We start from the raw sequence: 56,641 nt of genomic DNA on the forward strand, positions 1-56,641 counted from the left end.
TGCCAACGCAGTTTTTCGCCGGCCTCGTCGTTGTCAGCCGCCAGCAGCAAATCCTCGATCGGACTCCGCCGCAGCAATTCCGCCTTTTCCTCGGTAAACTCGCTGCCCCCTACCCCCAGGCCGAACGTTCCAGCCGTAGCCGCCGTCATTGCGTCGATCTCAGCCTCTGTAATGACTGCGCGTTTGATACGCCGCTTATACGCGATATCAATCCCGTAAATCATCGACCGGACCGGCTGGCCGCCCCGTTCGTACCAAAACGCCTTTCCCCACGTTGCACGGAATTTCACGTTCATGACGCTTCCACTCGGACCGCCCCACGGCATTACGACCGCATTCTTCGCGGGATTAAATCCGCATCTATACAGCCGCTGAATCACCGGTGATATCCCGCGCCCTGTTAGATATGGTATCGACTCGGATGTTATGTACGGTGAGATATCGATCGGTTTGCGGCTGATGAACGGTTTCGGCTCGCGAAGCTTAATCCGCAGCTCCGGCGGCGCGCTCTCATCTACTTCATAGTACAGAAAGGCGAACGCTTCATACTCCGTTATGTTACGGAGGAATGCGTATAACTTAACGGGACTGCCGCGCGCCCATGACGGATCGCGAGCTCCTGAATCGACCCAGCAGCCAAACGCTTCCTCGTCCGGGTCAATAACGACGGAGAACGACGGCGTATTATCTTGGCGCGCCCCGAATGGCGACGAGGCGTTAAGGCGGCCGCGTGCGTACGTGATGTTACGCCAGGGATAGCGTTCGATAGCGTCGAGTAGCGCTGCGTAATTAATTACGTTCATATAATCACCTCCGTATGGTAAAATGAGTAGCGTAACACGCTGGATAGCGTTACCAGTCAATGATACACGTCAAAATTTGACGCGTCAATACATACGTGATAATATGGACAAGGAGAGTACATAAAATATGAATGTTTTAGGTCAGCGCATTAAGCAATTACGTGAGGAGCGCAAGGTTACTCAGCGCGAACTACGTGACCTACTCGAATACAAAGAGACACGGTCTATTCAGCGGATTGAATCCGGTGAGACTTTGGTAGATCATGAAAAACTTATAAAACTCGCGGACTTTTTCGAGGTATCGGCTGATTTTCTACTAGGCAGGACCGATACTCATTAACCCTGCGGTGCGTCAGGCTTACGCGCATGCCTTCTCACAGTGAGATCATGCGCGGCCACCATTTCCAGCACTAATTTTTCAATTACCGGCCTCGGAGCCTCGGGCCATTGCTCCCGAACCACCTCCCATATTTTAGCAACAAACTCCTCTCGGCCAAAAGCGTACCCTTCTAAATCACTGAGGTAGTCCGGCTTATTAACTGGTGTGTACCCTGGTTCGTATGTGGCTGCGGTCTCTCTCACCGCTAAATCACCCAAAAACGCAGGAATGTATCTAGCGGCATCATTAACAGAGTCCTTACTGAGCTTCCCCGCTAAAGCAAACAAGCGGTCTTTATCTACATTAAGTGCATAGGCGATTCTCTCCAGCGTCTCATCATTGGGGCTTTTTGCGCTTCCGTTTTCAATCTTACTTAACTGAGATGGACTTATTTGCGCCTTTTCTGCCATAGCCCTAAGAGACAGTCCAAGCTCTTTTCTATTTCGACTAATGAATGGACCGAGTACGTTTCCTAACATGGTAAATCCCCCTATAAAACTATTAAGATGTTTATAGGGATATGATAGGGGAAATTGTTTCCAATGTCAACACAAATCATTTCCTATAGAGAAACATAAGTGTTTCCTTTAGAGAAACATTAGGAAGTACTAAAACCCGCTCACAAACTGCGCAGCCTCCTCCGCTAAATCCGTCTCCTGCACGATGCCCCAATTCGGAAGGTAAACGATTTCAACGCGCGTATCCTCGCCGCCATTACGTCCCTTCCCGAGCTCGATAACGCCACGCCCTTCGTGGGCCAACGTATCAATCCCGAAGATATTGGCGGCATCCTCAAGAATCGCCTTCGACTTCTTAAGCTCCGCACGTTTCGGCGGCTTCAACTCGCGTACTCCGTCTTCGCCCTTTTCTGACGCATCCTCTTCCGCCTGCGTTACGAGGTGAATAACGGTCTTCGTCTGCCCGGCCAAGCGTTTCAACTTAACGGAGGTCGCCGCTACATCTCCGCCGGCCACACGCGAGGTATTCGCTTCGTAGTCCATTAAATAAATCGGATCGACTACGACAACGTCCGCCTCAGTTTCGCGGATGTCTGCCTCAAGTTGCGCAATCCCACGCTCGATGAATCCTTCGCTATCGGACGCCCGGAGTATTATACGGCCGGGGATCGCGTCGTTAAGTGTCTGCAGGAACGTCTCAAGTTGCGCCTCGAACTCCGCACCTAACCGCCCCATAAGCAGCGCTTTATTCTCGAATCCCGCCTCGTAGTCAAATCCGTCAATGTTGGCGTTAAACGCGCCGGACCTTGCGCTGATAGACGAGTATGCCCGCGCCGTCCACTCGAACTCCGACATCTCCAGCGCCCACACGAGTACGGTAGCGCCTTGAAACGCAGGCTCGATCGCGCCATCCTCCATTACAAGGACGGATTTACCACGGCCAGACCGCGCATACCACGCGTAGGTATTGCCGGAAAAGTAGCCGCCAATCTGTTCGTTGATCGAACGGAATTTGCTGCGCCAGATACGGAAGGAGGTTCCGGCTTTACGTGCACGGTACTCCGCGAGAAACTTGTCCGTTTCTCCGCCAATATCTGTAAGTGTTCGTATTTCTGTTCGTGTTTTCATTTTAATCTGTTCTAAACGCTTAGTCAATGACGTTACGAACTCTTCGGTCGTCTTTTCGTCAAATTCCGCTTGCATTCGCGGATCACTGAGTAACTCCGCTGTCGCCCGTTTGCCGGCCGCGTCCTTAACCTCGCGCGCTAGATACTCGAAGCTATCCGTCACGCCCGGAATATAAGCGCACACATCATCGGGGAACCGCGCTACGAACGTCGCAAGGCTCGGCGCTGCCCCTGCGTTTTCCGCCGCATACTTAACGATAAAATCGTGGGCCTGGCGTTCGCCCTCCGTCGCGTAGTCTGACCGCGAGAGGCTGAGACGCGTTAACGCCAGGACATCGCCGGTGTCGACGATTTTTGAAAGTAACTGCTGTCCGTGCGCTGCCATACCTTACACCTCCTATTTTACAGCCCGCACATGTATTCGACAAAACCGCATATTCGGGCAGTTTTATTTTGCAGGTCTGGTTTTGTTTAGCAATCATTGGACGGCATTAGGATATTTATGTCTTATGCGATATGACGAACCATCGGATACTGTATCGCATTTTGTCGATTGTTGTTAAGCGATTTAACTATCTCCCGTTATCTTACCGTAGCTACTATTTACGCCGTTTTACGAAGCCCCCGCTTACTCTCGCCAATGAACGATATCTCTACGCACTGCTCCCGGATGCGGTCCGCTAACCTCGCGTCGAACACTTGCGCCAGTTCCGCGAGCATTACGTTACTCGTATAAACGGTCGGCAGCCCGTTAGCGACGCGATGATTGACTACGCTGTGCAGGTCGGCGCGAAATGCTTCGCTGGCGCTACGTACGCCGATGTCGTCGAGAACCGCGAATGGGGCGGATTTCGTGCGCTGCTCCATTGCGTAGTATTCGGCGGCCAGCGGCTCGGCGGTTTCAGTCGGCACATGAGCGCGGTTAAATCCGAGGAATAGCGTCTGCCATGCGTTCACGTCAAGGAAATACGCCGGTCGTTCCAGCGGTTGCCCGTTCCGTTGGAGCGATCCGATATAATGGCGTATTATCCATTCGTGTATTAGCGCAGCGGCCGTCGTAGTCTTGCCGGTGCCTGGCGATTCGCTATATAGATACAGCGATTTTATCCGTCCATTCGCCGCAGCGTCACCGAATTGCCGCGCGAAAGTCTGCGCATACGGCTCCGCTAGTTTGTACGCTGCTTCCTGGCCCGCGCGTGCCGGCGAATTGGCGAGCGTTACGCCGCTGTAGTCCGCTGGCACATTCGCTGCGCCTACGCGTCCGCCGAGTCCGTTGTACCCGTGGCAAGCGATGAACGACGGACAGCGCGTGTTGCATTTGCTGGAGTCGGCGAGCGTGCAAGATTCCGAGAGTATGCAGTTTTTAGCGTGGCTCAATTGCGTTTCCTCCTTTTGTAGCCATAATATATCATCTAGCTTCGAATATCGCATTGTTCATATTCCGTCATTTTACCCACGAGTGGTCTAGACCAGTTTTGGATAAACCAGCCTTTTACTCCTGTTTCCTTTCATTTACGCAATTCCTAATATTACGTAGCCTTCTTTTACGTAATCAGTATCGTCTAGTATATATGTTATAGTGCGGATAGCTGTCCGTTCGCCGTATGATTGTGCTTCCGGATCATATTCGTTAAGTGCAAGTTCATCGCCTACGTTATAGTCGCGGTCATTCTTACGGACCTCGAACGGCTTGCGGCGTTCCCATACCGCTTCAAAATGTGGCTGTACAAGCTTCAATCCGTGGACCATCACGCGTCCTCCTTATGCGCTAATATTAGCGAAGTGTCGTAATTCTGTAAAATCCGGATATTGACGATTACGCGTGGGCATGCAACAGTTGAGGTACACGCTGCAACTTCCGATTTCGCCCGTTTTCAACGTCTTGCGGTAAATTACAAAAACTCCGCAATCTCCTCCGCTGTCATCCCGCCGTTAACCTCACGCTGCTCCTCCCGTTCCTTACGCTTCCCTTCCGCCAGCACTTGCGCCATGATGCGCGGCAGCATATACGTTATTAAAAACCCCGCCGTTAACTGCGGATACTGCGTTGTTACGCGATGTTCTGCGAAGGCACGTTCGATCGTTTCACGCAGCGCCTCCGCACCGTACAACGTGAGCGCACGTTTGATTACGCCCTGCTCGTAGCGATAACCGCCCGCCGCAGGAATGTAAACGTCAATACCGTAGCGCTCGCGGTTGAGGTCGATAATCTGCGTCATAACGGTTAACGTGTTCCAATCGGCCGCCGGGAGATTACGCCAGTCCTTGCGCTGCTCGCCGGTGATCTTTACCTTTGCCACAATCATACCCTCTTTCTGATAGAAGTTACCAATTAGAGATTTTGAGAATAGCCGAGTATTTGTGAGATAAACCCTGTGTCGGTCTAGACCGATTGTGCATTTTTTGGAGCTATTTTGAGTTTTACAGTTTTGTCTATTTTAAATATAGTCATTCATCCGCAATCGCCTCCGCAAGAACTCGACTTAACTTAGCGCGAATAATACCAGGCGGGTACGTCATGGCGGCCGCGATGCCTACACGGAGATACGTGACCTCCTGACGTAGTCCGAAGCAATGTGCTCCTGCGGATAATGCGCGATCTCTTAGCGTAATAATTGCTTGCTCCTGATCTGACAGCAGCATTTGAAGACGATTGACTTCCGACTCAGCGCTAATCGCTCGTTCGATCGCGTGAGGCCAAGCGACCGGTGCCTCCTCGAAGAACTGCGTCGCTGCGTCTGATAGACTTGACGCTGTGTAGCCGCCTCCTTCATCGTAATACACTTCCGGAACCGCTGTGCATAATGCTAGGTCAGCGTGTAAATCACGTTGTGTTTCCGCAACGCTCTCGATTGAATCGCGCGCAGGATTTCCTCCGTACCCTTTATCCATTCTGCTAAGCACCTCCGATTATATAAGGACATTTTTAACACCGCAAATCGAGCGCGTCCAAATAACGCCAATTTTCACCTTGTCAAAAATGGTAATTGTTAACTGAAACATCGTTTAGTTTTGATGTTCTTAGTCTGGCGAAACTAGATTCGCAACTGCTAATGTGTAGTAAATCTAATAAAGCAGCAGTAAAATTCCCAGCTTCGCCAACGACACAAACACCCATTTTCTCCGTTTTTCTCTTTAATTCTTACGATTTCATTTTCGCCCTCCCTTCGTATAATGTTCGATGATATCCGCTACACTATCGAATCTGACTGACTCCAATCTCAAACCTCCTAAGTGCTACTTTACACGAAATATAAAGCAGTGGCCGACACCTTTTCCACATTATTTCTTCAATATTTCGTCATTATTTTAGCGTCTATACTTTAAAGCGATAAAATATTAGAGGCCGGTTCATACGTCCAGCCTCCTGTCCCACGCGTTGAACGTATTGTACGAAGCCTCACGCATCATATCGACATGCTTGCGTTTCTCCAGGCGTTCAACCTGCCGCTTTACTAGCGCAATTACGTCGGTTACCTCGGCTTCCCAATAAGTGGCGTCAGCAACGCAAATGCGTTTTACACGCTTCTTTCCGAATAGACCACGGCAAGCCTGACGCTCATACAGTTTGAAGTGAAGCGCGAAGCCTCCGAAGGCTCCGTATTCACGTCTGACCTCCGCTTCATACTCGTTGCCGCTTGGCGCGGTTACGGGAAATTTACGCAGCTCCATCAGGGTTCACCTCCGTTATTTTAACGTTGAAATACTTGCGGAAATGTGCGAAATCCTCTTCGCGGTAAGTACGCTTCGTTTCGCAGATAGGACACGCTATAACGAAGAAAACGTAACGTGTGTAGCCTATCGTCTTTACGAACGTATCGTCGAACCGCCACTCATGCGTGCAGCAGTGCGGAGACGGCTTGCGCTTAAACGGCCACATCAGCGGACACCTCCGTTAACTCAACGATTAGAGCCGCGAGACACAGCGCGTCGGGGAACGTTGACTCCTGCGTGATTACACGTACGCTTCCGTCAAGCCCGTTTATACGCACTCCGTAAACGGTCGGATCGCCAGGAATGCGCGCCGTCTCAATGTAGGGATAGCGTTCGTACACCGTCCAGGCTGCGGTAATGTCCGTCGAATAGCGTGGGAGGAACGACGGTATGCCGTCCGGTCCCCATATCGCAGCACAGCCGCGTAAGGGATCACCGATGGGCGGATTAAACCACCGTGCTCCGTCAATACGCGCGTCCCAAAACCAATCGAACACTACCTCCGCAATCCACGCGTCACGTTCCCGCGCAGACAACCCCGCCCACTTTGCTGTAATCTCATCGCGTGTCATTACGCCACACCTTCCGCTACGTCTACGATTCCCTCCCCGCGACAATGGCGGCAGACCTCTCGTTTACCGTCTTCCATGCGAGATAGAAACGAGGTAATGTACGCTTCGAGATTCGCCTGCAGCTCTGCGTAATCCTTACCACGTATCGTCTGTGTCAATTCCTTGCCCGCTGGCGGCTGGCTGTATTCCGGGCCGTATACGGAGATTATAGTAACCTCTTTCCAGCGCTTCTGGACCGTCTCGGTCTTGAGCTTACGCGACCGCGCCGTTGGGTAGTAGGAGCGTGTAGTCGTTTCGTGATATGGAATTATTATCCGCTCATTGACACTCATCGTCTGGATATTCTCGTATCCATTCATAACGTACTTACCGTCGCTCTTATCTACGTGCTCCTTCACGCGATCCCATAACAGTTTGAACACGACTTTGCCTGGAACATAGCACGGATATTTGTGCTGCGTTTCTCTGAATCGCGCGATATTATTCGGAAACTCAATCGTTACATAGCTCGGTATCGTCACCGGAGAGCAATTGCGGTCAATAATCTCGAACTCCACCGCCTCCAAATACGCCGCCGGCTCGCTATAAACGGCGTGGTAAAACTCTGCGTTCTCTCCGCATAAATCCCCATCGTCATCTCGCGTAAACGCGTCGGCCGCCATTTCGTGCGGTAATTGCGTAATCTCCTTATACCGTTCGTACAGCGTATAGCCAACGCGATGGCCCGGAGTAGTCCTCTTGACTTCGATAGACGTTACCGTTCCGTCAACGATCGCGTAGTTCTTGTCGCCAGGCGCAGGGACCGCAGACTCTCCGTTAATAACGTAGCTCGATCCGAATCCGCTGTATGACGAAAGTTTAACGTAGGACATTCCGTCCTTTTCCATTACGATGATTTTATTGCCGCTCATTTGATCCGCTCCCTTATCGTTATATTAACGTTGCGCATTTACGCAAGCACCGTTAATTCGGCTGTCTTTCAGCGGGAAATAGACGTTTTTAACGCTGCCCTTCCGCTAATACTCCACCCGTCTCTACTCCGCTTTTTGCCCGCCTCTTCCCCACGACTTCAACGGTAACGTCCGGCCACGTATTGACCGCAGAGATCATCGCCGTTGTTATCCGCTGTGTTTCCGCCTGCAGAATCGCCATGAACTCCGCTAAGCTCGCCGTGTCTGCGCTGACCGCCGCTTTGAACCGTACGTAATCGAGTGCTGCACGCAGACCATCCGTATTCACCGGATAATAGGCCGCGTCGTCCCATACCTCGCGCTTAGCTGGCGTGGGCTCACCTTCGACCGTTTTATATCCGGGTGCCTGCGTCGGGTCTACGATGCGGCGGCGCTTGATAACGAAGTTCTGAGCGCTGGCGTCCGATTGAATTGCGTAATCTGGCGTGAGTTGTGCGTTAAACATATGCGTGTTCCTCCGTTTCTTTTACGTCATTGACTCCGGGGATTACGATGCCTAGCGTAGTCAAGGCGGTCACCACGCCTTCGCACCAGCCGTCCGAATAGTCCTCGAAGGCATCGTCATAGTGATGCGCGTACATTTGACGCAGACTCCCGTAAGCCCTCTCGCGCTTCTCTTCCTCCGTCAGCTCGCGTTCGTAGCCGTTTACCAGCGCAGCCAGCAACGTGTCGAACGGGATCTGCCGTAATACCTGCGTGGATACTGGGACCCCTCCGCCACCTGTGCGCATCGCCAGTTCGCAGATATAAGCATTATCTCTTACGGGTATACCGGTAGTTCCTGAGCGCAGGGTTTCGAGCGCGTCCGCCACTTCACGCGGAATTGTTACTTTCGTAGTCATCACGCGTTCACTCCTTCGATTTTGATATCAAGCGCCTCAAGCACGTACTCAACTGCGTCACAGCAGCCGCGATAGTATGCGTCCCATTCTATGTTACGCGCAGTCCGGTGGTAGTCGCGTATCCGCTCGTGTACGTCCTCTTCATCTTCCATTTGCGTTCACTCCTTCGTAATTATATAGAAAATGCGCTGCCTCTCCCGCACCTCACGCGCAACTTTCTTCGTAGGCCTGCCAGCGCTTCCGTATCAACGTAACGCTACTATGCAGAGCCTGCTTGCTTACGGACATCTCACGCGCGATATCCGCCATACGCTGGCCTCCTAGCAACGCGCCCACAATTCGCTGCTGACTCGATTTTAGCTGCACGACGAACTCATCAACGTACAACTCCGACGTATCATCGCGCCGCCCTCCATCGGTCCAGTCCGCGAGCTCCGCAGACCCGCGTGACCTAACGGCGGCCAACGCTTTACTTGCGGCCTTAACGGTGACGGCGTAGGTCTCCGCAACCACTTCCGGCGGTGCAGCCTCCAGGCCATCGCTCATAATGCGGCGAGCGAGCGGATACACGCGGTTAGGAATGCGTCCTGGACCGGAGTTCTTGCGGAAATACGCGGCAATCTGCGCGCGGATACAGAACGTCGCGTATGTGGAGAACGCAATGTTCGCGTCAGAATAGCGGTCATATGCGGTAATGAGGCCGACCATACCCTCGCCGGCTGCGTCATCGCGTACACGGCGGTCGTAGCGGTTGGTGATTGCGTAGACGAGTGGAACGTTCGCGGTAATAAAGTCCGCGCGGGATAGCGGTCCTAGTAACGGGTTGTCAACGTGATTCATGCTGCGGGCTCCCCTCTGTAATAGCGTTCGTAATCGGCGCGGACACGGAGCACGAAGCCCCGGACGGCCTGACGTGATGTTCCGAGGGATCGCGCGACCTCAGCCTGCGTGTCGCCAGCGGTCAACATGCGAATAATGCGCTGCTGCTTCGGTCTTAATCGCGTGATAAACTCCTCCGTGATGAGTCCGGTATAATCATCCGAACAGCCCCGCGTATCAAACTCCGGCAGTGCGTCCGTATACTTGATGCGCTGACAGCGTAGTGCCTGGCGTGCTCTTTTGGCGGAGATGCCGAGTTCAGACGCAACGACCTCCTCGCGCTCATCCGCCAAGCCTGCGCGGTGAATCCGCTTAAGCAGCGGCACCAACCATTCCGGGACGCGAACGCCGGTTAGGGGCCGCCGGGACAGCGCATTAGCGATCTCACCGTAAATGTGCTGGTATGCGAAGGAGCCGAACGGGATAGTAGCGTCAGCGTAGCGGTCATAGGCGTGGATAAGGCCGATCACTCCGTCGTTAAACGCGTCGTCGCGGGGCGTACGTGTGGCGACGAGCTGGCCGCGATAATGGCGATTAATTACCGCATCGATTAGCGGCAGGTTAGCGGTAATGTAGTCGGCGCGTGATAGCGGACCGAGTAGCGGATTGTCTGCGTGAAACATGCGTAATACCTCCGATGGTTTAAATATTGATAGTTTACGTGTGAAAACGGGCAAAAACGGCAGGGGGCGGAGATTGCGGAAAAAGTGGCGCTCTTGACTCTACGCGATTTGGTAGTATTCTTTTAAAGATTTTAAAGACTTTAAGACCTTAAAAGCTTATAACTCACTTATTCACTTCGTTCATAAGTTCGTTACGGACCGGATAAGTGCGTTCCGATCCGAATTAACAAAGAATCGCGCGTGTTAAGCCTTGTATTACACATATTTAACTGCGCGCGGTGTTAAACTTAAAGATAAAACCGGTACCGATGCGCCCGGCCTGCGAGCTGCACCGTTGTCTCCGCCTCGCCTGCGTCGTTTTGCCGTAGAATCGACGTTGAATTAGGTGTTTGAATAGCGTGAGGGTAGATTTATCCCTCCCGGAGATTTAACGCGCTAATTTCACGGCGATTTAACGGTGATGCGTAAGGAGACGGAAAATGCGTGATGCGGCGTAAGGGCTTCGTTTGGTTAGCGAAAGTCAAAACGTTAAACCGGTTGGGATATTGATAGTTTACCGCTATTGACTACGCGACGGTTATGGTGAGCCTCGCTGTCTTACATCTTCATACGGACAGTGATCCGGCAATTTGGGACATCAGCGCGGACATCTTACGTTAATATAGAAGGGCCGCGCGGACTCCCGCACCGTTAGCGGAAAATAAAAAACGCCAGCCCTACGGAAGTTAATCCGTGAGGCTGGCGTATGTATTACCGTTTGGTCTTGCGTGATTTCTGGAGACCGCTTATAACGTTGTTCATTGGCGTAAACTTATCGTGCTTCTCTTTAATCGACTGCTTAGATAGATGCGTGTACTTCGATACCATCCGTAGGTCACTATGTCCCATAATCTCCGCGAGATACGCTTCGGTCCCGCCGTTCTCTAAAAACATCGTCGCGGAAGTGTGGCGGAATAAGTGCGGATGCACCCGTATCCGTATGCCAGCGGCCTCTGCGTACTTTTTCAACCGATCACGAAACCGATCATCCGTTAAATCTCCGCCGTAGTTCGTACAGAATATGCGGTCAGTTTCAAATTCTACGCACTCCTTGCGTAATTCCACAATCAGCCGCGCGGTTCTCTTCTGTATCGGAATCGTCCGCCCGCGCCGGGACTTCGCAATCTGCTCGTTGATATAAATTGACCCGTGCGTGAGGTCTACGTCGTCAACTCTCAGCGTCAGTACTTCGTTGATACGCGCGAATGAGTCAATTAACACATTCATTATTACGTAGTCTCTGAATCCGACGTATGTGCGCTGGTCCGGCTCGGCGAGTAGGCGTTTCAGGTCATCCGTAGTCATTATCCGTAGCTCTGCCTCCGGCTCCTTAACCTTCCGTATCTTCGCCGCAGGAGAATACGGTATATGCCCCTCGTCCTCAAGAAACGTAAACATCGTACGCAGTTTACCAAATTTCGTATTGACCGTTACCGGCGATAGCCCCAGCGTCATATTACGCTCATTCTTGTGTGGATGCCCGTCCCACTTCCGCTTTGAGTGAAGCATCCACGCGATAAATGACCGCAATGTGTCCGGAGTAACTGCCGTAAAAGTCAGCTCAAGACCGTGTTCCGTCATAAATTCGCACAAGTACCGGAAGCTCTCGCGATACATCTCCAGCGTTCGGGGCGCACGGCCCTCCGCTATCTTCGCGTGGTAAAATACATCAAAAAGCTCGCTTAAAGCCTTGTCTCCGCCAATATCGTTCCTTACATTCTTATACCGCTTACCTGTCCGATTATCCACGTCAAAAAAGCGCCCCTCTCCGTATTGACTACGTTGACTGGACGCTGCACTTATCGTATGATTAACCGCGAACCTATGCGCTTGTCAGCGTATGGTCCACCGGTCGTCGAACGTTGACACTACGGGATTTCCATCGTTTGGAACAACGAGAACATACGTTCGTGACCCCAAGGGTGCGCGCTACCAGGCTGCGCTATACCCCGACATTGCAAATAAATCCATTACTTCATACTTACGTTTGCCGCATCCCTACGATTAACATACGTTAATCTAATGCATAATATGCCGGTAAGCGGTTACTTACTGTTATACTATAAATATACCTCACTAGTTCAGCAGTTTCAAATAGAGTTCAGTATTTTTATTGAGTTCAATATTTTTTCTCATCTCATTAAAATTTAATGGATTTTCCGTAAAGGCTGTGCTATACTCTTGGCACAAGGAAAGGAGGTGCGTTCACATCAAGCATGACATGCTGAACGTATCCCTTACCCGGACCAACGGCTGAATGATTAAGTCTTGGTGGCGCGGGATACGGATCAAAGTTACAAACTAGCGCCTCGGGTAGAGAGACCGTCTTCGGACGGTCTTTTTTTGTTTGCCCGCCCTCTTCGCACCCGGCAAACAAATAACCGCCGAAGCCAGCGAACCTGGGGTTCGTCTGTCTTCAGCGGCTATTTGTGGAATTTGCTGTATTACTGAGCCTATTGAACCTGCTTCCAGGTCTAATTCATTTCTTCGATTATAAGATTACGATTTACGATTCTTATAAAAATCAATAATATCACTTACCGTGCGGAGCGGCTCCGCCTCCTTGTGGACAGTGTCCACGGCTGGCTTGAATGATTCATGCGTATTCGTAGTCACTTCAGTCATTCCTTTCGATAATTAAGCTAGCTGCGTCTATAGCTGCATGTCTACTTGCGGCACCTCTATTCATTACCCTAGAAAAAGGGTATTGACGCACATCTGCTCGTATTTATTTCGCTGGCAAAACTTCTTCTATGCGTATCCGTTCTAGTTCGTAATTCCCGTTCCCGGTTCTCAGAACACAGCAAAAAACGCCTCCCTTACGTAATATACGTTAGAAAGACGCCAGCTATGACTCTATTTAAGCCCAATTTTATCATTTATTTCTGCTCCAGGCTTGCCTGCTCCTGCAGCCGTTTCAGCGTCTGCTTGTCCTTCGCTGTCAGCTCAGCGGTCTCCAGCAGATCCGGTCTGCGTTCGAGGGTACGCTGCAGCGCCTGCTCACGCCGCCATACCTCGATATTGGCATGATGTCCGCTGAGCAGCATGTCCGGCACCTTCCAGCCCCGGAACTCTGCCGGGCGGGTATAATGCGGGTACTCCAGCAGCCCGGTGCTGAAGGAGTCGGAGATTGCAGAGGTCTCATTGCCCAGTGCCCCCGGCTGCAGCCGCACTACCGAATCAATGACGGTCAAGGCCGGGAGCTCACCGCCGGTCAGCACATAGTCGCCAATCGACAGCTCGTCCGTCACCAGATGCTCACGGATTCGCTCGTCATAGCCCTCATAATGACCGCAGATGAAGATCAGATGCTGCTCCTGTGCCAGCTCTTCGGCGATCTGCTGATTATACGTCCGGCCCTGGGGGCACATCAGAATAATACGCGGCTTCACCGCCTCTGTATTGCCGTGTTCCCCTTGCTCTCCTCCAGCGCTACTCTGAGCCAGCACATGCTCCACCGCTGCGAAGATAGGGTCAGGCTTCAGCACCATGCCTCCTCCTCCGCCGTAAGGTGTATCATCCACGCTGTTATGCTTGTTGCCCGAGAAGTCGCGGAAGTTCACTGTGTTCAGTGAAGCAATGCCTTTCTCACGGGCCTTACCGAGAATGCTGGTGCCGAAGACGCCTTCACACATATCAGGGAACAGCGTCAGCACGTCGATACGGATCATGGGAGCAGCCCTTCCATAAGGTGCACAGTGATTTTTTTGGCTGTAATATCGACGTCCAGCACTACATCGTTAATAACCGGAATCAGAATATCCTGGCCCTTCTTCGGCTTCACTACCCAGACATCATTGGCCCCGGGCTGCAGAATCTCTGTAATCGTCCCCAGCGGCTGGCTGGCATCTTCATCCGTGTAAACCTCGCAGCCTACAATCTGGTGGAAATAATACTCGTTCTCCGGCAACTCAACCAGATTATCACTAGGCACCTTGAGCAGGCTGCCTTTGTATTTCTCGATCTCATTAATGTTCGTATACCCCTTAAGCTTGGCGATATACATCCCTTTGTGCTCTCTCGCCGATTCGATCGTAACCTCGAATTTCGGGCTTCCGTCTGCGGGAATCAGCAGCAGCTTGTTGCCGGGTGCGAAACGCACTTCCGGGAAATCGGTATGCGACAGGATTTTGATCTCCCCGCGAATGCCGTGCGTGTTCACCAGCCTGCCTACGGTTAACTCTTCTGTCATGTGTTCATCTCCTTCACGTTGATTGCGTACAGTCTATAAATTCTTATATTTTCAACAAAAAGGAGCCGGGATATACTATCCCTAGCCCCTCCTTGTGCGCATCCTTAAGATAAAATATCCACGGTAACGCGTTTATCACTTTTGACTGCTGCAGATGTGACTACGGTACGAAGCGCTTTGGCGATCCGCCCCTGCTTGCCGATGACCTTACCGACATCATCAGGATGCACGGAGAGCTCATAGACAATCAGGTGATCCTTCTCCACGGTCCGTACGGCCACATCCTCCGGATGATCCACTAAAGCCTTAGCAATAACACCAACTAATTCTTCCATAGAGGACCCTCGCAATCAGTCATTATTTCTGAAGCTTTGACTCATGGAACTTCTTCATCACGCCAGCTTTGGAAAGCAGGTTGCGGACGGTATCAGATGCTTGTGCACCTGTCTGAAGCCATTTAAGAGCCTTCTCTTCGTCAATCTTAACGACTGCCGGTACTTCGATCGGATTATAATAACCGATTTCCTCGATAAAACGGCCGTCACGAGGAGACCGGGAATCGGAAACCACTACACGGTAGAAAGGCGCTTTATGTGCTCCCATTCTTTTCAAACGAATACGTACTGCCACGAAATTCACCTCCTTAAAAGAATATCGTTATCGATCCCTCCCAAACCCTCCCTTCCCGAAGGGAGGGCCCCAAGGGCTCTGCCCTCTGGACACCCGCTAAGTGCAACTAGCGTAGGCGTTCAGACTGGCGGGACTTGGGTGAGTTCGGGGAAAGACCGCTTTTCCTCCCTGCGGGATACGCTTAACTGGCGGCGTTCCCTGGTAACGAGGGGAAAAGATTAAACATTAAGATCACAAGATCAAGGTCAAAAGACTACTCGATCTTCTGATGTTGTACTATATCAGATCTATAGAAAGGCGAAAGATCTAGGTCAAAAGATTAAAGATTAAGGTCAACGGAACGGGAACTTCATTCCGCCTTTACCGGCAAGGCCCTTGAGCTGCTTCATGGCGTTCTTCTTGCCGCCCTTACCGCCTCCGCCGCCCATCATACCAGAGAACTGCTTCATCATCTTGCGCATTTCATCGAATTGCTTGATGAGCCGGTTCACCTCAGCGACGTTGGTACCGCTGCCTGCTGCAATACGCTTGCGGCGGTTGTGGTTGATAATCTCAGGCTGGGCTTTCTCGGCCTTGGTCATGGAATGAACAATGGCTTCAACGCGGCCCATCTGCTTATCGTCCACCTTCAGGTCCTTCATGCCCTTGGCCTTGTTCATGCCGGGCAGCATATCAAGAATCTGGTCGATCGGGCCAAGCTTCTTCACTTGATCCATCTGCTCCAGGAAATCATCGAACGTGAATTCTGCATTACGCATCTTACGTTCCATTTCCTTGGCTTTCTCGGTATCGATATTGGCCTGAGCCTTCTCGATCAGCGACAGCATGTCGCCCATGCCGAGTATCCGCGAAGCCATCCGCTCCGGATGGAAAGGCTCCAGCGCATCGATCTTCTCGCCGAGAGCGGCGAATTTGATCGGGCAGCCGGTGACCGCCTTGACGGATAATGCAGCACCACCACGGGTGTCGCCGTCAAGCTTCGTAAGCACTACGCCGGTAAGCTCCAGCTGCTTGTTGAAGCTGTCCGCCACATTCACGGCATCCTGACCGGTCATCGCATCGACTACCAGAAGCACTTCATCCGGAGTTACAACGTTATGGATCTGCTTCAGCTCTTCCATCAGCTCTTCATCAATATGCAGGCGGCCTGCCGTATCAATAATCACATAATCCAGGTTATTGTCCTTCGCATGCTGAACACCTTGTCTGGCAATCTCTACCGGACTCGTCTGATCACCCAGCGAGAAGACAGGAACCTTAATCTGTTCTCCTAGCACCTGCAGCTGCTTGATCGCAGCCGGACGGTAGATGTCGGCGGCTACGAGCAGCGGGCGGTGGTTGCCCTTCTGCAGCAGCTTCGCCAGCTTACCGGAAGTGGTCGTCTTCCCTGCGCCCTGCAGACCCGTCATCATGATGACCGTCGGCGGCTTGTTCGACTTAGCCAGCTTCGCCTGGCTTCCGCCCATCAGCTCCGTCAGTTCCTTGTTAACAATATCGATGATGACCATGCCTGGCGTGAAGCTGTCCATCACTTCCGTACCAACAGACTTCTCTTTCACCTTGGACACGAAGTCCTTGACGACCTTGAAGTTAACATCGGCTTCCAGAAGGGCCAGCCGCACTTCACGCATCGCTTCGTTTACGTCATCTTCGGATACTTTCCCTTTGCCGCGCAGTTTGCTGAACACATTCTGCAATCTTCCGGTTAATCCTTCAAATGCCATAGGCGGCTCGCTCCCTTCTTCCTACTCTAACCTCTGCAGCCGGTCCATGAGTTCCATGAATTGCTGCTTATATTGCTCCGGCAGCATTCCACTGTCAGGGAATCTGCGCAGTTCTTCTAAGTACTTATTGCGGTCTTCATGCTTGGATAGGAGTCCAAGCTTCTCTTCATAATTCTCAAGCACTTGCTCCGCCCGCTTGATATGCTCGTACACAGCCTGGCGGCTAATTTCAAATTCCGCTGCGATCTCCCCCAGGGAGAAATCATCATGGAAATAATATTTGAGAAACGTCTGTTGCTTGTCAGTAAGCAGCCGTTCATAGAAAGCAAATAACAGGTTGATCCGGTTGGTTTTCTCGAGCCTATTCTCCTGACTCATCAAGGGCACTCCCTTCGTCAAGGAAAAACACTTTACAGCTTCACAACGTCCCTTATGATACCGAAAACAAAGAAAGATGTCAAGTCTTTTTACTTGTCATCTTTTTCTTTGCCCAAAACCGGCATTCCCGCCTTGAAATCCTGCACCAGTACGGCACTATGCCTCCCGCATTAATGAATAGGGAGAATGTATAACAATACAACGAAGAAGTGCAGAACGGTTCCCGCAAGCACGAATAAATGCCAGATCGCATGATGGTACGGGAAGCCGCGCCATACATAAAACACGGTGCCCAGAGTGTACAGCAGTCCGCCAATCATCAGCAGAGTCATCCCGCCGCTGGCGACGGCCTGGGACAAAGGGCTCCAGGCGATTACGATCATCCAGCCCATCGCAATGTAGAAGACGGTGGACATGAACAGGAATTTTTTGACGAAAAAAGCCTTAAAAAAAACACCGAATACCGCCACTCCCCAAGCGATACCGAATAACGTCCAGCCCAGCGGTCCGCGGATCGCCACCAGCATAAACGGGGTGTACGTTCCGGCAATGAATAAGTAGATCGAAGCGTGGTCAAGGAATTCAAAGAAGTCCTTCGCCTTGCCGTCTCTGAGACTATGCACCATCGTTGAATTAAAATACAGGATCAGCATAGTAGCGCCGTAAATGGAGAAACTGACTACATGCCAGGCTGTGCCGTTCTGAACAGCATATACGATCAGCAGAACCAGCGCAGCAATACTTAATAGAGCGCCGATCCCGTGTGTAACCGCATTTGCTACTTCTTCCTTGCGGCTGTAAGTGTGAGTATTTGCCATACCACGATTCCTTCCGTTTGCGGTTTCCTTCTATTATAGCCATTTCTCCGAAGTCCTTCCAGCTTACGGACGCCTCAGGGCAGGCTGCTGCAACATCCAATCGCTTAAGAAGTCATCATTTGCTGTTACAGCAATTCAAGTCTTATAGCTTGTAGAGCTCGGTATACTTCGCTTCCAGATAATCCGCCAGATAATCGGGATTCAGCGGTTCGCCTGTGACTTGCTCGATAATCTGCGAAGGGGTCAGGCTCTGGCCGTAGCGGTATACCTTGTCAGTAAGCCATTCTTTGATCGGCAGCAGGTTACCAGTGGCAATCAGCTCCTCGAATTCCGGCAGTTCCTTACGCAGGGTGTTCAGCATTTGGGCCGCATACATGTTACCCAGGGAATAGGAAGCGAAATAGCCGAAGTCTCCGCCGGACCAATGAACGTCCTGCAGTACGCCAAGTGCATCCGTAGGCGGTGTAATCCCTAAGTATTCCTGATACTTCGCGTTCCAGGTCTCCGGCAGATCCTTGACTTCAAGCCCTTCATTGAAAATCAGCTTCTCAATCTCATAGCGTACAATAATATGCAGGTTATACGTCAGTTCATCAGCTTCGATCCGGATGAAGGAATTGCCTACACTGTTGATTGCCCGGTAAAAGTCTTCCATCTCCACGTTCGCAAGCTGCTCCGGGAAATGCTGCTGCAGATCGCCGTAATAACGCTGCCAGAAGGCCCGGCTGCGGCCGATCATATTCTCCCACAGTCTGGACTGGGATTCATGGATTCCCATGGAGGCCCCCTGTGCCAGAGGTGTACCGATCAGCTCTTCACCGAAATTCTGCTCGTACAGGGCATGTCCGCCCTCATGCAGCGAGCTGAAGATGGAGCTGGTCACATTGTCCAGCAGATAGTTCGTGGTTATGCGGACATCGCCGGGGTTCAGCCCTGTAGCGAACGGATGCACACTTTCATCCAGACGTCCTGCCTCGAAATCATAGCCCATCTGTTCGAGTAAGAAGAGGCCGAATTTCTCCTGCTGCTCCTTAGGGAAGATCTGGCTCAGGAATTCGGTGTCCGGCTTGTTCGGCGAAGCATTGATCGCTTCGGCCAGCGGCACAAGACGGCTGCGCAGACGGGTGAAGATCGCATCCACCTTCTCAACGGTCAAATCCGGCTCGTACATATCCAGCAAAGTGTCATAACGCGAGCCTTGCACACCCCAATAATCAATGAACTCTTGTTTGAAGGCCACAATCTTGGTCAGATAAGGCTCGAAGGAGGCGAAATCATTATCATCCTTAGCCTCTTCCCAGATCGTCTGCGCATGGGCGGTGAGCACCGAATATTCCTCGAAGGTCTTGGAGGGAATGCTTTTGCTGCGCTGGTACTCCTTGCGGGTATCCTTCACAATCTTATTCTGATTGCTGTCCAGCTGCTCCGCTACTTCCGGGCGGCTGAAATACGCTGTGAACGCTCCGATCTCCTCCGATACCTGGAGTCTGAATGCTTCTGCACTCAGCATACCCAGCGTGGCGGAACGGATCTCTACACCTTTGCGGGGCGCGCCTGTACGCAGATCCCAGCCCAGAAGTCCAATTGCTTCATAATAGCCTTTGATTTTAGATAATAGCTCGCTGAATTTATCCCATTGTTCCCGGACCTGCTGTTCCATGTCTGAGCACCTGCCTTGTCATTTTTTTCTACTCCTCTTGATGATACTTTTTATAATCGTTATAATCAAATTCGGGCTGTATCTCTTCAAATTTGAAGTAGTTAACAGTTCACAGGCGCGGAGACAGACTCCGCTTAGATTTTGCAATATTTGATTGCAGGAAGCCCTTTATGTTCGCGGCAAGACGCAGTACAATGAATTACAGTTTAATCTTAAGGAGGCACATGGCTTATGAGTCAGGTTACAGACATTTTAGAGTTCAACAAGCATTTTGTAGAGGAAAAAGCATATGAGAGCTATCTGACCAGCCGCTTCCCGGATAAAAAAATGCTGATCATCACCTGTATGGACACACGGCTTGTTGAGCTTCTGCCCAAAGCAATGAATTTCAAGAACGGTGATGTCAAAATCATCAAAAATGCCGGAGCCATCATCTCCCAGCCGTTCGGGAGCGTCATGCGCAGCGTAATGGTTGCGCTATACGAACTGGACGCGGACGAAGTGATTGTCGTCGGCCATTATGAATGCGGCATGGCTTCCCTGAATGCTGACCATATGATTAACTCCATCAAGGAACGCGGCGTGTCCGAGGAAGTACTCAGTACCCTGGAGAATTCAGGGATTAAGCTGACCAAATGGCTGCGCGGGTTTGACAATGTCGAGGAAGGGGTAATTCAGACTGTGGAGCTGATTAAGCGCCATCCCTTACTCCCCCCAAACGTACCTATTCACGGCATGATCATCGATCCGGCTACCGGAGCGCTTGAGCTTGTCTCGGACGGATACGCGGACTAAGGCAACTCTCTGATACTGCTGTTTGCGCGGGTCCCGGACCCGCGCTTTTTTTGTGTCCGGGTATCCGGGCCAATGCCGGGTGAAAGTTATCGTGTGAAACATATAAATTCTTATATTTTAAAAATTGAAACCTTAGCCTCCGCCTTGCGTATTACCGGGCAACAGCCAGGTAAACTGGATGTTACCAATACTTCTAGGAGGTTCTCGTACTCAATGAAATCAATGAAACGTGTAATGATGATCGTCATGGCCTTCACCCTGTTCTTCGCTGTCACTGTTCCTGACTTCGCAGATGCCCGCCGCGGCGGGGGCTTTAAATCAGGAAGCCGGGGATTCACAACGACCCCGAAGAAATCGACCACCGATAATGTGAAAAAAAGCGATAGCACTAAAAGCAACACCAACGGAACTGCAGCGAATGCGAACCGCGGCTTCTTCAGCGGCGGCAGCCTGATGAAAGGCCTGATGATCGGCGGGATCGCCGGGTTCCTCTTCGGCGGAATGTTCGCCGGAATGGGCGCTTTTGGAAATATCATCGGATTCCTGATTAACATGCTGGCCATCTACTTCGTGATTACGCTGATTATGTCCTTCTTCAAGCGCAGACAGGAACGACGCCGGCTGGAAGAAAGGGACGGACGCTACTAATGGGTGTTACCGTTCTCAGTATGGACGAGATTATCAATGCGATCTGCCTGCATATGGCGGAACGCAAGGCTGTACGGGTAGAGGAAGTCCAGGTGGAACTGAGCTGGGACGAGGACACCGGCTACACCGCAGAGGTCTGGATACAGGGAAGAAGCCAGTACCTGGTGGAGTCCAACATGATTGAGTCCATTCTTCGCTACGTCCACAGCGAATACGGCATTCGTGCCTACCGTGAAGATGTACGGCTGGAGCTGGACGAAGAGATTACAGCGGTTGTGAACACGTAAGCAGCCTGCTCACAGGCTGCGGTGAACGAAGTTTCAATTACAATTGCACCAAACTAAGGGAGGACCCGTCAGCCGGGTCCTCCCTTTATTGTGCCCATAGCCGGCAGATTAGCTCCTACAGCACCTTGTCCTATCCCGGAAGCTGGAACCTGGCCAGCACATCGCCCCTGCCCGCCCGCGGAGTGCCGCTTCCGTGCAGCTCAGCCCAAGGCACACGCTGCTGCCGCAGAATCGCCGCAGTTCCTTCAGAAGTGTACTCCGCATACCTGACCGTCTGCTCACCCCCAGGCTCACCCCAATGAGCCCAGCCTTGGGGGTGGATATGCTGGCCCATCCGGCAATCCACAAAGGCAGTCTTGGCATGCTCCCGCCATGGGCGGCCCAGGAATACCGGCGCTGTTCCCGGCTCAGCACTCAGATAACATTGATTGAACACATAGCCGTAGGCCTGCCCTTCGGGAGTGGATGCTGCCGTGATGTAGCCTGCATGGCCTCCGCTATTCCGCAGGCTGTGCAGCGTACAATGCTCGAAGTAGGCCGTTGCTCCGCCAAAGATATAATCTACCGTTCCCTCAATGTGACAGTGCTGGTACAACTGGCGGTACTGCGCATGATGCTCCCGTAACGGAATCCCGCCGAACAGCAAACGCTCTCTGGGGGCCGGCGGCAGCGGACCAGTGAACAGTGTGTCCTGATGGCCCTTGAATGTACAGTTCCTGAATACTGTCTCATCACAATGGGCGTATACCGCCACTGCCTGCCCTACCTCGCTGCCTTGCCCCGCTGTATTGGAGATAGTCAGATTCTCCAGCACCAGCTTCCTGCCGCCCAGGAACAGGGTGGGAGTGGCAAAGGTCCCGATCTCTTCCCCCTGCTCATCCAGCTCCCGGGCATAGCGGTTCATCGTGATCTCCACTTGTCCGATGCCGATGATACGGAGACAGGAGCGGTAGACCCGCACCTCCTCCTTGTACACTCCCGGCATAATGTAGAGCGTTGCCTCTGTGTCCGGGTCCAGCCCTTCCAGGGCATCGACTGCCGCCTGAATGGTAGAGTAATCGCAAAAGCCCTCCTTGCCCACCAGCATCCCTTTTCCCATCCTCTCTCACACTTGGCCTTCGCTTAAGACCTGCTTACTTCTGTGTCAGTTTGTATGCAGCTTCGTATTCCTCGGTGATCTTGGTTCCGCCCGAATCCTTCCAGGTCTGTACGGCTTTCTTGAAGGCCGCCTCATCCGATTGGCCCATGATATATTTGAAGGTAGCATCTGTGATGATCTTTTGCAATTCCGTTCCCTGCTCATTATTGGTAGCCGAATCCAGCGGAACGGTGGGGTCAAGCACAGCGAACTTGTCATTCTCGCGGATCAGCTCATTGGCCAGCTGCTTCTCAGGGTTCGCGTCCTTAAGCGTATAGGCAATCTCACTAGGTCTGCTGGAGGAGAAAGGCTGCACATCCGCTTGCCACAGCTCGGTGTTCAGAATCTTGAAGGCGCCGTTCTCATCATATTCATAATGGGTGCCTTCAATCCCGCCGGTCATCAGCATGAACGCCTTCTCATCGATCAGGTCATTGACGAACTTCAGCAGCCGCTTGAGCTCTGCTTCGGTCTTCACCTCGGATTTCGGAAAAGCCATCAATCCGCCGATCCCGCTGCCCTCGGACCAGATATGATACTGCCCGTCTCCATTAGAGATCTTGTTCACCGGCACCAGCTCCATGCCCGGCTGCAGATCCTGTGCCAGGGTTCTCAGACTGGAGATGTCCACCATACCGGTATAGATCCCGGTTTTACCCTGCGCGAATTGCTGCTGCTGGTCTGTTTTGGCTGTAACTGCGAAGTCCTGCGCCAGATATCCGTTTTCATAGAGCTTTTTGGAGAAATTCATCGTGTCCATATATTCCGGTGTATCGAATTCAGGGATAAACTTGCCGCTATCATCCACCTTCCAGCCATTGGGCGTGCCAAAATAGGAGCTTAGTGTTTTGAAGCTGCTGTATTTCAGCTCTGATCTGTCCCCGAAGCCTGTCGTGTCCTTCACACCATTGCCATCCGGGTCATCCTCTGTGAAGGCTCTGGCCACTTCATACACCTCATCCAGCGTCTTCGGAACCGGCAGACCCAGCTTATCCAGCCAGTCCTTGCGGAAGATCAGGCCGGAACGCGCCAGATTCTTCTGGAAGGGAACGCCGTAGAGGACGCCTTCAATCGAAGCCGCTTCCTTCAGCTCAGGAGCAATCTTCGCCAGATTACTGAACTCTGAGAGAAAAGGGCCCACATCCCAGAACAGCCCAGATTTCAGTGAGCTTCTAACCGATGAATTGGTCATCATGGTCAGGGTGACAATGTCTGCAAGCTCCCCCGAGGCCAGCGCCGTAGTGATCCGCTCTTCCTTGGAAGCATCGGGTACCCAGTTGAAGGTGATTTTGCTGTTGGTATATTCCTCAAGCAGCGATTTGATTGTATCGGTCGGCGGCGAAGCCGTGTGCAGAATATTCAGCCAGCTTACTTCCAGCTTCGAGTTCAGATCCTCTGGTGCGGCATTCTTCTTCTCTTCCTTGTCTCCGCCGCATGCCGAGAGCATAGTGGTAGCCATTGTAGCGATTGCAATTAGAGTGACCCATCTTTTGTTCATAACACTTCTCCTTTGGTAGATGAAATAGGTGGCCTTAGCCTTAATACACGCCGTCTTCGCCCATCTTCTTGGCCAGCTTATTGGAGAGCATCACAAGAATTAACCCGACAACGCCCTTGAACAAGCCTATCGTGGTGCTGAAGCTTAATTGCCCGTTCTTGAGGCCCGCCGTATAGATATAGGTATCGAAAATCTCGGCGACACTGCGGTTCAGCGAATTCAGCAGCAGATACATATGTTCGAAGCCGAGATCCAGCGTGCTGCCGATTTTGAGAATCAGCAGGGTAATAATCACGGGACGGATCGCCGGCAGTGTAACATGCCAGGTCTTGCGCAGACGGCTGGCCCCGTCCATCTCGGAGGCTTCATAGAGCTGCGGGTCCACTACAGTAATAGCTGCCAGATAGATAATGGTCGACCACCCCAGCTCCTTCCAGATAATCTGCAGGATATAGATCGTCCGCAGCCACTCCGAAGAGGTGAGGAAGCTGATTTTGTTGCCGCCGAGACTTGCGATCAGCTCATTGATGACCCCACCATCCACCGTCAGGAACACATACGTAATAGAGACAATAATAACCCAGGACATGAAGTGCGGGATGTAGATAATTGTCTGAATCCAGTTCTTGAGATAGCGTCCCTTCAACTCGTTCAGCATCAAGGCTACAATAATCGGCAGCGGGAAGAAGATCACAATGTTCATGGCAAACAGAATCAGGGTGTTGCGCAGCAGCTGCATGAACGTAGGCTCCGTAAATAGACGGATGAAATGCTTCAGGCCGACCCACTCACTCCCGGTAATTCCCTGGAACGGCTGATAATTCTGGAATGCAATGATCAGCCCGCCCATGGGCAGATATTTGAAGATGATGAAATACAGCAGCCCGGGCAGGATCATCAGATACAGCAGCTTGTATTTGTTCAGAGCCGTAAGTGCGCGTGCGCCTTTCCCCTTTTCGATAGTCAGATTTGGTGTTGCGGTGATGCTTGTTGCTTTCACATGTCAGCCTCCTTTGCTCGTTCCTGTTACGGTCTCAGCGTAAGAAATTTCTTACATTACGTATATAATCATTATGTGATAGCGTTTACAGAACCCGCGTGGCTGCGGGGTTAAGGACGATCAGATCTCCTCTGAGGATTACCTGCCTAGGCTAATGATTATCTCCGGAGAGGGGGCTACACAAGGCAAGTCTGCGAACACCTCATGCCCGGATTATATACGTAATTTCTGCTCCTTGTTACAGTGAAGAGGTACTGAAAACCGAGGAGGATCACAGAATGAACCATAGCTCACGTAGAAAAGAATCGGTCGGCGGAAGGATCTTCACCTTCGTTAATACAGCCATACTCGTTCTGATTGCGCTTGTCTGCTTATTGCCCTTCATCAATATCATTGCCAGCTCCTTCGCTACCACCCAGGAGGTCATGGCCAAGCGGTTCATCTTATTCCCGACTACCTTCTCCCTGGATGCGTACCGCTACATTCTCTCAACGCCTACCATCTTCCGGGGACTCGGGGTATCCGTGGGTGTCACTGTTGCAGGAACCGTAGTCAGTATGCTGCTTACCGCGCTGATGGCCTACGGCTTGTCCAGGAGATACCTGCCTGCCCGCAATACCATTAACTTCATCGTCGTCTTCTCCATGCTGTTCAGCGGCGGAATGATCCCCACCTTCCTGGTCGTCAAAAGTGTCGGCCTGATCAACTCGTACGGGTCCCTCATCTTCCCGGTTGCCGTCAATGCCTTCAACATGATTATCATGCGCAACTTCTTCCAGGCGCTGCCTGACAGTCTGGAGGAGTCGGCCAAGATCGACGGAAGCAATGACTTCGGAATCTTCATGCGGATCATGCTGCCGCTGGCCCTGCCTTCCATCGCCACCATCTCCCTGTTCTATGCGGTTGCTTACTGGAATACGTACATGAACGCGATCCTCTATATGAATGATTCGGCAAAATGGCCGATCCAGGTGCTGCTGCGCCAGATCGTCATTGTCTCCAGCGGGATGCAGGCCGAGGGAACCTCGGTCGATATTGTGCCGCCGGCCCAGACGATCAAAATGGCGGTCATTGTCATCGCCACGGTGCCGATGCTGGCCGCTTATCCTTTTGTCCAGAAGCATTTCACCAAGGGCGCCCTGCTCGGAGCAGTCAAAGGCTGACGGCCCGCCGTTCAGCATCCATCCGAAACTACCGGAACTTTAGAACATATACAGAAACGGTACCGCCTTGAAGCAAGGACGGTACCGTTTGTGCATGAACCCCTGATCCAAGCTCTCTCCTGAACCAAGCCCCTATTCCTGCTAAAATATCTGCTGCTCCCCCTGCTTCAGCTTCCGGTAAGCGCCAGGCGTAACCTGCTCCTTCTTGCGGAAGGAGCGGATGAAATTCTGCGGATTATGATACTGCAGCCGCTCGGCAATCTCCCTGATCGTCATATCCGTCTCCGTCAGCCACCGTTTGGCCATCTCCAGGCGGTAGTTCATGAGATATTCGCTGAAGGCGGTGCCGTACTCTTTTTTGAAGATGCTGCTTAGATAATTCGGATTGTAATGAAGCCGCTCGCCGATCCCCTCCAGCGTAAGCTCACGGTCATATTCCGCATGCACAATGTCGGTGATCTTATCCGAGAGACAGCGGAACTGCTGGCTGGTCTTGTCCTTCATGCTGTACATCATGGGGTAAATAACCTCCTGCACCAGCATCCGCTCCATCTCTTCGGGATTGCGGATATCCAGCAGGCGGTGATACAGCTTATTGTTATCCTGAGTCAACAGGACACTAACTCCCAAATGCTGCTCCAGCTGGATCAGATTATTCACGAGCCGCACCAGCATGACCTCGAATTTCAGGGTACTCTTATTCTTGCCCATCAGCTCCGCCAGGAACGGATAGAGCGCAGCCGTAACCTGCTCCTTGTCCCCCAGCCGGATGGCATTGAACAATTGCGTCTCCAGCTCTGCCGGATAATGCAGCGACACCGGACCGGAGACGACCATGGAGATATCCTCATAGAAGATAATCGATTCCTTACCCAGATTCAGCCGCTGATGCAGTGCCTGCTTGCTCATCTCCCCGGCTTCCTTACTCTCTAACAGATTGCTGTAAAAGTTGCTGATGCCGATGCTGATCGACACCTTCAGATAATCGCGCACCGCCTTCAGGAGTGCCGTGGCATAATCCAGCACTTCTTTATTCATTGTGGCATCGTTGGACCCGGTGAAGGTCAGGATCGTTGCCTGGGTATCATCATTCAGGATAATGGGCTGTAATCGCTGCTGTGCTGGGATAAGTTCCTCCACCATCTTATTGACGGCAAGCAGCAGGACATCCTTGTCCGATGCCTCCCGGCCGCCCAGACTGTCAAGCTGAATCAGCATCGCCGCATAACGGTTCTTCTCTGACAGGTTATACCCGAACCGGAGCAGACTCTGCTCCAGCTCCTCCGCCGAGACGCGGCTGCGGAACAGATTAAGGATCAGCTGCGTCTCCAGCCGGGGCATTTCCGATTCGATCAGACTCTCAAGCGAAGCCTTCTCCGAGATAATCGTGTCAATTGAATGCCGGATATATTCCAGCTCATTCCTGGAATTCACCTGCGGAATAACGGGCAGACTGCGCTTAAGCTGCTCAATCGGCTTGGTGAAATATTGAGAGATCATATAAGCCACCACCCAGATCAGGAGAATCAACAGCAGCCCCATCGCGGAGATCCCGAACTTGGTCATCTCCAGAGAGCGGGTAATCTCCGCCTGATCCAGCACGGTCAGATAGATCCAGTTATTATACGAGGACTTAGCATAGATAAGCTTCACACTGTCGCGGCCGGAGATCTCCTGCTGGACCGTCCCCTTGTCCTCCATGGAATTGATTGTCCCGGCAAGCTGGCCGAACTGCTCCGGGGCTAACAGCACATTACCAGGATCAGATTCATACATCAGTTCACCATGCTTGTTCAAAATGTAGACGGCTGCGTCTTCCCCGCTGCTTATCGTGGCATTAAGGGTATGTAATGAAATGTCGGATAAGGCAATCGCCTGCTTCTTAGTGGAGAATACCGGCAGTGTATTCACGAACCGGATGCCTTTGTCCGTCTTCATCCAGAAGAGGCTCTGCTCCTGATTCTCAATATATTGCTCCCGGAGCTGCCGGACCTCCTCGCTGCTGAGATTGCTGAGCTTCTCATTCAGGATCTGCCAGTTCTGCACCAGACTGATCAGCGAATATTCCGTCCCTTCAGCCGCCATGGAGGCGATATAATTCAGCTGTGAGTTCACATTCCGGTAGGCGATGAAGTCTTGCTCGGTAATGGGATGGGTCACGACCTCCTGAAAAGAGCTGGTGGTGCTATAGGTATTGAACGCGTATTCTATCGTTTGAATTTTGTGCTCCAGATTGTTCTTGATCTGCTCGATATAGCTCTGCTTGCTGCTGGAGAACCGCTCGACCACTGAATCGATAGTACTGATGTAGATATAGCTTCCGAAGCCGACCACCAGTCCCACGCCAAGGATTAATATAGGAATAAAGATGCCGTAGAACATTCTTCCTTTGCTCATTGTGTTTCCCCTTTGATTTGATAGACTCCATTAAATTATAGCGCTTTCATGAATGCGGTTCCATGATTATTTTCACGTGTGCAATTGGCCCAAGGTCTCGTTGAAGCCGTTCAGCCCTCTCCTTGAGCGCAGTAGATCATACAAAACAACCCCACAACGTGGGGCTGTAGCTCGATGATGACCCAGGCTATGAGCATTGCTTAGAGTAACGCAATCGTCAGCAGCTCGAACAAGACCAGCGGCATAATCACATTGCTGTTCACCGTACCGGGATACGGGTAGCCCGGGCCCGGATATCCCGGACCTGGATAAGGCTTGTAGTACGGATTGTAATATCCGCGGCCCATATCCGTCGCTATGGTTACAGCCAGATACATATGCTTACTGTCCATACCGGCAATCGTACCCTCATGCATCTGACCGTCAAGGGTCTGCACCTGCACTTTATGATTCAGATACGGCTTACAGGACTGGTGAAGCGAATCGCGGACCCCGTTCAGATGCTGGACCACCGCCGGGTCTGCCTGATAGATCACCGGCGATTGCGTGCCGGAAGAAGTTGTCGACATAAGTGCATGACCTCCGTGTAATTGGATTTGCTTCATACTATGCACCTGCCCAGTCCGGTGTGCCTAGCCTGCTCCCCGCCGTTCATTCGATCCGCATACTCAGAGCAAACAGCCGTACACCGGAAAGTCCGGTATACGGCTGTTATCAATACTTTAAAGTACTGTGCGTTCAGAACACTTAAAAAGCCACTCCGATTCCGCCCTGCCCAGCATAGGTTCCCATCACAGGTCCCATCGTGGACAGCAGAACCTCCTTGAAGGGATGCTTCTCCAGAATACGCCGCTTGATCTCCAGCGCCAGCGTCTCACAATTGCTATGCACAATGGCGATTACCGCCTGCTCATAATCATGCTGCTTCTGATCCAGCTTGGCCAGCAGATGAGTCAGCGCCTTGGGCAGTCCGCGCGTCTTCTCGACCACTTCAACAATACCCTCGTCGCTAATCTTCAGCAGCAGCTTGATGTTCAGCACGGAAGCCACAGCGCCGGAGATCCGGCTCAGCCGTCCGCCCTTGATCACATTCTCCAGGGTATCCAGCGTGAAGTACGCAGTCGTCTCTTCGACCTTCTTCAACACTCTGTCCTTCAACTCAGCCAGACTTGCTGCGGTAAGTGACCATTTGGCCGCCATAGCGACAATCAGGGTCAAACCGCCGGAGAACAGCTTGGAATCTATAATTTCAATCGCATTCGGATGTCCTTCTTCCTCGTACATCTCCTTGGCAATCATTGCGGTCTGATAAGTACTGCTAATATTAGAGGACATGCAGATGACCAGAATGTCAGTGCCTGCTTCCACTTGCTTGAAGCTGTCCAGGAAGGTCTGCGGACTCGGGCTTGCAGTCGTCGGCAATTCCTTCGATTGATGCATTTTGTCATAGAAATCCTTTGCATTCATATCATCCGGCATCAGCTCATGGCCGAAATGGACCGGCAAATGAACAATGGAGATGTCATACTGCTTCGTGTATTCAGGGGGTAGATCCGAACCGCTATCCGTAATTATCTTGATGGGCATCAGAATGCTCTCCTTTCAATTCTATACTATTATAGACACCCCTTAAGGAAATCAATAGTACATTTTATAACTTGTCAAAATCGGACTTTTATGCTTGGTCCTACTTATGTTATGGTTGAAGCATAAGCATACAGAAATGGAGTGTACCAGGATGAGCAAGAATAGAGTATGGAACCGGGGTAAGCATAACGGTGCTGGCCTGTCCAAGAAAGCCCCGGCTGCCGTTGAATCCGAGGGTGTTGCAGAGACCGCAGCGCCAGAGGACCACAGCGCCGAGGTAATTAACGAGCGGATTGATACCGTCAAGCCGATGAACCGCAGCAACTGGGTCACCCGGCCCGCCCGCATGAAGCCGCAGAACCCGGAACGTAAGAATTAAGCAGCTTAACGACTGACATGCTTCGCATTCTATGGAAGCACAATTCCCCCACAACCTTGCTTATCATGCAGGCACAAACGGCTACGCCGTCCTTAAGAGGATGGCGTAGCCGTTTCTGCTTGCAATAGCCGGTCGGAGAACGGTGAGCTTGTTAGGGCTGGTAATATCCAAGCGGGGGATCCCGCTACAAGGATTCAGACAGACTATCCGGCATATACCGGTTCTCCCGTATTAGCGCCCGGATCGCCTTCAGCGTGTTCCGCTGAATCGGGACACCCGTTGTCCGGTGCAGCTGAAGCCAGCGCAGGGCAGCCAGTGCCTCGAACAGCTCCAGCTCTGCCGGGCTATACCTGCTGTTGGCGGCAAAGGCTGACCGGTATAGACTGGCATTCCGCTCCGCCAAATACACTCTAAAGAGCAAAATAGACCACGCGATATCATACCTCGGATCGCCAAGCTGAACATTCGTCCAGTCTATGATGGTAAATGCCCCGGAAGCCTCCAGAATATTGCCCAGATGATAATCACCATGAATCAGCTGGTGTGCGGTAAGCTTGCCCCGCTCCGCCAGCTCCTGCGCCAGCGTTCGGATCTCCGGCTGCTCTGCCCAGGGAGGGAAGAAGTAATCTGCGAAATCATAAGCCGGTACCTTCAAGCCGCTGGATGAATTGATCTCTAGCTTATGTACATCAAGCAGATTAGCTGCTATGGCTGAAAGACTGTCGGCATTTACCTTCTTGACAGGCATACCATCGAAGCTGGTTAACAGCACATGATGACCCTCAGCGTCTAGACCCCAGGCATACGGCCGTGAGACCGCGCAGCCCTGCCGGAACAGCTGCTCCAGCACTTGATACTGGATCGAGACGTCCGGCCGGGACTCGCGGTTCCATATTTTCAGTACAAGCTTCCTATCCGGCAGTGTAATGCCGCACACCTCCGCTTCCAGTCCCCCCTTCATCGGGGTAACGGCCGCCTCTTCCAGCCTTGCCAGCAGCGCTTCACTCTCTGCACCCTGCTCTTGCCAGCGGATACCGCTCATAATCTTATTCATAGTTATGATTCCCCTCTCCAAGGAACGATCTGCTGCTCATAAGCTTGCTGCGAATCCCTCAGACCATATTCTAGGTATTTTCCCTATTCCAATGAATAACATATTCCAACTATACAAATCAATAGAGAATTGAGGGATGCGAAATGGAACATTGGATTAGAGTAGAACCGAATGTGAAGGTGTATGTGAATGATCTTAACCCGCTTGGCAACAAAACGATACTCTTCATTCACGGCTGGCCAGCAAATCACCAGATGTTCGAATACCAGTACAATCAGCTGGTGCCCATGGGCTACCGCTGCATTGGAATGGATATGAGAGGCTTCGGCCGGTCTGACAAACCGCTTGGCGGTTACGACTACAACCGTCTCGCAGATGATATCCGCTGTGTGATCGGCGCCTTGGGACTGCACAATATTACACTCGGCGGACATTCTACCGGCGGAGCTGTAGCGATCCGGTATATGGCCCGGCACAAGGGATATGGTGTCTCCAAGCTGGCCTTATTCGCTTCGGCAGCCCCCAGTCTGATTCAGCGGCCGGGCTTCCCTTATGGCACGACCAGAGAGGCTATAGAGCAGATTATCCAGTCCACCTACAAGGACCGCCCTAAGATGCTGCATGATTTCGGCGATATTTTCTTCTATCAGCCGGTATCACAGGCGTTCTCGGACTGGTTCTTCCTCTTGGGACTGGAGGCGGCAAGCTGGTCCACTATCGCAGTCTCCAACGCCTGGCTGGCCGAAGAGTTGTTCGATGATCTCCCCCGGATACAGGTGCCTACCCTTATTCTGCACGGGGTTCATGATCAGGTGTGCTTCTTCCCGCTGGCCGAAGCGCAGCATCAAGGGATTAAGAATTCGGTCCTTATTCCCTTTGAGAACAGCGGCCACGGATTATTCTATGACGAGCGGGACCGGTTCAACCGGGAGCTGGCGGGGTTCGCCGGGTAGATTTTCCGCACAGCCAGAACAGGACTGCCCGAGAAGAAATAGCTTCATGGGGCAGTCCTGTGTTGATTCGCAGGCGTAGGTGCGTGTGCGAATGAGAAGCTCTACAGCTCCAGCGTCTCACCATATGCAAGTGCCGAGCCTCTGATCCCCGCCTCCTCCAGCGCCTGAACGAAGGCCCCGGCATCCTGCTTGATCGGCGGGAAGGTATTATAGTGAACCGGAAGCACCTGTCTTGCGCCCAGCCACTTCGCCGCGATAAGCGCATGCTCCGGTCCCATGGTGAAATGTCCGCCGATTGGCAGGATCGCGAGGTCGATCTCATACAGCTCCCCGAACATTTTCAAGTCACCGAACAGCCCCGTATCCCCTGCATGCAGCACCGTGTGTCCGTCCGCCTCAATAATGAAGCCCGCCGGGGTTCCGCCATAGATCCTCTGTCCATCCTCCAGCGTGATGCTTGAGGTGTGGAAGGCATGAATCATCGTCGCCTTGGCAAAACCAAGGTCCACCGTCCCTCCAATGTTCATCCCGATGGTCTTTTTCGCTCCCTGGCCCCCCAGATGGCCCGCCAGTTCCACGTTGGCTACAACCACCGCCTGATTCTGCTCGGCAATCGGCAGAGCGTCCAGGATATGATCCATATGGGCATGAGTCAGCAGAACAGCATCTGTCTTAATATCCTCTACCTTCGTCACCGCCGCAGAGTTACCGCTAATGAATGGGTCGATGATCAGCGATTTGCCGTTCACCTCAATTTGAACACAGGAATGGCCGTGGTAGGTAATTTTCATAGATATCCTCTCCTCTTCTTGATTAATTTCAATAGGTACTAAGGAATGCATCGTGCAAAAACCCAAGGTTTACGATACAATGACAGCAAGTTGCTCTAAATCCAAATCCAGCAGTGCGATTGACGAATATAACATAAATAATTACGTTCGTTGTTTTTTATGATATATCTATTCCTGCCAGCTGTCAAGAGAGGTGTGAAGAAGTTGCTGTCCGTTGAGAAAACAATGCTGTTTCTGTTATCTAAGGTGAAGCAGATGGGCGCCCAGCAGATTGTCGAGATCTATGAGCAAAGGGGGTACACCTCCACCTATATCCGCAATGCCCTGTCCCGCTTGAAAAAAGAGGGCTATATCGCATCCCCGGCACGCTCCTGGTATAACGTCACTGCCGAGGGGCTCGCCTACATTAAGGCGATTAACAGCAAGCCGGCCCGTTATCAGGAGCAGTGGGACCATACCTGGGATGTGGTGATGCTGGAGGTTCCCGAATCCGAACGCAAGAAGCGCGACCTGTTCCGCTCAGCACTCGGGCAGCTGGGTTACGGGCTTTTATATAACAGTGTGTACATCTCACCGTGGAACTATCAGGATGAAGTCGCAGCCCAGATCCAGAAGCTGGAGCTGGATGGCAAGGTGTCCATCCTGCAAGGCCAATTTCAGGAAGGTATGATTACACCGCTCAAAGCACAGGCCATCTGGCACCTGAACGACATCGAAGCCTTATACAGGAAGAAAGCAGTCTGGCTGAAGGAAGAATTCGCTCCGCGATTAGCGGATACCCTTCATGCGGGGCAACCGTTACAGCTGTTCCTGCTATATTTGCAAATGGGCGAGGAGTTAAGCGGACTGTTCATGGCTGACCCCTATCTCCCGGATGAGCTGCTGCCGGACCACTGGCCAGGCAAACAGGTCCTCTCAGACATGAGAGAATACATGGTTAAAGCCGCGCAGGCGATACCTGCGGATTCGTTCTATGCACCCTTCGTCCAATAAGGTATGGCAAAGAGCAGCCCGGACTCCGGGCTGCTCTTCGTATATAAACTACTCCGAATGGCTGCCGGAAGCCAGCAGCTCCCGGACCGCTTCCTTATTCGTAAGCGGGGCCCGGCAGGCAAAGTTGCGGCAGACATAGGCCGTCGCTTCACCGCGGATCGCCGGTTTGTCCGCCAGATGCGGCAGCAGGCGGAGCATCTCTCCGCTATCCCCTTCCCAGTTGACGATGAGTGCTGCGTCCGGCAGATAGGTCTGCTGAACCTGGGAGAGCATGGCGTGCAGCGCGGGATCTTCTTTTTTGCCGGAGAGGACCCATTCTCTGCCGCCGGAGACCATCCCCAGATGGGCCTGCAAATACATCGCATACCCTGGCGGATACTCTGAAGCAGCGGAAGCAAGCACCGCAGCTGTGCGCTCCGCAATCTCTTTCAACTCCATAGCCTGGGTAATAACCGACAGCTTCCACAAAAGCTTCGCCGCCACCGAATTCCCGGACGGAATCGCCCCGTCATACAATTCCTTCGAGCGGACCGGCAGCTTCTCCCCGTCATGACCCGTGAAGAAGAACCCACCACCTTCCGTATCATGGAACAGCTCCAAGAGTCCGTCCTTCAGCACCAGCGCCCGCTCCAGATAGACCGCTTGACCTGTAGCTTCATATAATTCGCTGAGCCCCCAGATCAGGAAGGCATAATCATCCACATATGCGGGAATCGCCGACTCCCCGTCACGGTAACGGGCCAGCAGCCGTCCATCTTCACGCCGCAGCTTGTCCCAGATGAAGTCCGCTGCACGTTCGGCGGCCTTGGCATATTCCGGCTTCTGGAGAGCTTTGGCTCCGAGGGCCAGCGCAGCAATCATCAGCCCGTTCCACGAGGTCAGCACCTTGTCATCCTTAAGCGGATGAATGCGCTGCTCCCGGTACTCGAACAGCTTCGTACGCCATTCCTCCATCCGGGTCCGCAGACCAAGCGGATTCATGCCCATTCGTTCCGCAATCTCCTCCGGCAGCCCCTGGAGCAGATTCGGAATATTTTTCCCTTCGAAATTGCCCTCCGGCGTAATTCCGTACACATGACAATATGAATGCATATCCTCCAGCCCCAGGGCTTCCTCAATCTCCTCCCGGGAGAAGACATAGAACTTGCCTTCCACCCCTTCGGAATCAGCATCCTCCGCAGAGTAGAATGCACCTTCCGGCGAAGTCATATCGCGCAGCACATACGTGAATATCTGCTCGGCAATCTCCGCATACAGCGGCTTCCCCGTAAGCTGGAAGGCTTCCAGATAGACATTCGCGAGGAGAGCGTTATCGTAGAGCATTTTCTCAAAATGCGGCACCAGCCACTCCCGGTCTGTCGAATAACGAGCGAAGCCAAAGCCCACATGGTCGTACATGCCGCCCTTGTACATCGACTCCAGCGTATGCTCCACCATCCGCAGTGCTTCCGGCTGATCATGCAATTGGCTATACGCCAGCAGGAAGGACAAATTATGCGGTGAAGGGAACTTCGGCGCATTGCCGAACCCGCCGTACTCCTCATCGAACTGCCGCCGGTACAGCTCATACGCTTCATGCAGCAGCTCCGCGCCGGGAATGCCGCCTGCGGCTTCCGGGTTATACGCATTCTTGCGGTCAAGCGTATGCAGCTCCGCCAGCAGGTCGTCGCCCAGCTTATCCAGCGCTGCTCCATCCTGCTCCCACTTCGTATGGATCTGCTCCAGCACATCCATTAACCCAATCCGCCCGAACATCTGCCGTTTCGGGAAATACGTCCCAGCATAGAACGGCTTCTTCTCCGGCGTCAGCAGCACCGTCAGCGGCCACCCCCCACTCCCCGTCAGCGCCTGACACACCGACATATACAGTGCATCAATATCCGGCCGCTCCTCGCGGTCCACTTTGATCGCTACGTAGTGATTGTTGAGAAGCTGGGCGACTTCGGTATCTTCGAAGGATTCTCGTTCCATTACGTGGCACCAATGACATGTTGACTTAAGCCTCAACTAAGAATAGCCTACTGACAAGAACACTGGCTTGCCTTCTCGCTTCGCTTTCGAGAAGGCTTCTTCACCCCAAGCGAACCAGTTCACAGGGTTATGGGCATGCTGCAATAAATACGGGCTCTTCTCGTTAAACAAGAGGTTTGTATGTGTATGCTTTACAGTTGAATCTTTCATTTTAAAAACACCCTTTCATGGTTTATGTCTTCATATTCAATATACCCAAAAATCGTCTCCTTAGTTGAACCAAGTGTTTTCAAAATGTATTTCTATTGTTTTATGAAATCCACTTAAACAGTAAAACCCAATCCTAAAAAGGATTGGGTTTTACTGTTTATAGCGTTTTTAACGTGGGCATTAATGTCTCATTTTAGGCAATGTTAATTAAAGTTCTACTTCAGTTCTCATTCTATACTTCTGGACTCATCAATCCTTAAGTTATGTATACCTTCCTACTTTGGATTATACAAGCAGTGTAAAATTGCTTCGATCAAATTTAATACAAACAAACTCACAGGAGCATCATTTATCAGGTCCACTCCTTTGGTGTTCATTCTGATCAAGTTTCCAACCGTTTCAGAGTTTAGATTAAACATATCCATTTCTGAATCAGCAAGAATAGATTTAGATATATTAGCCCGAATCTTAGTATACTTCGTATTGCTCTGTACGAAACATCAGCAACCGCTTCGATCCCAAAAGATTGCAGTATAGCTTTACGGCTAGGCCCAATACCATCAATAGTCGCATTTGAGATCCGTTCGTTTTGTAGATGTGGTTCCATTTGTTTTCCCTTTTTTGATTGCAGTTCCTGAAGACGTGTCTCATAATATTACGCGACGATATCGCTTCCAATGTATAAAGCAAAAATAGATCAATACCTATAAATGAATACTTTTTTCTATACACCTTTAAATATTAGGAGCCGTTTTGCAACTCCTGGTATAATCCCCACGCCAGTAAAAGAAATTATGATGGTATCAACTACCTAAATGTTCATCATACTCAGTATACTCATCTAAAGATATAAATTGCACGTGTCCAAATCTTTCATATAACTTATACTCATAGTCTGTAATAAGAGACTCATTATAAGTTCTTAATGCCCTTTCCATTTTTAATTTAAGATCGTATATTTCATAGAGGTCAATCTCATCAGAGATAGTTGCAATAACATCATTATTAAAAGCTTTTATTATCTTTATATCACCCTCATTAACAATATATTCTTTCTTTTCAATTTCCAATGTAAGATTGCATTCACACTCAAGATTAAATAGCACAGATTTTATTATTGTTTCTTCTCTATGCTTAATTGTTCCATCAATCATTAAATCAAGAATAAACCGTCCTGATAAGGATGCAATATTCTCATTTATCTCCAAGAATACCTCTTCCTTGCCATCATCAAATCTAAAATTCTCTATGTGAAAATCATATTTTTCAGCCTCATAGTCGAAAAAACTATCTAGATCTTTTATAAGATAATCAATATTTAAATCTATATCAATTAACTGTTGATTAATATAGTGCGTTAAGATATTAACTTTATTTAACTCATAATGTAGTTTCGTTGAGTCAATGACACGGAGTTTCGTTAGGTGATCAATAAATTCCACAAAGGTTAACATATGAAATTCTTTATTAGAATACGCTTTAAACTCCTCAATTAATTCAAAATGTGGTCCTAACAATTTTTTATGTTCTTTGTTTGTGTTTCTGTCTGTTACAATCTCAAAGTTCCACCAATCGACTTTCTCATCATCAGTTATGTATAAGATATCAACAGGAAGACTATTAGCTTTCCTGATTATCTCTTTCCAAATTATTAGATCTCCATATGCTTTTCTTTTAGTTGAATAGTCTTCTTTTTCTGAGTCCCCACTGTTTAGCTTTTTCTTATCTTTGAATCCTGGAGGTATTCCTAATTTATATCTAGTATCACCTTCTACATAAATTGAAATCAGTTCAATATGGCTAAAATTGACACCAATTTGGCCTTTAGAATGTAAATTCTCTAAAAATTTATTTATTATATCATCATCCAGCAACTCACGATTCAATTTTTTTTCAGTTTCTATATCATCATCAACTTTTGTTAGATCGTCTCTACTGCACTTAATATTCTCTATTGCTAAATTAATTATATCTGTAAATGTGGGATATCTAAATTTATTACACTTCCCTAATGTGTCATATAAACTAGTAATTGTATTATCAAGCAATTTACTCACATCTTTCTTAACTGTTTCATATTTCCCAAAAGATTTCTGACTCACCTTTTTTTTATTATTCTGGAACTCTAAATAAACTTGTCCAGGCAACCATATTCTATCATTAATTTTTTCAAGATTCTTTATAATTTCCTTGGTAGAATCAATAGAATAATTGTATAAATTCAACAAGACATTGGTATCAAAAATAACGAGGCCTTTTTGATCCCAAAAACACTTAAACTGATTAAAATCATCCATTTTGCCCAGTCCTAATCACTAGATTTTAGTTTTTTAAAGAAGTTTGTTATTTTCCAAATTTATTAATTCCATATAACAAATAACAAACTAATATCCTCTCATATTTGCTTGGCCTCTAGAATCTTAATTCACAAAGCGAATAAAATTTAAAACAAAAATTTCTGACTAAATTTCATTTTCAACCCTTTTGACTCATTATATTCCTGCGCAGCCGGTGCAGACAATGATATTTCCTTTAAAACACACTGTTTACTCCTCAAAGAAGTCTAAATCAAGTTTTCTAGTCATATATACTTCTTCATTCGCTATATTAATGTTGATATCAGCTTGGTTATATATTTCTTCCAGCTTTGCTGTCATTTCCTCAGAATTGTGATTTAGTCGGTTAATACTAAAATCCGCTGCTTATTTAGGCTCTAAATACATACCCTAAATCCGTCTCATGCTTAACTCTATATAATCTTGCTTCGAAAAGTTTATTCTTTCGTTATAATCATCGTGTAGTCTTTACTTATTTAGATTCCTGCTCCTTTAGTTCAGTGTTTACTTGTTTAAACACTAATTTTCCAGTTTAATTTATTAGAATGAAAAGTTTACTTAATCTAAACTACTCTTCATTGTGTGTGAAAACATCATTTATAGAAATAGCCTTAACAAATTCCACAAATTGAGTTTCAATTTCTTCATTGATTGATAAATATGTAGCATCAACAGGTAGACCTGATTTTTCCTTAATTTCTTTTAATAAACTCAAACAAACATTATAGATGTTTGTACCAGAATAAATATTAGAGTCATAAATTATGATAAGGTCTACGTCGTTAGGCCTCTCAGAAATTATATACGAACCAAATACATAAACATCTATATTTTCAGGCACCTTCCTGAGGCTTAGTTGAACTTTTTCCCTTTGCACTTTGTTTGTACTCCTTCGGTTTTTTCAAATTAAGCGCCCCCATAAATCCTGAATAATTGAATAGTGCGACACCATTTTCTTTAGCAGCTTTATATGCTTCACTGGTAGCTGCGTTCCAATTCCCGCCATATACAATAAAATCTATATTTCCAAACTCCTCAAGAGCTTTAAATACAGCTGCTGCTCCCATTCTGTATTCATCAAGCAATAAAACCTTGTAATTCCTATCTTCATTATCTGTTATAGTAAATAAAATATCTTGATCCCTCTCCACATGAAGAACCTTTGTATGAGCTCTCATCGCACTATAAAACCAAACAATAGAACTATAGGGTACATTCCAGTTATTTTTCGTAGACATATTTATCAATCACCTCTGTGAATTTTTTGGGAAATCTTTTCGTATTCTCAATAACAGAGTAACAACTCCTTTCGAAGACTTCAGCATGAACAATAAAATCAATACAAATTGCATATTCGTCAATTTTAAATATATCCTCATGGGCCTCAACGATAGATATAATCCTTTTGTTGTTTGGAACTATTACCGATAATTTTATTAAGCCCCAATATTCACTTATGTTACTTATAGGATTTTCTCGTGCTCTACTAGACTCAGGACCAAATTCTTCCCACACAGTTTGATTCTTTAATAATACCCTTTTTATTGCTATTGCTACTTCATTTATAGTAGAATACCTAATTGTCTGCATATAATTATTGATTTTTTCTTCATGTTGTTGTTTCCAACCCTTGATCATCTCGACTGAATAGACTCCCTCTGGCGCTTTATCTATCGTAGTATGATGAGTAGGACATAAGAGAATTAAATTTTCATATTTATCTTCACCACCACTAGGTAAACCTCTAGGTCCATCAGGTTTCTTGGCAATTATATGAGCCATCTCACCTATAATAGTAGGACTATCTCCATCTAAAAATGGTATACAGTCTTTTCCGCATTTTGGAAAAGAACACCTACCAGCTGCTAACCCCCACAATTTTTTCAAATCTTTATCTCCTATACTCATGTCGACACCCCATAAAATATATTTACGCTTAAATCTTTTATTCATAATGTTATCTTTAGATTAAATAATATGTTCTTTTATTATACAATCAAATGGAAAAATATTACGATTTATTTTAATTCATTTTCGAAAACAAAAACACCTACAAAGATAAAAAAACACTTACAAAGATAAGCAGAGGCTTCTTAAAAAACTGATTTTTAAAAATTCTTCAATTATTTTTCACTCATCTTCAAATAACTGTTTTTTGTACATCTTTGGAATATTAATATTATTATCTACAGACAAAAAATCGTCCCACTTTCTTAAAACTTTCGGTACATGCTTTTTCATTATTTTTCTAGTGAGACTCTGTTGAGAGGTAGATGTTAAAATTAAATATTGAATATTAAGAAACAACAATACAAGAGTAACTAATACACTTGATCCTAAAATAAATAAACTTAACATCCAAAAATCCTTCGGAAATAAATCTTTACCTATTAAATTTGAAGCTCCAGAAAAATAAGTTAAAAAAATCGAAATCCATACTATCCCTTTAAATGTTTCAAATAGAAAATTTATTATTTCAAAATAAAATTTCATCCAGTAAGGTTTTGATTGAGTATACTGTTGCCAGTTAAAATCTCGATATAGTAGGATAGTTGAATTTTCATAATTTTCTTTCAATTTCAAAAAAAATTTAAAGTAAAATTCCTTATAAAATTCCTCCCATAGTAACTCACTTCGTTCTTTTTTAAATAAAGTGAACTTTTCGTTTAAGTCGTAGAATGTATTCAATAATTCCAAGTTGCCTATTTTATATATCATAGTATCTCTTGCCAGATAATTCATAAAAAAAGAATCGATTAATTTTTCTCTTTCTCTAGACCTATGCTCAGAGTTGATTTTCAGGAAATCATGATATATAGGACTGAAAACTTCTTTAAGGTTTTCTTCTGTGTAACGAATAAGTCTGTCATTAGTTTTTGACCGTACTCCAAAAAGATAACCAAGTACGGCTGAAAAAATCGCAGTAATTACAGGTATGTACTTAGTAAAATCAAATTCCATTTTCCACCTCAAATTATAGATTGTTTACTTCTTAGTCTAAAGTATAGCGATCGCATTAAGGGAGTAAATGCTATTCAATATTCTCGTTCAGCACTATCATCTAATTTTTCATTATCTAGCCCTATTTACAATAGTAGCCCTAACCGCAAAGCCAGTCCAGCGGTGAATTCTTTTTGAGAATCCAACTTCAGTTCGTTATATACTTTGGTCATACATGCCTGTGCATGATCCATATCATCTATTAAGCAATAAAGTGCAGTTAAGTGATGCGGTTTCTCGTAGATTCCAGCTTTCTCTCTTAACTCTATTAGTCGGATGACATCTTCAACCTCTTCCCATCCCCCCCCATCCTCCAAAACAATTCAAATCCCCAAATTCTCGTTCACATACAGCTCGCTGGGTTGAATTCGATGCTGACCTGTGTGCAGCAGCTCTGGCAAACGCCCTATGCGCTCAGCCAAGCGGGAGAGTTGCTGCTCATGAAAATAAGATAAGCCCGTATGAATCCGGTCCTGGAAAGGCTCAAGCCATCTCGGCTCCAAGCTGTCCGGGCCGAAATACACCCCGAGCAGAGAGCCGGCAGTTGCTCCGAAGCTGTCGGTGTCGTTGCCTTGCATGACCTGTTTACATATTCCGTCTCCGGCATTCTCAGCAAAGCGAAAGGTATTGATCAAGGTGCCGATTTCCTGATATACCTGGCAGTGGCAATAATTCGCGTACTTCTGATGAATATCCTGATAACCCTCCAGCCAGTTCTCTGCATCCGCTACGATCTGTAGGCAATCCGCAGTAATCTCATAGAACCGGCTCCTTCTAGGGACGAATTGCAGTGCAGTACTAACTATTTCAAGCGGATCGCGCAGCACGTGTGCGGCAGCAATTGCAGCGGCAATGAACATCGTGGCATAAATCCCCGTCCGGCGATGTGTAAAACTGGCATCACGCCAAGCCAGCTCAGCCGCAAGCGCAGGTTGACCAGGGCAGGCATAGCCGTAAGCATCTGCACGGATCGCCGCTCCGCATAATTCTGTATCTTGCACCAGGAAGTCGGGCCAAGCCTCTATTTCCGAATGATTGAATAATTCCCGGTCATGCTCCAAATAGCTAATCCCCGACCGAACCAGGATGGCCCTCTCCGGCCCCCATGTTGTACTTATCGGAAGATGATTTATCCATAAATCTCTTAGGTTTCTTTTCGTAAAACCCTTACCGAATTGCTCTAACGCCATCATTCCCATTAAGGTGTAGTTGATATCATCGTCAGGTGCCACATAGCGAATCCGCCCCCGCGTCGTCTCGAACCAGGACCAATGACGACGATCCAACGCATGGAGAGCTTTTTCAGAAATATAATCATTCAGCGGCCATTCCCCCACAGCGGTTAACGCTTGACTTAATTCCGACAAGGTAGGATTGACCTCAATCGGCTTGCCCAGCATTGAACCACAGACTGAAGCGAGGAAGCCTGCCTCTACACGCTTGGCACTGTCCTTTAGATTCAAGACTCCGATCTGGCCTAAAGGTCTATCCGGGTCGCATTCCCGCCATATCTCCTCCAAATCGTCCGGCTCATAGTAGGGCCAGTTGTCCCGCATTGGAATGTCAGCCAAGCTATGGGCGAATTCCAGATAAGCATCATAGCTTGCCGGAAGCTGTTCCAACCGAGCCAAAAAACCGGAGGTTTGATGCCCCTGTGCAAATTTATTACGCAGAATTCCCTCTAATTGATGTTTTAGAAACGTTAGTGATGGCAGCATGTTGTATCTCCTTTATTTTGATTATCACAAAACCCCAACAACTTAGAAAAATAAACAGATTTCAAAAGTTCACTGTTTATCGCTTGAATCTCCTTAATAAATTCAATAATTCTAGTTCTTATCTCATTTATAAAATTCACTTTTGTGTACTCTATTTCCTAGTAGTTCGAGTCGATTTACAGAGCAATTCAGAGCTTTTAAATTTCATTTTTTCGGTCTTCCCTTATCCTTTCTAATGCTCTTTTGGCTGCTATTTTCCCATTATGCATTCCGTTTTTGGAGATCTTCACCAGCTTTTCCTTAGCTGGTATATAAGTATGAAATCCAATAATCTCACATGCTCTTTCTTGAACAAACATATCTTCATCGTCTAGATATTTTATGATTGAATTAAGATTTCCTTTTGGCGTTAATGCCATAATCGAAAAAATATACTGACAGCGAATATCATCGCTTATAAGTTGGTCAGAGCTTATCATTCGATTCAACTCGTCAATACAAGCGAAGTCTTCATTCATTTCAGTTTGACTAACTTCAAATTCTGCTGGATAGTCTTTATTCAAATCATGCCAATCCAGATCAGGATATTCTTCGATTTTCGTTATAAATGAACGTATACTTCTAAAGGCCGGAGATACATCCGTTTCCTCATGATCGATATAACATATCCTGTATTTGCATGCGCCTTGTACGTACAAGCCAATATAGTTTGAATGATCGTCACTCCACAAAGGAATCATATCCCGATAAGCCTCTATTTTGGACATATAATCAACTAATTCAACAATTTCGTCAGCTTCCATTAATCTCAAAAAGTAGTTTTGATCCTTTTGTTTCTCCTTGTGCAGCTCCAACTCCTCAACTAATGCAACAGGCAATGAAAGGCCAAGTCTGTGAATAAGATCTGTAAACATGCGACTACTCCTCATAAAATAGTTTTTCACAACCTAGTGTCACTTTCAATCCAAATCGAATACTTCATTTCATTCACCCTAGCCCCTCCCCAATCCTGCCTCACAAAATAAACACAACCGCAATCACCAGATACGAATACCGCACATTCTTTCTCAATATTATGTATATCGTTCCGTAAAGTAGTGACATAAAGAATGCATAAGCACCCGTCGGTCCGCCCTGGAGCAGAATGTGGATCAGGCCCCAAGTGAGTGCGAGGAACATCCCGCCGTAGGGCAGACCGTCTCTTTTAAAAAGCACTTCACCGAACTTTTGACCAAACGCAATCGTCAGCAGAATCAAGCCCGCTTCAAACAAGTAATAGATATTCTGAAATACGAATCTCACCACGTCCTTGTACTCCTGAACCGGCTTAAAGCCCTCCCATACGACAGTTGTCGTTGCAATGGCGATCACCGAAACCACCACCGCGAGCAACCATCCCCTGGAATCTGGCTCAGCGTTCAACCTCATGATGTCAAAATCGTGTTTCCGCTTGGAGAGCTGGATCAGAAATACGGCCATACTCCCCCACAACAAGCAGGTAATTCCCCAATGAATACATTGATGAAGGAGCGTATAATCAGAACTTTTCACCCCCAAGACGGATGGTAATATCATCAACAATACCACTTCAAGACCAAACCCTGCAAACGCATACAATGCTAAAGACAGATAATCGCTCGCTCCAATCTTCTTCTCCACCATCCCGGCATCCCCCATCATCCGCATCCTCCAGTTCAACTTAATTCACCTTCATGTGGAAATCTCATCCCTCCACGCTCACCAATCTACCGCTAATCCCCCTCATACTTCCTCATAATCCCCCGCACATATGCCTTGAACCCATTTCGTATCTCTGGCGGCCCCAGCACTTCACATTTATCTCCAAAGGCAAGCAGCCGGTCGTAGCCATAGTCATTCGCAATAATAGGATACTTGGCCCAGCAGTGGTGTTCATCCACCCGCAGGATATGGTCGGCGCCGAACCGTTCGATCACCCGATCCATGACAGAGCGGTCCAGCCGGACCGTAACCTCCACCCATCCCTGGTTCAGCCAATCTCCTCCGTCCATGGGGAGAGGGGTGAATGCTCTCGGAACGAACTGCTCCTTCGTCACTTGGAGACCGCTCATTCTGGCCAGCTTGAAGATACGGTAGTCCTGCTTATCGAGACAATAGGCTTGCAAGTACCAGCTCCTCTCCTTGAAAACCACCTGATACGGCTCCACCCGCCGTTCACTGCTCTGCCCCCGCGCATCCGTATACGCAAAAGCCAGCACAGCGTGCTCATTCATCGCCGTCTCGATCATCCCGAACAGGCTGCGCAGCGACTCGTTTCCTTGATTCAAGGACAGATCCATGACGAACGGCGCATTCGGCTGGCCCTCTGCATTGTCCGGGTAGAGAGCGTTCAACTTCTCCGCTACATACACCATTTCCCTTCTTCCAAAAAGCTGCTTGTAGCTGTGCAATCCATTCTGCAGGTTCTGAATTTCTTGCGGGGTGAACAGGGTTTTGCCCACTTTGTAGGATTTCATCAAGCCGACACCGCCCCACGCTCCCATAAGCGTATAGATGGGCAGGCCGGCTCTATTCAGCGTTTCAATATCCCGGTAAATCGTTCGTCTGCTGACTTCGAGACGCTCTGCTAACTCGCGCGCACTAATCTGCTCATGCTCCAGCAGGATCATAATTAGCGCAATCAAGCGATCCATTTTCATGATGACCACCTCTAATCAAGTATGCCATACAGGTGTCACAGTTGGTAGATTATGCTTGCTTGGAATACACCAATCCCACTATCCAGGAGGTACATTGTCATGATTTCGACCAGAATTGAAACGAAGGAAGCATTCCGCATCATTGGGTTCAAGGCCACACTAAGTGAAGATGGAGCAGTGCACGATCCAGCGTATTCTCCGCTCAAAACGGCTTTTTTCAAAAGCACGCTGGAGAACGGGAGGAGAGTATTTGGTGTTGTCGGGTCAGGGCGGCTTGTCGCGTCTCGCGTTTGACCGGCTGGAGGATGAGGCATTCGATGCCATCCTGAACGATAATTATGAGTATGTGTATACCGGACACCCGATCGCGGAGGTACTAACCAATGGCAATCCTATGGATGCCGAAGTTGAAGTATGGGTGCCGGTGAAGAAGCGGTAGGCAAATTGAGGATTAAGCTTGAGGAAATAACATTGGGCTGTAGGTAGAAGCAACTTCGTTGCGTTGGAGCGTGTTGGATCAGCGGCACTCAGAATTTGAGGAGTAGCTGATCCAGCGCTCAATCATCTGCTCATGTCTAGCGGCTTTCGCGCAGACCAGCCCAGTACGTTAAGGTGTAGGCGTATAGGATGATAAAGGCAATTATACTTAGGACAACGGGGATAACAAAATTCATGTTAAGCAGAGACGTCATATTTAGCTGCACTACGGATAACAGGATAACGAACAAGAAGCTTGCTGTAATCATATAATTCGACCAGGCACGGCGGTAAGTTAAGTCTTCCCTAACCTGCTGCTTCCCTCTGCGCATTCTCCAATATTCATATATGAACAGAAGGATTCCTAACACCTGCATGATCGTAGGTATAAACACGATACTATAAGATTTATCTATATAGCGGTCTACGGTCCAACTGCCGTTGAAATGGACCGGAAGCTGGTCAGGAATCAGATCGTAGTTGCGCAGCACTGTTACAATACTAACCACAATAATAACAGCATGAATGAGGAACCAATGACTGGGCAGGCCAACATTTCCGTTCCGCAATCCTGGTTCCATGACCGATGATTCGGGAGCAGCAGGCAGCATAGGCAGTACGCTTTTCATTTTCAAATGATACCTGATGTTAATGACCAGAGAGATTACGAGCATAGCGAGTGCATAAGTAATAATGATCCAACTAATTTGTCTCGAATGTTCATCACTGTAAATTAAGCATAGAATGCCAACTATGAACAGGATGGTATGTAAAATTGCACTAATCCTAGCATACGACTTCCGCATCTGACGCAGCGGCTCACTGTGGAATTGGACAGCGCTGACGGTGACTCCGAAACTAATCGTCTCTTTTGTTAAATACGGCATACTCACGATGAGTACAATGGAAGGTACAAATACCAGGATAAATATTATAACAGGCAGTATCGTCATATCGTTCACCTCATTCTACATACTTATTATTTTACATAGTCCTCGAAAACGATCTTATACTCAATAGAAGTTGAAGCCCTCAATTTCCGCACAATGCAATAACCCTACCATATTATGGTGTACGTATCACATGCTAAGAAAGTTTCATCCGAGGCCTATCGGCAGCATACCTTCTTCGGTGTAATGCTTCAAGCTTGAAGTTCTGGAGGCGTTAGAATTACTTCATGTATTAAATTCAATTGTCTTTCCCTCTCCTTTGTTGAAGAATCTGTGGAGTTATCAGTTAATACATTTGTTGCCCTTATTGCGTAATCACTGCTAACTAAAGCATGTCCTCTCATATGTCCTGTTGCAATGGCTTGGGCAAATGAACGTGCAGAATACTTGCTAATGTCTGATTTGGATTCTTTCGCCAATTCATTAACTACAAATCCAACTTTCCGTAAATCGGAGGCTCTAATGCTTCCGTCTATTCGTTTTTGTAAAGTTTCTATCCCTAAATGTATTCGTGAGTCATTTTTTAAATGGTCATCTAAGTAATCCAAGTACGGAGTTGCTACTTTTAAAGTCCATTGAGCAACTAACTTCTGCGGTATTTTTTCAAGAGCCTCTTCAATTTTATTGCGCAATTCGGTGTTATCTATAATTTTTATTTTAGGGTTACTATGCTTGAATTCTGTTTGTTCTTCTTTTAATTTTTGCTCATGTTTATTCCATGCGTAATCTTCTAATCTCACTGAATTCACTCCTATTAAACTACAAAAGATTTGATTAGAAAACGAAACCATAGCCTCAATTCCTTATTGTATTACAATCATAAGGTACCCGCAGCATCACAGCAATTCTTTAACCGAAACCTGATACAACATATCATCTGCACAGAACAGCACGAGATCTTCCCGAAAATCTTGCGTGACTGGCACAAGAGGCTCAGATTTTTCATTCAGAAACTGTATCTTATGCCCTTTGGTCAAGCTTGCTTTTTCATGTTTTTTGATAACATATTCTCCGTGTTTGCCGTAACCGCCATCGAACAAGAAGTGACAACCATCCGTGCAGAACCCGGCCGAACCTGAAATCTCAGGATTGATAAACGTAACCTTGGGCTGACTGGGTCCGCCTGAGATGCAGCCGAGCAAAAAGTCCGTATAATAATAAAACCAGACCTGCTCTTCACGGACAACATTTAAAGCGTAACAATCGGCAATATCCGACACATGATCTTCGTATAATTTGTTGCCATGCTCATCCCAGGCCACCAGGCCGTGTTCACCGACAGGCTGATCCCAACCGTTATTCCCGAATACACCTTCGTCAAAATAACTGGTCCAGATGGTACCTTTCTCCGTCACTTGAACATTCTGAATCCCGTCTCCAAGCAGGAACTCACGAACGGTACGTCCTGTATAATCACACACTTTGGCGTTCAGATCATATTTACCTGCACCATAATACGTACTGCGTGCACCAACCAGCAGCAGATGTCTGCGAAGCGGCTGAACATAATGATAATTGAAATGCTGATCTGGAAATATAATTTCATCGATATAATCTTTACTTTCTACCATCAGGACCTTGTAGGTATGTGGTTGCTTCAAAGCCGGTTGGACGAACATTCCTCGTTTCCGTTCCGGGATCTGGTTAATCAGCAGGACATATACGCAGCCATCTCCACCTAATTGAGCCGAGACGATCTTGAACCCTTCAGTATACTCCGAAATATCTGCAAAAGGCTGCAGCGTCACTGTTTTATGAAACATGCCAATTCCTCCTTAAGAGCTGGTGTAAAACCATCCTCTGTTCTATTACCGTATTATGTCAGAGTAGATGGAACCAGAACATGGCGGAAGTATGGCGAAGCTTAGGAATAAATGAAAAGACACTAACATGGAGTTAGCGCCTTTATCGATTTAACTCAGTTTATACCATAATCTAAAGAGTGATCTTCAACATGCTGTTTGCTCCCTTTTGAAACTCGTATCCGACCGTTATTTCTTCAGTTGAACAACCTTGTTGATGTAAGAAGGTGAGCAGCTCATCCAATTGACGATATCTCTCTCCTGAAAGGCTGACTAAAGGAAAAATCCGGATTTCCTGTTTGGTTACCCGAAGTAACTCTTGGATTGCTTGCCTATGGAAATCAAAATCTAGCCGATCTGAATACATAAACAAAAAGTGTGCAGACAGTGTCATATCAAATTGCTTATCCTTGAATGGGAGCGAGGGCAATGCGGATGCAATGTAACGCTCGGGATAGTTCTTCATATCCTCTGCACAATCAGTTAAGGCGCGGGATCGATGTTGTTTCAGTTCGTCAACGGATTGGAAATAATCCCATACGTAGTTCGTTTGGGCACTTTCCATTTTGGTCATGGCGTGTTCCAAGTCGTTCATGCCTTTTGTGTGAAGATCCTCATAGTCATGAAAATAAGCGATATCCGTTGCCGTTACATCGGCACCCCGTTTATTCGCGTGCGCCGTGAACGAGCATGCTCCAGCGGGGCAATCCAGAATGGACCGTCCCTTCAATTCCGCCTGTCTTAAATTAAACATGGACATATATTCTTCAAATGTACGTCCAATAAACACAATACGGCTTAAATCCAATTTAACCTCTCTGCTCATCTCAGCTCACCTTTCCTCTACTCATCTAGTCTCAACTCAATCATAAGCATAGCTACAATTTTTTTTAGTAAATGATGAAATCATGATGAGCGGAAACTGACCCAGCACTTAACCGTTGGTCATGTGAATATTCTTCTTTTTATGATAAAAATAAGGTCCAGTAAATGATTCATGAGTGTTCACATACGTCCATTGAAATTCAGTATCTACGATATAAATATCGTCTTCATTTTTAATATCTTCAGCAACAATATCCTTCGCATTCTCTATAGTTAATGCAAGATCAGAATGTTGATAAAACACATATACACGATTCTTCAGTTCATTGTTAAATGCATTTTTTGCATAGTCCTTCTCGTAAGCTTTCACCCTACTGTAGCTGAATAGATTCCATAAAAAGTCGTTCAAATATATTTTCCTTTTCTCATCGCTGCTTATAGTCTCAGCAGATTCCTTCTCCCAGACGCCTCTAAGATACTTCCCCCATCTACCAACCTCAGTATAATGAATATTTCGTTTATGAAGTATATCTGTAAGCTTTGTCTTTGTCATCAGGTATCATCACTTTCGTTACTATTTAGCATATAGTTGAATATTTATTTTGTATTTACATTGTATAAAAGGCTCGATGAAGCTGGCAGTTGGGATATTATTAATAATATTCTATTCCCTATATACGAAGTACATAAATAGTATTTCCTATGTGGGCTACAGACCGGAGGCTTATTCATATCCTAAGGCACTCGGAATTCCTCATAAAAGTGATCACTCACTATGTTGAATCAGATACTCCCTCCTTAAGCAAACTGGATGCCTAAATATGAGTAAAGATTGTTTTCCATAGATTTCCGCATAGAGATAAAAGGGGATATTTTGAATATATGATTCACGATTAGAATTTTTTGTTAATTAATTGTATGTAAAATTCATTAAAATTTTAAGGAGGAGTAAATTAAATGAAGCAAAAGTTAACAAGAATGTTTCTATTTTTCGGATTTTTATCGCTTATTATGGGTTCAGTTTCTTCCGCACACTATTATTCAAGTGGTTATAATCTGTATTCGATTCAATACCGCCTTATCGACTCTGCGGGAAATACTGCTTGGACAACCGCTGGCTCCAATTGGACAAGTTCTGTAGGGACAACGATATCACAAAACTCAACCTCTCTAAATGCTGCCCACTACGGGGAATTAGCTTATAGCTGGTTTGGCTTATATTCTCCTACAGGCACTCCAACTAAATATTTCCATGTTTACGTTAACACCAAGGCCATACATGAGTATCCAGGGTGTAATAGCAACCCAGGTGCATGTGCAATTAGTTCAGCAACTCACGAATTCGGACATGCACAGTTTTTAAATGACATTGAGAGCGGATACGGTAACACTTCCATTATGAGTTATGAAAGAGATAGAACTACAATAACCACTCCACAGCCACATGACATTAACGATATAAACTCTTATAGATCCAGCGCAAAATCCTCGACCAGCCCAGACAATTACAATCCAATACCGCATGCCGATTGGCCTGAGTATAACTTTAATGATCTTATTTCTAAACAGTCAGATGTAGTCGTTCAAGTAAGGGTCATGGATACACAGGAAAAGCCAGTTGATGATAACCTTCCACCAGCTCAACTTTCAACTCTCAAAATCCTGGACACGATTCAAGGTGATGTATCTGGCGAAATTATTTTAGATCAGGCCTTAGATTTTGTAGAAAACGGAAATACCTACATTATGATCTTAAAAAAGCAAGGCGATTATTATTATGAAAGTGATAAAAACTCTATTCTTATAGATCAAAATGGCACATATAATAGTAACATCCCTGATTTCAAAGGAAAATTCACAGAGTTCGATACTTTTAAGTCAACGTTTGCCAGCAAGAAATTAAGTTTATAAGCCGAGAAGAAACTATTTCATTTGCTTCTCCGTCCTTTTATGATAAAAGGAGATGAAATAAAGATGAACAGAACCAGACCTACAAAATTACTATTATTATTTTTGTTTGCACTATTGATTACTTCATGTCAATCCTCGACTGAACCTAGTACTGGAAACAATAGCAATACTGGAGATTGGCCTTCTTACACCTTTAAAGAATTAGTCTCGAATTCAGATTTGGTTGTTTATGGAGAAATCACTGACACTAAAAATCTTGACGGTGACCCTCCTTCACAAGAATCAAATTTGAATGTTTTGAAAGTGTTGAAAGGTGACGAAACGAATAAAACAATATCCTTAAAACTAACAGACCCTTCATATTATGTTAGTTCTGATTCTAAGTATGTTATGTTCTTAGAGGATACCGGCTCTTACTATACACAAAAATCGTATAACTCTCTTTTAATCGAAAAAAATGGAGTCATTTCATCTAGTCTTCAAGGATTTAGCGGCGAATTTACAATAGATGAGGTTCAAAATCAGATTTCTAATGTTATGGCAAAATGATTATTAATGAGTCTTAGAGGGGCAGTTTTTTTCTGCTCCTTTTTTTGGTTTACCGATATGATACTAGGATGTGATGCACCCGACCGCCGTTCCATTCGAAGACTGGGTAGGATTCGAGCAGATCAAAGTTCTCGTGATTCCCGTCAATAAACAGGGTGGTCCATGGTTTCTCAGTAAGCCTTTTTAGCCAAAAGCGATCCTCCGCGTCATCTGCCCACAACAAGCCGAAATCCCCTACGATTATGACATAATCCTGCTTCGTCAGCGTCCTGCCTTCAGGGAAATTCCTTGAATTAAAACGGCTGGCCACACTGATGGAACCGTGAATGTCGCCTGTTATGTAGATCATGGGATTTGCTCCTTTCAGAGAGCGTTTGATTGGATCGCAAAAGCATATTTCTTCTCCTGCTTCTCCCAGATTGCATTTATGATAAAACCTCTAAATTCCTTTTGATCTTTTTCATAGTAAGAGCTTAAAGCAGAAGCGATGTGCGTGTCTAATTTGAAGCTATACACACCTTTCTTTGTAACATAGGGGACATCGGTGATTTCTTTGGATGTATATAAATAATCTCCATTAGCATCAAGTAATCCATCACTTACGGAAAGCTTGTCAGGCGGATTCGATCCAAAATCAATTGAAATCTCTTCGCCATTTTTCAAATATTGAATGTCTGAAGGTTTCCCTTCCTCGAACGCAAAGGAAAACGGTGAAGCTGTCTGATCGGATAAAGAAGCCTTTTGATCACTATTTAAAGTCGCATATTTAATATTTTCTTTTCCGCCAAGAATGGTAACACTACTCTTAGGACTACCATCACAGCCGGTAAATGCTACAAGTAATGAACCTAGAAGCATACTCAATATTATTTTTTTACAGCGATTAATAAGGATCATCTCCTTCTTTATAGTCAACGCCAATGTCTGCCTGCCAGAATCATAGACAACACGCAGCTAATCGAAGCCAGCCCCATCCACAGCAATACGGAATACGACATCCACACACTAATCATAGTATAATTGTAATTTACCATTAAAGGCCAGCCCAGCACGAATAGCAGCAGCAGCGTTCTGATGAGCAGGGTAACACAGGCCTTGAGCTTTTGACGGCGGTTTCCCTTCTCCTCCATGGTGTATGTGCTTCTCCCTCCCGCCAGACGGATGAGCTTAAACGCAATACCAATCACAGTGAACACAACTAACAACGAAGCTACCCCATCCATCAGGATATAAGTATCGTCATACTTGAACGTCTTCATCGGCTGTCCCTGCATCTGGTCATAGACATTCTGGGCAATGAGCGTGGGGGCCGTAGAATTCAGATTAGCCAGTACGAACACCCCCTCCTTACGTTCTGGATCGATGATCACCTGGGAAGAATAATTCGGGTTGCTTCCACTATGACGGATCACCCTCGTCTCCCGGTCTTGGCTCCAGCCGAAGGCATAGAATTGGTTCTCAGCTTCATGCCCCGTTGTACGAAGGTCAAGCTCATGGGATTGTTGAATGGCCTTTCTTAGATTATCCGGCACCTCGCCGCTTCCCATCTGAGCGTTGACCCAGTGCTGCAAATCCTTCAGATTGGTCACCAGATACCCTGCGGCTATATTTCCGTAGTATCTGGGAGCATCGTAGGCCATGCTTTTGCCAAAAAACACCCGATACCCCTGTGCAAGCTTCTCCGGCTTCCATTCCTGTCCTGTCGAGAAATAGCTGTCGTTCATCCCCAGCGGCTTAAGGATCTGCTGCGTCACATAATCCTGATAACTCCCCCCTGTAACCCGCTCAATGATCGCTGCCAGGATATCGTAATTCACTGTTGCATACTGATAGGCACTGCCTGGATTAGTATCCAGCGCAAGGCTGGACATCTTATGTATGGTCGCTGCAAGCTGCTCCTTACCTGAACCTTCAGGGATCAGGCGGATGCTCCAGGACGGTATTCCGCTGGTATGTGCGAGTAACTGGTTAATGGTGATCTTAATCTTCTCCCCCTTATAGGTCGGAGCAAACTCTGGCAGATATTGCGAGACGTCATCGGTATAAGCCAAATCCCCCTGATTCTGTAGCATAATCACAGCAAGCGCCGTAAACGCTTTAGTCGTTGAGCCTATCTCAAAAAGCGACTCCGCTGTGACCTCCTTACCCTGCGCCTTATCGGCGTAGCCGTAGGTTTTGAATTCTGTTTTGCCGCCTGTGGCGGATAGAATTGCTATCCCTGGAGTCGCTGTCTTGTCCATGATGCTCTGTACCATAGCGGACTCACTGTCAACCTTCCCTGAGGTCAAAAGCGTTCCAATCTCATGCCAACATGCAGCCGTAGCAAGGATTACGATCAGCAGCATCGCAATGCCTTTCAGCAGCATTTCTTTTCTCCGCGGTGTCTTCTTCATGATTAAGCTCCTTTAAGATCTGTCGTCTGGTTCAAGATGTACTTAACTAGTAAGACGTATTGACGCAGCCGTTCCCTGCACAACGAGGGTAAATCCCAAAGCTTCTGAATAAAACGCTACTGCCATATTTAATTTCTCTCCCTGGCTTGACCTTGAAGTATACTTCAACCCTTATAGTGAAATATAGTTAATGGTACACTTAAAAAACGGGCAAATATGCTTATAACGAGAGAGGTAGACTATGAGAAGTCAATTAAATCGAGAATTGTCGGGGATTGTATTCCTAATTCTAGCGCTTGGTGCTTCTGTATTGATCGGGAAAGAAATGTCGTTCGCTGTACTAGCAATCATCGTGCTATTGGCACAATTAGGTATATATAGTTTTCACCTCCAAAGAAGAGGTAAACTGTTTTGGGTCTATGCAGTTGCCCTGGTAACCGAGATTTTATTCTTGGCCACTAAGGAGTTTTGGATATTCGCACTTGCTATTCTACTGCTGATAGTAGCAGGGGTATGGAATGTGTTTTTTGCTGGTGATGTGCGTAAGAGCGGGATGGTTTTTCTAGTGGTTCGGAGAGTGTTGTTCGGAATTGTAGCTTTAGTTGCCAGTGTGGTTTGGATCGTTAACATATATGTTCAGCCTATTACGGGGTCTGTTACTCTGCCAGCTGAATTAACTGCTGAAATCAACAATGACCAGCTTGATTCTCCAGCCCTCATGTTGGAAAATATCCAAAAAATGAATACCTTTGGCAGCCGTACAACCGGATCTGAAGGTCACAATCAGTTCATTGCATGGTTACAGCAGCAGGTGACGGGTATGGGCCTTACTGTGTACCGTGACAAGTATACTTTTGATCGCTGGGAAGAGAAGGACAGCTCTGTAATCCTTGATAACCAGGAAATTCATGTATCCTCTGCGTTTCCTTACTCTGGCGAGACCGATACAAATGGAGTTACCGGAGAGTTTGTCTACACCAAACCTGGTGAATATGAGGAAGCCAAGGGCAAAATAGCCGTCGTTGAAATCAAGAACTTTAAGAATTTCCCCATGGCACTGGTGATGAATATACGCGAAAAATTTCGGGCACCGGGCGGTATTCCTTCAGATGAGGGCGATCTGGTCCTTACCACAGCTTTGAAGCATGCTAAATTGGACGAAGCCAAGGAACAGGGCGTCAAAGCAGTCATTATCGTCTGGGATGGTGTTTCAGATGAAAAGGCTGAGAAGCAATACCTCCCCTTCACCGAGCATTATTTCGGAATCCCGGCAGTTTGGGTCAACAAAACAGCTGGGCAGAAGGTGGTCAATGCAGCTAAGGAACATAA

Annotated in this window: 62 protein-coding genes and 1 pseudogene (2 of these 63 only partly in view); 12 read left to right on the plus strand and 51 right to left on the minus strand. The window is 47.9% G+C overall.

The window, feature by feature from the left end; genetic code table 11:
• A protein-coding gene (locus NST26_RS19080) for a toprim domain-containing protein (RefSeq protein ID WP_340979633.1) crosses the window boundary here: on the minus strand, positions 1-803 show its 5' portion. The gene continues 166 nt to the left of window position 1, outside the view; only the first 803 of its 969 coding nucleotides appear in the window; the start codon lies at positions 801-803; its stop codon lies off the left edge, out of view.
• Between the two features lie 127 nt (positions 804-930).
• Here NST26_RS19080 and NST26_RS19085 point away from each other — a divergent pair, with 127 nt between their 5' ends.
• Positions 931-1,143 carry a helix-turn-helix domain-containing protein gene (locus NST26_RS19085; RefSeq protein ID WP_340979634.1) on the plus strand — a complete coding sequence of 71 codons (213 nt, stop codon included), beginning with the start codon at positions 931-933 and terminating at the stop codon, positions 1,141-1,143.
• On the opposite strand, the gene NST26_RS19090 is transcribed toward NST26_RS19085, so the two are convergent.
• The 24 genes from NST26_RS19090 to NST26_RS19200 form a co-directional block, all read right to left on the minus strand.
• A complete protein-coding gene (locus tag NST26_RS19090; RefSeq protein ID WP_340979635.1) occupies positions 1,140-1,661 on the minus strand; it encodes a helix-turn-helix domain-containing protein in 522 nt (173 codons plus the stop codon). The two genes, NST26_RS19085 and NST26_RS19090, sit on opposite strands and share 4 nt — an antisense overlap.
• Before the next feature lie 129 nt (positions 1,662-1,790).
• Positions 1,791-3,152 (minus strand): DnaB-like helicase C-terminal domain-containing protein, encoded by a 1,362-nt coding sequence (locus NST26_RS19095; RefSeq protein WP_340979636.1) that lies wholly within the window; start codon positions 3,150-3,152, stop codon positions 1,791-1,793.
• Positions 3,153-3,370: 218 nt separating this feature from the next.
• Complete coding sequence (locus NST26_RS19100; protein WP_340979637.1) at positions 3,371-4,144, minus strand: DNA replication protein; 774 nt, start codon at positions 4,142-4,144, stop codon at positions 3,371-3,373.
• 135 nt (positions 4,145-4,279) lie between these two features.
• Positions 4,280-4,516, minus strand: coding sequence for a DUF3850 domain-containing protein (locus NST26_RS19105; protein WP_340979638.1), 237 nt, complete (start codon positions 4,514-4,516; stop codon positions 4,280-4,282).
• Positions 4,517-4,659: 143 nt separating this feature from the next.
• Positions 4,660-5,067, minus strand: a complete 408-nt coding sequence (locus NST26_RS19110; protein WP_340979639.1) for a hypothetical protein — start codon at positions 5,065-5,067, stop codon at positions 4,660-4,662.
• A gap of 148 nt (positions 5,068-5,215) precedes the next feature.
• Entirely contained in the window at positions 5,216-5,659 is a 444-nt protein-coding gene (locus NST26_RS19115; protein ID WP_340979640.1) for a hypothetical protein, read from the minus strand.
• Positions 5,660-6,118: 459 nt separating this feature from the next.
• Positions 6,119-6,439: a hypothetical protein gene (locus NST26_RS19120; RefSeq protein ID WP_340979641.1), complete on the minus strand. Its 321-nt coding sequence runs from the start codon at positions 6,437-6,439 to the stop codon at positions 6,119-6,121.
• A complete protein-coding gene (locus tag NST26_RS19125; protein ID WP_340979642.1) occupies positions 6,426-6,647 on the minus strand; it encodes a hypothetical protein in 222 nt (73 codons plus the stop codon). Before NST26_RS19125 ends, NST26_RS19120 begins: the two co-directional genes overlap by 14 nt.
• Positions 6,634-7,053 carry a BC1872 family protein gene (locus NST26_RS34065; RefSeq protein WP_445323330.1) on the minus strand — a complete coding sequence of 140 codons (420 nt, stop codon included), beginning with the start codon at positions 7,051-7,053 and terminating at the stop codon, positions 6,634-6,636. Before NST26_RS34065 ends, NST26_RS19125 begins: the two co-directional genes overlap by 14 nt.
• Positions 7,053-7,964, minus strand: coding sequence for a hypothetical protein (locus NST26_RS19130; RefSeq protein ID WP_340979643.1), 912 nt, complete (start codon positions 7,962-7,964; stop codon positions 7,053-7,055). Before NST26_RS19130 ends, NST26_RS34065 begins: the two co-directional genes overlap by 1 nt.
• Before the next feature lie 88 nt (positions 7,965-8,052).
• Positions 8,053-8,469, minus strand: a complete 417-nt coding sequence (locus NST26_RS19135) for a hypothetical protein (protein ID WP_340979644.1) — start codon at positions 8,467-8,469, stop codon at positions 8,053-8,055.
• Positions 8,462-8,866: a hypothetical protein gene (locus NST26_RS19140; protein ID WP_340979645.1), complete on the minus strand. Its 405-nt coding sequence runs from the start codon at positions 8,864-8,866 to the stop codon at positions 8,462-8,464. Before NST26_RS19140 ends, NST26_RS19135 begins: the two co-directional genes overlap by 8 nt.
• Positions 8,866-9,018, minus strand: coding sequence for a hypothetical protein (locus NST26_RS19145; protein ID WP_340979646.1), 153 nt, complete (start codon positions 9,016-9,018; stop codon positions 8,866-8,868). Before NST26_RS19145 ends, NST26_RS19140 begins: the two co-directional genes overlap by 1 nt.
• A 52-nt stretch (positions 9,019-9,070) precedes the next feature.
• On the minus strand, positions 9,071-9,706 hold the full coding sequence (locus NST26_RS19150; RefSeq protein WP_340979647.1) for a sigma-70 family RNA polymerase sigma factor: 636 nt from the start codon (positions 9,704-9,706) through the stop codon (positions 9,071-9,073).
• A complete protein-coding gene (locus NST26_RS19155) occupies positions 9,703-10,368 on the minus strand; it encodes a sigma-70 family RNA polymerase sigma factor (RefSeq protein WP_340979648.1) in 666 nt (221 codons plus the stop codon). The genes NST26_RS19150 and NST26_RS19155 overlap by 4 nt, the downstream gene beginning before the upstream one ends.
• Before the next feature lie 750 nt (positions 10,369-11,118).
• Positions 11,119-12,156: a tyrosine-type recombinase/integrase gene (locus NST26_RS19160; protein ID WP_340979649.1), complete on the minus strand. Its 1,038-nt coding sequence runs from the start codon at positions 12,154-12,156 to the stop codon at positions 11,119-11,121.
• 1,130 nt (positions 12,157-13,286) lie between these two features.
• Positions 13,287-14,075, minus strand: a complete 789-nt coding sequence (gene trmD, locus NST26_RS19165) for a tRNA (guanosine(37)-N1)-methyltransferase TrmD (protein ID WP_339257520.1) — start codon at positions 14,073-14,075, stop codon at positions 13,287-13,289.
• Complete coding sequence (gene rimM, locus NST26_RS19170) at positions 14,075-14,599, minus strand: ribosome maturation factor RimM (protein WP_036733560.1); 525 nt, start codon at positions 14,597-14,599, stop codon at positions 14,075-14,077. The genes trmD and rimM overlap by 1 nt, the downstream gene beginning before the upstream one ends.
• A gap of 104 nt (positions 14,600-14,703) precedes the next feature.
• On the minus strand, positions 14,704-14,934 hold the full coding sequence (locus NST26_RS19175; protein WP_020432321.1) for a KH domain-containing protein: 231 nt from the start codon (positions 14,932-14,934) through the stop codon (positions 14,704-14,706).
• 22 nt (positions 14,935-14,956) lie between these two features.
• On the minus strand, positions 14,957-15,229 hold the full coding sequence (gene rpsP / locus NST26_RS19180) for a 30S ribosomal protein S16 (protein WP_036701203.1): 273 nt from the start codon (positions 15,227-15,229) through the stop codon (positions 14,957-14,959).
• Between the two features lie 332 nt (positions 15,230-15,561).
• A complete protein-coding gene (gene ffh / locus NST26_RS19185) occupies positions 15,562-16,953 on the minus strand; it encodes a signal recognition particle protein (RefSeq protein WP_036701200.1) in 1,392 nt (463 codons plus the stop codon).
• A 21-nt stretch (positions 16,954-16,974) separates the two neighbouring features.
• Positions 16,975-17,331: a putative DNA-binding protein gene (locus tag NST26_RS19190; protein WP_339249066.1), complete on the minus strand. Its 357-nt coding sequence runs from the start codon at positions 17,329-17,331 to the stop codon at positions 16,975-16,977.
• Positions 17,332-17,501: 170 nt separating this feature from the next.
• A complete protein-coding gene (trhA, locus tag NST26_RS19195; RefSeq protein WP_036733553.1) occupies positions 17,502-18,149 on the minus strand; it encodes a PAQR family membrane homeostasis protein TrhA in 648 nt (215 codons plus the stop codon).
• A gap of 142 nt (positions 18,150-18,291) precedes the next feature.
• On the minus strand, positions 18,292-19,809 hold the full coding sequence (locus tag NST26_RS19200) for a carboxypeptidase M32 (RefSeq protein WP_340952104.1): 1,518 nt from the start codon (positions 19,807-19,809) through the stop codon (positions 18,292-18,294).
• A 231-nt stretch (positions 19,810-20,040) separates the two neighbouring features.
• Here NST26_RS19200 and NST26_RS19205 point away from each other — a divergent pair, with 231 nt between their 5' ends.
• The 3 genes from NST26_RS19205 to NST26_RS19215 all read left to right on the plus strand — a co-directional run bounded on the left by NST26_RS19205 (position 20,041) and on the right by NST26_RS19215 (position 21,539).
• Positions 20,041-20,604, plus strand: a complete 564-nt coding sequence (locus NST26_RS19205) for a beta-class carbonic anhydrase (RefSeq protein WP_036733547.1) — start codon at positions 20,041-20,043, stop codon at positions 20,602-20,604.
• Between the two features lie 213 nt (positions 20,605-20,817).
• Positions 20,818-21,252, plus strand: a complete 435-nt coding sequence (locus NST26_RS19210; RefSeq protein ID WP_340952102.1) for a hypothetical protein — start codon at positions 20,818-20,820, stop codon at positions 21,250-21,252.
• Positions 21,252-21,539, plus strand: coding sequence for a YxcD family protein (locus tag NST26_RS19215; RefSeq protein WP_036701193.1), 288 nt, complete (start codon positions 21,252-21,254; stop codon positions 21,537-21,539). The genes NST26_RS19210 and NST26_RS19215 overlap by 1 nt, the downstream gene beginning before the upstream one ends.
• Positions 21,540-21,669: 130 nt before the next feature.
• Here NST26_RS19215 and NST26_RS19220 read toward each other — a convergent pair whose 3' ends face one another.
• Genes NST26_RS19220 through NST26_RS19230 form a run of 3 tightly spaced genes read right to left on the minus strand, consistent with a single transcriptional unit; the run spans position 21,670 to position 25,073 of the window.
• Entirely contained in the window at positions 21,670-22,626 is a 957-nt protein-coding gene (locus tag NST26_RS19220) for a pectinesterase family protein (protein WP_340979650.1), read from the minus strand.
• 46 nt (positions 22,627-22,672) lie between these two features.
• A complete protein-coding gene (locus NST26_RS19225) occupies positions 22,673-24,175 on the minus strand; it encodes an extracellular solute-binding protein (protein WP_340979651.1) in 1,503 nt (500 codons plus the stop codon).
• Between the two features lie 40 nt (positions 24,176-24,215).
• Positions 24,216-25,073, minus strand: a complete 858-nt coding sequence (locus tag NST26_RS19230) for an ABC transporter permease (RefSeq protein ID WP_081751444.1) — start codon at positions 25,071-25,073, stop codon at positions 24,216-24,218.
• A 380-nt stretch (positions 25,074-25,453) separates the two neighbouring features.
• Here NST26_RS19230 and NST26_RS19235 point away from each other — a divergent pair, with 380 nt between their 5' ends.
• Positions 25,454-26,338: a carbohydrate ABC transporter permease gene (locus tag NST26_RS19235; RefSeq protein ID WP_339249071.1), complete on the plus strand. Its 885-nt coding sequence runs from the start codon at positions 25,454-25,456 to the stop codon at positions 26,336-26,338.
• Positions 26,339-26,479: 141 nt separating this feature from the next.
• Here NST26_RS19235 and NST26_RS19240 read toward each other — a convergent pair whose 3' ends face one another.
• The 3 genes from NST26_RS19240 to NST26_RS19250 form a co-directional block, all read right to left on the minus strand.
• The gene (locus NST26_RS19240; RefSeq protein ID WP_340979652.1) at positions 26,480-28,735 is read right to left on the minus strand and encodes an AraC family transcriptional regulator; all 2,256 of its coding nucleotides are present in this window, start codon (positions 28,733-28,735) and stop codon (positions 26,480-26,482) included.
• Between the two features lie 200 nt (positions 28,736-28,935).
• Positions 28,936-29,304: a hypothetical protein gene (locus NST26_RS19245; protein WP_036733528.1), complete on the minus strand. Its 369-nt coding sequence runs from the start codon at positions 29,302-29,304 to the stop codon at positions 28,936-28,938.
• A 178-nt stretch (positions 29,305-29,482) separates the two neighbouring features.
• The gene (locus NST26_RS19250; protein ID WP_339310183.1) at positions 29,483-30,322 is read right to left on the minus strand and encodes a DegV family protein; all 840 of its coding nucleotides are present in this window, start codon (positions 30,320-30,322) and stop codon (positions 29,483-29,485) included.
• 151 nt (positions 30,323-30,473) lie between these two features.
• On the opposite strand from NST26_RS19250, the gene NST26_RS19255 reads away from it, so the two are divergent.
• On the plus strand, positions 30,474-30,701 hold the full coding sequence (locus tag NST26_RS19255; protein WP_340979653.1) for a hypothetical protein: 228 nt from the start codon (positions 30,474-30,476) through the stop codon (positions 30,699-30,701).
• 184 nt (positions 30,702-30,885) lie between these two features.
• Here the strand turns inward: NST26_RS19255 and NST26_RS19260 are convergent, their stop codons facing one another.
• A complete protein-coding gene (locus tag NST26_RS19260; RefSeq protein ID WP_340979654.1) occupies positions 30,886-31,755 on the minus strand; it encodes a phosphotransferase family protein in 870 nt (289 codons plus the stop codon).
• 143 nt (positions 31,756-31,898) lie between these two features.
• Between NST26_RS19260 and NST26_RS19265 the strand changes: the two genes are divergently transcribed.
• Positions 31,899-32,708 carry an alpha/beta fold hydrolase gene (locus tag NST26_RS19265; protein ID WP_340979655.1) on the plus strand — a complete coding sequence of 270 codons (810 nt, stop codon included), beginning with the start codon at positions 31,899-31,901 and terminating at the stop codon, positions 32,706-32,708.
• A gap of 101 nt (positions 32,709-32,809) precedes the next feature.
• On the opposite strand, the gene NST26_RS19270 is transcribed toward NST26_RS19265, so the two are convergent.
• On the minus strand, positions 32,810-33,499 hold the full coding sequence (locus NST26_RS19270) for a metal-dependent hydrolase (RefSeq protein WP_209869408.1): 690 nt from the start codon (positions 33,497-33,499) through the stop codon (positions 32,810-32,812).
• Positions 33,500-33,694: 195 nt separating this feature from the next.
• Here NST26_RS19270 and NST26_RS19275 point away from each other — a divergent pair, with 195 nt between their 5' ends.
• On the plus strand, positions 33,695-34,492 hold the full coding sequence (locus NST26_RS19275) for a PaaX family transcriptional regulator C-terminal domain-containing protein (RefSeq protein ID WP_340979656.1): 798 nt from the start codon (positions 33,695-33,697) through the stop codon (positions 34,490-34,492).
• Between the two features lie 48 nt (positions 34,493-34,540).
• Here the strand turns inward: NST26_RS19275 and NST26_RS19280 are convergent.
• The 10 genes and pseudogenes from NST26_RS19280 to NST26_RS19325 all read right to left on the minus strand — a co-directional run bounded on the left by NST26_RS19280 (position 34,541) and on the right by NST26_RS19325 (position 46,405).
• Positions 34,541-36,673, minus strand: a pseudogene (locus NST26_RS19280) (thioredoxin domain-containing protein).
• 803 nt (positions 36,674-37,476) lie between these two features.
• Positions 37,477-38,970 carry a PIN-like domain-containing protein gene (locus NST26_RS19285; protein ID WP_340979657.1) on the minus strand — a complete coding sequence of 498 codons (1,494 nt, stop codon included), beginning with the start codon at positions 38,968-38,970 and terminating at the stop codon, positions 37,477-37,479.
• 607 nt (positions 38,971-39,577) lie between these two features.
• Positions 39,578-39,886, minus strand: coding sequence for a nucleotidyltransferase domain-containing protein (locus tag NST26_RS19290; protein ID WP_340979658.1), 309 nt, complete (start codon positions 39,884-39,886; stop codon positions 39,578-39,580).
• Complete coding sequence (locus NST26_RS19295) at positions 39,843-40,247, minus strand: hypothetical protein (protein WP_340979659.1); 405 nt, start codon at positions 40,245-40,247, stop codon at positions 39,843-39,845. The genes NST26_RS19290 and NST26_RS19295 overlap by 44 nt, the downstream gene beginning before the upstream one ends.
• Positions 40,231-40,917, minus strand: coding sequence for an HNH endonuclease signature motif containing protein (locus NST26_RS19300; RefSeq protein ID WP_340979660.1), 687 nt, complete (start codon positions 40,915-40,917; stop codon positions 40,231-40,233). Before NST26_RS19300 ends, NST26_RS19295 begins: the two co-directional genes overlap by 17 nt.
• A gap of 222 nt (positions 40,918-41,139) precedes the next feature.
• Positions 41,140-41,970: a hypothetical protein gene (locus tag NST26_RS19305; protein ID WP_340979661.1), complete on the minus strand. Its 831-nt coding sequence runs from the start codon at positions 41,968-41,970 to the stop codon at positions 41,140-41,142.
• Between the two features lie 362 nt (positions 41,971-42,332).
• Complete coding sequence (locus NST26_RS19310; protein WP_340979662.1) at positions 42,333-43,727, minus strand: ADP-ribosylglycohydrolase family protein; 1,395 nt, start codon at positions 43,725-43,727, stop codon at positions 42,333-42,335.
• Between the two features lie 197 nt (positions 43,728-43,924).
• Positions 43,925-44,641 (minus strand): HEAT repeat domain-containing protein, encoded by a 717-nt coding sequence (locus tag NST26_RS19315; RefSeq protein ID WP_340979663.1) that lies wholly within the window; start codon positions 44,639-44,641, stop codon positions 43,925-43,927.
• A 100-nt stretch (positions 44,642-44,741) separates the two neighbouring features.
• Positions 44,742-45,407 carry a hypothetical protein gene (locus tag NST26_RS19320; protein ID WP_340979664.1) on the minus strand — a complete coding sequence of 222 codons (666 nt, stop codon included), beginning with the start codon at positions 45,405-45,407 and terminating at the stop codon, positions 44,742-44,744.
• A 71-nt stretch (positions 45,408-45,478) separates the two neighbouring features.
• Complete coding sequence (locus NST26_RS19325) at positions 45,479-46,405, minus strand: helix-turn-helix transcriptional regulator (RefSeq protein ID WP_339249111.1); 927 nt, start codon at positions 46,403-46,405, stop codon at positions 45,479-45,481.
• A gap of 253 nt (positions 46,406-46,658) precedes the next feature.
• Here NST26_RS19325 and NST26_RS19330 point away from each other — a divergent pair, with 253 nt between their 5' ends.
• Complete coding sequence (locus NST26_RS19330) at positions 46,659-46,844, plus strand: hypothetical protein (protein WP_200869616.1); 186 nt, start codon at positions 46,659-46,661, stop codon at positions 46,842-46,844.
• A gap of 136 nt (positions 46,845-46,980) precedes the next feature.
• Here the strand turns inward: NST26_RS19330 and NST26_RS19335 are convergent, their stop codons facing one another.
• The 5 genes from NST26_RS19335 to NST26_RS19355 all read right to left on the minus strand — a co-directional run bounded on the left by NST26_RS19335 (position 46,981) and on the right by NST26_RS19355 (position 51,012).
• Complete coding sequence (locus NST26_RS19335) at positions 46,981-47,511, minus strand: DUF1648 domain-containing protein (RefSeq protein ID WP_162174728.1); 531 nt, start codon at positions 47,509-47,511, stop codon at positions 46,981-46,983.
• A 512-nt stretch (positions 47,512-48,023) separates the two neighbouring features.
• On the minus strand, positions 48,024-48,572 hold the full coding sequence (locus NST26_RS19340; protein WP_340952065.1) for a putative immunity protein: 549 nt from the start codon (positions 48,570-48,572) through the stop codon (positions 48,024-48,026).
• A gap of 96 nt (positions 48,573-48,668) precedes the next feature.
• Entirely contained in the window at positions 48,669-49,595 is a 927-nt protein-coding gene (locus tag NST26_RS19345) for a hypothetical protein (RefSeq protein ID WP_340952063.1), read from the minus strand.
• A gap of 172 nt (positions 49,596-49,767) precedes the next feature.
• Entirely contained in the window at positions 49,768-50,460 is a 693-nt protein-coding gene (locus NST26_RS19350; RefSeq protein WP_340952061.1) for a class I SAM-dependent methyltransferase, read from the minus strand.
• 108 nt (positions 50,461-50,568) lie between these two features.
• Complete coding sequence (locus NST26_RS19355) at positions 50,569-51,012, minus strand: DUF4275 family protein (protein WP_340952060.1); 444 nt, start codon at positions 51,010-51,012, stop codon at positions 50,569-50,571.
• A gap of 404 nt (positions 51,013-51,416) precedes the next feature.
• Here NST26_RS19355 and NST26_RS19360 point away from each other — a divergent pair, with 404 nt between their 5' ends.
• Positions 51,417-52,370 (plus strand): hypothetical protein, encoded by a 954-nt coding sequence (locus NST26_RS19360; RefSeq protein ID WP_340952058.1) that lies wholly within the window; start codon positions 51,417-51,419, stop codon positions 52,368-52,370.
• A gap of 63 nt (positions 52,371-52,433) precedes the next feature.
• Positions 52,434-52,919, plus strand: coding sequence for a hypothetical protein (locus NST26_RS19365; RefSeq protein ID WP_340952056.1), 486 nt, complete (start codon positions 52,434-52,436; stop codon positions 52,917-52,919).
• Between the two features lie 49 nt (positions 52,920-52,968).
• Here the strand turns inward: NST26_RS19365 and NST26_RS19370 are convergent, their stop codons facing one another.
• Genes NST26_RS19370 through NST26_RS19380 form a run of 3 tightly spaced genes read right to left on the minus strand, consistent with a single transcriptional unit; the run spans position 52,969 to position 55,312 of the window.
• Positions 52,969-53,268 carry a metallophosphoesterase family protein gene (locus NST26_RS19370; protein WP_340952054.1) on the minus strand — a complete coding sequence of 100 codons (300 nt, stop codon included), beginning with the start codon at positions 53,266-53,268 and terminating at the stop codon, positions 52,969-52,971.
• Between the two features lie 14 nt (positions 53,269-53,282).
• The gene (locus tag NST26_RS19375) at positions 53,283-53,834 is read right to left on the minus strand and encodes a hypothetical protein (protein ID WP_340952052.1); all 552 of its coding nucleotides are present in this window, start codon (positions 53,832-53,834) and stop codon (positions 53,283-53,285) included.
• Complete coding sequence (locus NST26_RS19380; RefSeq protein ID WP_340952050.1) at positions 53,831-55,312, minus strand: serine hydrolase domain-containing protein; 1,482 nt, start codon at positions 55,310-55,312, stop codon at positions 53,831-53,833. The genes NST26_RS19375 and NST26_RS19380 overlap by 4 nt, the downstream gene beginning before the upstream one ends.
• A 241-nt stretch (positions 55,313-55,553) precedes the next feature.
• Here NST26_RS19380 and NST26_RS19385 point away from each other — a divergent pair, with 241 nt between their 5' ends.
• Positions 55,554-56,641, plus strand: the 5' portion of a protein-coding gene (locus NST26_RS19385) for a hypothetical protein (RefSeq protein WP_340952046.1). It continues 763 nt past the right edge of the window; 1,088 of the gene's 1,851 nt are visible here — the first part of the coding sequence; its start codon is at positions 55,554-55,556; its stop codon lies beyond the right edge, outside the window.

The organism is Paenibacillus sp. FSL R7-0128 (assembly GCF_038002245.1).
Lineage (GTDB): Bacteria > Bacillota > Bacilli > Paenibacillales > Paenibacillaceae > Paenibacillus_AQ > Paenibacillus_AQ silagei.

What these genes read in the sequence shown, in the direction of transcription:
- NST26_RS19085 (WP_340979634.1), top strand. Translation starts at nt 931, where the DNA reads ATGAATGTTTTAGGTCAGCGCATTAAGCAATTACGTGAGGAGCGCAAG.
- NST26_RS19090 (WP_340979635.1), bottom strand. Translation starts at nt 1,661, where the DNA reads ATGTTAGGAAACGTACTCGGTCCATTCATTAGTCGAAATAGAAAAGAG.
- NST26_RS19095 (WP_340979636.1), bottom strand. Translation starts at nt 3,152, where the DNA reads ATGGCAGCGCACGGACAGCAGTTACTTTCAAAAATCGTCGACACCGGC.
- NST26_RS19105 (WP_340979638.1), bottom strand. Translation starts at nt 4,516, where the DNA reads ATGGTCCACGGATTGAAGCTTGTACAGCCACATTTTGAAGCGGTATGG.
- NST26_RS19115 (WP_340979640.1), bottom strand. Translation starts at nt 5,659, where the DNA reads ATGGATAAAGGGTACGGAGGAAATCCTGCGCGCGATTCAATCGAGAGC.
- NST26_RS19120 (WP_340979641.1), bottom strand. Translation starts at nt 6,439, where the DNA reads ATGGAGCTGCGTAAATTTCCCGTAACCGCGCCAAGCGGCAACGAGTAT.
- NST26_RS19125 (WP_340979642.1), bottom strand. Translation starts at nt 6,647, where the DNA reads ATGTGGCCGTTTAAGCGCAAGCCGTCTCCGCACTGCTGCACGCATGAG.
- NST26_RS34065 (WP_445323330.1), bottom strand. Translation starts at nt 7,053, where the DNA reads ATGACACGCGATGAGATTACAGCAAAGTGGGCGGGGTTGTCTGCGCGG.
- NST26_RS19130 (WP_340979643.1), bottom strand. Translation starts at nt 7,964, where the DNA reads ATGAGCGGCAATAAAATCATCGTAATGGAAAAGGACGGAATGTCCTAC.
- NST26_RS19135 (WP_340979644.1), bottom strand. Translation starts at nt 8,469, where the DNA reads ATGTTTAACGCACAACTCACGCCAGATTACGCAATTCAATCGGACGCC.
- NST26_RS19140 (WP_340979645.1), bottom strand. Translation starts at nt 8,866, where the DNA reads ATGACTACGAAAGTAACAATTCCGCGTGAAGTGGCGGACGCGCTCGAA.
- NST26_RS19145 (WP_340979646.1), bottom strand. Translation starts at nt 9,018, where the DNA reads ATGGAAGATGAAGAGGACGTACACGAGCGGATACGCGACTACCACCGG.
- NST26_RS19150 (WP_340979647.1), bottom strand. Translation starts at nt 9,706, where the DNA reads ATGAATCACGTTGACAACCCGTTACTAGGACCGCTATCCCGCGCGGAC.
- NST26_RS19155 (WP_340979648.1), bottom strand. Translation starts at nt 10,368, where the DNA reads ATGTTTCACGCAGACAATCCGCTACTCGGTCCGCTATCACGCGCCGAC.
- rimM (WP_036733560.1), bottom strand. Translation starts at nt 14,599, where the DNA reads ATGACAGAAGAGTTAACCGTAGGCAGGCTGGTGAACACGCACGGCATT.
- NST26_RS19175 (WP_020432321.1), bottom strand. Translation starts at nt 14,934, where the DNA reads ATGGAAGAATTAGTTGGTGTTATTGCTAAGGCTTTAGTGGATCATCCG.
- ffh (WP_036701200.1), bottom strand. Translation starts at nt 16,953, where the DNA reads ATGGCATTTGAAGGATTAACCGGAAGATTGCAGAATGTGTTCAGCAAA.
- NST26_RS19190 (WP_339249066.1), bottom strand. Translation starts at nt 17,331, where the DNA reads ATGAGTCAGGAGAATAGGCTCGAGAAAACCAACCGGATCAACCTGTTA.
- trhA (WP_036733553.1), bottom strand. Translation starts at nt 18,149, where the DNA reads ATGGCAAATACTCACACTTACAGCCGCAAGGAAGAAGTAGCAAATGCG.
- NST26_RS19200 (WP_340952104.1), bottom strand. Translation starts at nt 19,809, where the DNA reads ATGGAACAGCAGGTCCGGGAACAATGGGATAAATTCAGCGAGCTATTA.
- NST26_RS19205 (WP_036733547.1), top strand. Translation starts at nt 20,041, where the DNA reads ATGAGTCAGGTTACAGACATTTTAGAGTTCAACAAGCATTTTGTAGAG.
- NST26_RS19210 (WP_340952102.1), top strand. Translation starts at nt 20,818, where the DNA reads ATGAAATCAATGAAACGTGTAATGATGATCGTCATGGCCTTCACCCTG.
- NST26_RS19215 (WP_036701193.1), top strand. Translation starts at nt 21,252, where the DNA reads ATGGGTGTTACCGTTCTCAGTATGGACGAGATTATCAATGCGATCTGC.
- NST26_RS19220 (WP_340979650.1), bottom strand. Translation starts at nt 22,626, where the DNA reads ATGCTGGTGGGCAAGGAGGGCTTTTGCGATTACTCTACCATTCAGGCG.
- NST26_RS19225 (WP_340979651.1), bottom strand. Translation starts at nt 24,175, where the DNA reads ATGAACAAAAGATGGGTCACTCTAATTGCAATCGCTACAATGGCTACC.
- NST26_RS19230 (WP_081751444.1), bottom strand. Translation starts at nt 25,073, where the DNA reads ATGATCCTGCCCGGGCTGCTGTATTTCATCATCTTCAAATATCTGCCC.
- NST26_RS19235 (WP_339249071.1), top strand. Translation starts at nt 25,454, where the DNA reads ATGAACCATAGCTCACGTAGAAAAGAATCGGTCGGCGGAAGGATCTTC.
- NST26_RS19240 (WP_340979652.1), bottom strand. Translation starts at nt 28,735, where the DNA reads ATGAGCAAAGGAAGAATGTTCTACGGCATCTTTATTCCTATATTAATC.
- NST26_RS19245 (WP_036733528.1), bottom strand. Translation starts at nt 29,304, where the DNA reads ATGTCGACAACTTCTTCCGGCACGCAATCGCCGGTGATCTATCAGGCA.
- NST26_RS19250 (WP_339310183.1), bottom strand. Translation starts at nt 30,322, where the DNA reads ATGCCCATCAAGATAATTACGGATAGCGGTTCGGATCTACCCCCTGAA.
- NST26_RS19255 (WP_340979653.1), top strand. Translation starts at nt 30,474, where the DNA reads ATGAGCAAGAATAGAGTATGGAACCGGGGTAAGCATAACGGTGCTGGC.
- NST26_RS19260 (WP_340979654.1), bottom strand. Translation starts at nt 31,755, where the DNA reads ATGAATAAGATTATGAGCGGTATCCGCTGGCAAGAGCAGGGTGCAGAG.
- NST26_RS19265 (WP_340979655.1), top strand. Translation starts at nt 31,899, where the DNA reads ATGGAACATTGGATTAGAGTAGAACCGAATGTGAAGGTGTATGTGAAT.
- NST26_RS19270 (WP_209869408.1), bottom strand. Translation starts at nt 33,499, where the DNA reads ATGAAAATTACCTACCACGGCCATTCCTGTGTTCAAATTGAGGTGAAC.
- NST26_RS19285 (WP_340979657.1), bottom strand. Translation starts at nt 38,970, where the DNA reads ATGGATGATTTTAATCAGTTTAAGTGTTTTTGGGATCAAAAAGGCCTC.
- NST26_RS19295 (WP_340979659.1), bottom strand. Translation starts at nt 40,247, where the DNA reads ATGTCTACGAAAAATAACTGGAATGTACCCTATAGTTCTATTGTTTGG.
- NST26_RS19300 (WP_340979660.1), bottom strand. Translation starts at nt 40,917, where the DNA reads ATGAGTATAGGAGATAAAGATTTGAAAAAATTGTGGGGGTTAGCAGCT.
- NST26_RS19305 (WP_340979661.1), bottom strand. Translation starts at nt 41,970, where the DNA reads ATGGAATTTGATTTTACTAAGTACATACCTGTAATTACTGCGATTTTT.
- NST26_RS19310 (WP_340979662.1), bottom strand. Translation starts at nt 43,727, where the DNA reads ATGCTGCCATCACTAACGTTTCTAAAACATCAATTAGAGGGAATTCTG.
- NST26_RS19315 (WP_340979663.1), bottom strand. Translation starts at nt 44,641, where the DNA reads ATGTTTACAGATCTTATTCACAGACTTGGCCTTTCATTGCCTGTTGCA.
- NST26_RS19320 (WP_340979664.1), bottom strand. Translation starts at nt 45,407, where the DNA reads ATGATGGGGGATGCCGGGATGGTGGAGAAGAAGATTGGAGCGAGCGAT.
- NST26_RS19325 (WP_339249111.1), bottom strand. Translation starts at nt 46,405, where the DNA reads ATGAAAATGGATCGCTTGATTGCGCTAATTATGATCCTGCTGGAGCAT.
- NST26_RS19335 (WP_162174728.1), bottom strand. Translation starts at nt 47,511, where the DNA reads ATGAAAAGCGTACTGCCTATGCTGCCTGCTGCTCCCGAATCATCGGTC.
- NST26_RS19345 (WP_340952063.1), bottom strand. Translation starts at nt 49,595, where the DNA reads ATGTTTCATAAAACAGTGACGCTGCAGCCTTTTGCAGATATTTCGGAG.
- NST26_RS19350 (WP_340952061.1), bottom strand. Translation starts at nt 50,460, where the DNA reads ATGAGCAGAGAGGTTAAATTGGATTTAAGCCGTATTGTGTTTATTGGA.
- NST26_RS19355 (WP_340952060.1), bottom strand. Translation starts at nt 51,012, where the DNA reads ATGACAAAGACAAAGCTTACAGATATACTTCATAAACGAAATATTCAT.
- NST26_RS19360 (WP_340952058.1), top strand. Translation starts at nt 51,417, where the DNA reads ATGAAGCAAAAGTTAACAAGAATGTTTCTATTTTTCGGATTTTTATCG.
- NST26_RS19365 (WP_340952056.1), top strand. Translation starts at nt 52,434, where the DNA reads ATGAACAGAACCAGACCTACAAAATTACTATTATTATTTTTGTTTGCA.
- NST26_RS19370 (WP_340952054.1), bottom strand. Translation starts at nt 53,268, where the DNA reads ATGATCTACATAACAGGCGACATTCACGGTTCCATCAGTGTGGCCAGC.
- NST26_RS19380 (WP_340952050.1), bottom strand. Translation starts at nt 55,312, where the DNA reads ATGAAGAAGACACCGCGGAGAAAAGAAATGCTGCTGAAAGGCATTGCG.